Annotated in this window: 55 protein-coding genes and 1 pseudogene (2 of these 56 only partly in view); 31 read left to right on the plus strand and 25 right to left on the minus strand. The window is 71.1% G+C overall.

Translation table 11 applies throughout. From position 1 onward, the window contains the following. The 3 genes from ACFHWT_RS06290 to ACFHWT_RS06300 all read right to left on the minus strand — a co-directional run. Window positions 1-1,192 carry the 5' portion of a S8 family peptidase gene (locus ACFHWT_RS06290; RefSeq protein WP_416593614.1) on the minus strand. Its footprint begins 335 nt before the window's first position, so only the first 1,192 of its 1,527 coding nucleotides appear in the window; it begins with the start codon at window positions 1,190-1,192; the stop codon falls past the left edge of the window. 226 nt (window positions 1,193-1,418) lie between these two features. After that, window positions 1,419-2,411, minus strand: coding sequence for an acetylxylan esterase (locus ACFHWT_RS06295; protein WP_416593615.1), 993 nt, complete (start codon window positions 2,409-2,411; stop codon window positions 1,419-1,421). Window positions 2,412-2,450: 39 nt separating this feature from the next. Then, window positions 2,451-3,524: a LacI family DNA-binding transcriptional regulator gene (locus ACFHWT_RS06300; protein WP_282233897.1), complete on the minus strand. Its 1,074-nt coding sequence runs from the start codon at window positions 3,522-3,524 to the stop codon at window positions 2,451-2,453. Between the two features lie 297 nt (window positions 3,525-3,821). On the opposite strand from ACFHWT_RS06300, the gene ACFHWT_RS06305 reads away from it, so the two are divergent. From ACFHWT_RS06305 to ACFHWT_RS06335, 7 genes are all read left to right on the plus strand, one after another. Next, window positions 3,822-4,814 (plus strand): ABC transporter permease, encoded by a 993-nt coding sequence (locus tag ACFHWT_RS06305; protein WP_416593616.1) that lies wholly within the window; start codon window positions 3,822-3,824, stop codon window positions 4,812-4,814. Beyond that, window positions 4,811-5,737: a carbohydrate ABC transporter permease gene (locus tag ACFHWT_RS06310; protein ID WP_416593617.1), complete on the plus strand. Its 927-nt coding sequence runs from the start codon at window positions 4,811-4,813 to the stop codon at window positions 5,735-5,737. Before ACFHWT_RS06305 ends, ACFHWT_RS06310 begins: the two co-directional genes overlap by 4 nt. 59 nt (window positions 5,738-5,796) lie before the next feature. Beyond that, window positions 5,797-7,446, plus strand: coding sequence for an extracellular solute-binding protein (locus ACFHWT_RS06315; RefSeq protein WP_416593618.1), 1,650 nt, complete (start codon window positions 5,797-5,799; stop codon window positions 7,444-7,446). Window positions 7,447-7,505: 59 nt separating this feature from the next. Further along, the gene (locus tag ACFHWT_RS06320) at window positions 7,506-9,053 is read left to right on the plus strand and encodes a GH39 family glycosyl hydrolase (RefSeq protein ID WP_416593619.1); all 1,548 of its coding nucleotides are present in this window, start codon (window positions 7,506-7,508) and stop codon (window positions 9,051-9,053) included. Further along, entirely contained in the window at window positions 9,046-9,735 is a 690-nt protein-coding gene (locus tag ACFHWT_RS06325) for a hypothetical protein (protein WP_416593620.1), read from the plus strand. Before ACFHWT_RS06320 ends, ACFHWT_RS06325 begins: the two co-directional genes overlap by 8 nt. Next, entirely contained in the window at window positions 9,732-11,768 is a 2,037-nt protein-coding gene (locus ACFHWT_RS06330; RefSeq protein WP_416593621.1) for a beta-galactosidase, read from the plus strand. Before ACFHWT_RS06325 ends, ACFHWT_RS06330 begins: the two co-directional genes overlap by 4 nt. Window positions 11,769-12,096: 328 nt before the next feature. Continuing rightward, window positions 12,097-13,806, plus strand: coding sequence for an FAD-binding oxidoreductase (locus ACFHWT_RS06335; RefSeq protein WP_416593622.1), 1,710 nt, complete (start codon window positions 12,097-12,099; stop codon window positions 13,804-13,806). Window positions 13,807-13,911: 105 nt separating this feature from the next. Here the strand turns inward: ACFHWT_RS06335 and katG are convergent, their stop codons facing one another. The 3 genes from katG to ACFHWT_RS06350 all read right to left on the minus strand — a co-directional run bounded on the left by katG (window position 13,912) and on the right by ACFHWT_RS06350 (window position 17,322). Continuing rightward, window positions 13,912-16,188: a catalase/peroxidase HPI gene (katG, locus tag ACFHWT_RS06340; RefSeq protein ID WP_416593623.1), complete on the minus strand. Its 2,277-nt coding sequence runs from the start codon at window positions 16,186-16,188 to the stop codon at window positions 13,912-13,914. Continuing rightward, a complete protein-coding gene (locus tag ACFHWT_RS06345; protein WP_278174335.1) occupies window positions 16,188-16,640 on the minus strand; it encodes a Fur family transcriptional regulator in 453 nt (150 codons plus the stop codon). The genes katG and ACFHWT_RS06345 overlap by 1 nt, the downstream gene beginning before the upstream one ends. An 85-nt stretch (window positions 16,641-16,725) precedes the next feature. Next, window positions 16,726-17,322, minus strand: a complete 597-nt coding sequence (locus tag ACFHWT_RS06350; protein ID WP_416593624.1) for a dihydrofolate reductase family protein — start codon at window positions 17,320-17,322, stop codon at window positions 16,726-16,728. 117 nt (window positions 17,323-17,439) lie between these two features. Between ACFHWT_RS06350 and ACFHWT_RS06355 the strand changes: the two genes are divergently transcribed. Together ACFHWT_RS06355 and ACFHWT_RS06360 are read left to right on the plus strand one after the other, a co-directional pair. Then, window positions 17,440-17,688: a hypothetical protein gene (locus ACFHWT_RS06355; protein ID WP_416593625.1), complete on the plus strand. Its 249-nt coding sequence runs from the start codon at window positions 17,440-17,442 to the stop codon at window positions 17,686-17,688. 339 nt (window positions 17,689-18,027) lie between these two features. Further along, window positions 18,028-18,891, plus strand: coding sequence for a bifunctional 5,10-methylenetetrahydrofolate dehydrogenase/5,10-methenyltetrahydrofolate cyclohydrolase (locus tag ACFHWT_RS06360; protein ID WP_416593626.1), 864 nt, complete (start codon window positions 18,028-18,030; stop codon window positions 18,889-18,891). A 57-nt stretch (window positions 18,892-18,948) separates the two neighbouring features. Here ACFHWT_RS06360 and ACFHWT_RS06365 read toward each other — a convergent pair whose 3' ends face one another. From ACFHWT_RS06365 to ACFHWT_RS06400, 8 genes are all read right to left on the minus strand, one after another. Continuing rightward, window positions 18,949-19,851 carry an ADP-ribosylglycohydrolase family protein gene (locus ACFHWT_RS06365; protein WP_416593627.1) on the minus strand — a complete coding sequence of 301 codons (903 nt, stop codon included), beginning with the start codon at window positions 19,849-19,851 and terminating at the stop codon, window positions 18,949-18,951. A gap of 63 nt (window positions 19,852-19,914) precedes the next feature. Beyond that, the gene (locus ACFHWT_RS06370) at window positions 19,915-21,060 is read right to left on the minus strand and encodes an RNA polymerase sigma factor (protein ID WP_416593628.1); all 1,146 of its coding nucleotides are present in this window, start codon (window positions 21,058-21,060) and stop codon (window positions 19,915-19,917) included. Continuing rightward, window positions 21,057-21,464: a YciI family protein gene (locus ACFHWT_RS06375; protein ID WP_416593629.1), complete on the minus strand. Its 408-nt coding sequence runs from the start codon at window positions 21,462-21,464 to the stop codon at window positions 21,057-21,059. The genes ACFHWT_RS06370 and ACFHWT_RS06375 overlap by 4 nt, the downstream gene beginning before the upstream one ends. Window positions 21,465-21,589: 125 nt before the next feature. Then, window positions 21,590-22,264, minus strand: a complete 675-nt coding sequence (locus tag ACFHWT_RS06380) for a DNA polymerase beta superfamily protein (RefSeq protein ID WP_416593630.1) — start codon at window positions 22,262-22,264, stop codon at window positions 21,590-21,592. 20 nt (window positions 22,265-22,284) lie between these two features. Further along, on the minus strand, window positions 22,285-22,854 hold the full coding sequence (locus ACFHWT_RS06385; RefSeq protein ID WP_416593631.1) for a GNAT family N-acetyltransferase: 570 nt from the start codon (window positions 22,852-22,854) through the stop codon (window positions 22,285-22,287). 87 nt (window positions 22,855-22,941) lie between these two features. Further along, window positions 22,942-23,154, minus strand: a complete 213-nt coding sequence (locus ACFHWT_RS06390; protein WP_416593632.1) for a DNA-binding protein — start codon at window positions 23,152-23,154, stop codon at window positions 22,942-22,944. Window positions 23,155-23,331: 177 nt separating this feature from the next. Beyond that, the gene (locus ACFHWT_RS06395) at window positions 23,332-23,529 is read right to left on the minus strand and encodes a DUF397 domain-containing protein (RefSeq protein WP_416593633.1); all 198 of its coding nucleotides are present in this window, start codon (window positions 23,527-23,529) and stop codon (window positions 23,332-23,334) included. Between the two features lie 33 nt (window positions 23,530-23,562). Further along, entirely contained in the window at window positions 23,563-23,733 is a 171-nt protein-coding gene (locus ACFHWT_RS06400) for a DUF397 domain-containing protein (protein ID WP_416593678.1), read from the minus strand. Between ACFHWT_RS06400 and ACFHWT_RS06405 the strand changes: the two are divergent. Next, a pseudogene (locus ACFHWT_RS06405) lies at window positions 23,692-23,931 on the plus strand (Uma2 family endonuclease); the annotation flags it as partial. The gene ACFHWT_RS06400 and the pseudogene ACFHWT_RS06405 sit on opposite strands and share 42 nt — an antisense overlap. Before the next feature lie 26 nt (window positions 23,932-23,957). Here ACFHWT_RS06405 and ACFHWT_RS06410 read toward each other — a convergent pair. Next, entirely contained in the window at window positions 23,958-26,024 is a 2,067-nt protein-coding gene (locus ACFHWT_RS06410; RefSeq protein WP_416593634.1) for an alpha-glucuronidase, read from the minus strand. A 106-nt stretch (window positions 26,025-26,130) separates the two neighbouring features. Between ACFHWT_RS06410 and ACFHWT_RS06415 the strand changes: the two genes are divergently transcribed. Next, on the plus strand, window positions 26,131-26,631 hold the full coding sequence (locus tag ACFHWT_RS06415; protein ID WP_416593635.1) for a DUF456 domain-containing protein: 501 nt from the start codon (window positions 26,131-26,133) through the stop codon (window positions 26,629-26,631). Window positions 26,632-26,662: 31 nt separating this feature from the next. Here ACFHWT_RS06415 and ACFHWT_RS06420 read toward each other — a convergent pair whose 3' ends face one another. Continuing rightward, window positions 26,663-27,478: an aldo/keto reductase gene (locus ACFHWT_RS06420; protein ID WP_416593636.1), complete on the minus strand. Its 816-nt coding sequence runs from the start codon at window positions 27,476-27,478 to the stop codon at window positions 26,663-26,665. 15 nt (window positions 27,479-27,493) lie between these two features. On the opposite strand from ACFHWT_RS06420, the gene ACFHWT_RS06425 reads away from it, so the two are divergent. Next, window positions 27,494-27,856, plus strand: coding sequence for a helix-turn-helix transcriptional regulator (locus ACFHWT_RS06425; protein ID WP_416593637.1), 363 nt, complete (start codon window positions 27,494-27,496; stop codon window positions 27,854-27,856). Between the two features lie 39 nt (window positions 27,857-27,895). On the opposite strand, the gene ACFHWT_RS06430 is transcribed toward ACFHWT_RS06425, so the two are convergent. After that, entirely contained in the window at window positions 27,896-29,851 is a 1,956-nt protein-coding gene (locus ACFHWT_RS06430; protein ID WP_416593638.1) for a heavy metal translocating P-type ATPase, read from the minus strand. A 66-nt stretch (window positions 29,852-29,917) separates the two neighbouring features. On the opposite strand from ACFHWT_RS06430, the gene ACFHWT_RS06435 reads away from it, so the two are divergent. The 12 genes from ACFHWT_RS06435 (at window position 29,918) to ACFHWT_RS06490 (ending at window position 42,206) form a co-directional block, all read left to right on the plus strand. Beyond that, entirely contained in the window at window positions 29,918-30,286 is a 369-nt protein-coding gene (locus ACFHWT_RS06435) for an ArsR/SmtB family transcription factor (protein ID WP_281551430.1), read from the plus strand. Window positions 30,287-30,396: 110 nt separating this feature from the next. Then, on the plus strand, window positions 30,397-30,576 hold the full coding sequence (gene rpmF / locus ACFHWT_RS06440; protein ID WP_282232161.1) for a 50S ribosomal protein L32: 180 nt from the start codon (window positions 30,397-30,399) through the stop codon (window positions 30,574-30,576). Continuing rightward, window positions 30,573-31,898: a GTP-binding protein gene (locus tag ACFHWT_RS06445; protein WP_416593639.1), complete on the plus strand. Its 1,326-nt coding sequence runs from the start codon at window positions 30,573-30,575 to the stop codon at window positions 31,896-31,898. The genes rpmF and ACFHWT_RS06445 overlap by 4 nt, the downstream gene beginning before the upstream one ends. Window positions 31,899-31,957: 59 nt before the next feature. Beyond that, window positions 31,958-32,644 carry a choice-of-anchor M domain-containing protein gene (locus tag ACFHWT_RS06450; protein WP_416593640.1) on the plus strand — a complete coding sequence of 229 codons (687 nt, stop codon included), beginning with the start codon at window positions 31,958-31,960 and terminating at the stop codon, window positions 32,642-32,644. Between the two features lie 31 nt (window positions 32,645-32,675). Continuing rightward, window positions 32,676-33,329, plus strand: a complete 654-nt coding sequence (locus ACFHWT_RS06455; protein ID WP_282232158.1) for a choice-of-anchor M domain-containing protein — start codon at window positions 32,676-32,678, stop codon at window positions 33,327-33,329. Window positions 33,330-33,507: 178 nt separating this feature from the next. Then, window positions 33,508-35,091 (plus strand): anchored repeat ABC transporter, substrate-binding protein, encoded by a 1,584-nt coding sequence (locus ACFHWT_RS06460; RefSeq protein WP_416593641.1) that lies wholly within the window; start codon window positions 33,508-33,510, stop codon window positions 35,089-35,091. 55 nt (window positions 35,092-35,146) lie between these two features. Beyond that, window positions 35,147-36,025: a choice-of-anchor M domain-containing protein gene (locus ACFHWT_RS06465; protein ID WP_416593679.1), complete on the plus strand. Its 879-nt coding sequence runs from the start codon at window positions 35,147-35,149 to the stop codon at window positions 36,023-36,025. Next, window positions 36,022-36,798, plus strand: coding sequence for an anchored repeat-type ABC transporter ATP-binding subunit (locus tag ACFHWT_RS06470; protein WP_416593642.1), 777 nt, complete (start codon window positions 36,022-36,024; stop codon window positions 36,796-36,798). Before ACFHWT_RS06465 ends, ACFHWT_RS06470 begins: the two co-directional genes overlap by 4 nt. Continuing rightward, the gene (locus tag ACFHWT_RS06475) at window positions 36,798-37,715 is read left to right on the plus strand and encodes an anchored repeat-type ABC transporter permease subunit (RefSeq protein ID WP_416593643.1); all 918 of its coding nucleotides are present in this window, start codon (window positions 36,798-36,800) and stop codon (window positions 37,713-37,715) included. Before ACFHWT_RS06470 ends, ACFHWT_RS06475 begins: the two co-directional genes overlap by 1 nt. Before the next feature lie 95 nt (window positions 37,716-37,810). Then, the gene (locus ACFHWT_RS06480) at window positions 37,811-39,280 is read left to right on the plus strand and encodes a choice-of-anchor M domain-containing protein (RefSeq protein ID WP_416593644.1); all 1,470 of its coding nucleotides are present in this window, start codon (window positions 37,811-37,813) and stop codon (window positions 39,278-39,280) included. Window positions 39,281-39,369: 89 nt separating this feature from the next. Then, window positions 39,370-40,491: a WxL protein peptidoglycan domain-containing protein gene (locus ACFHWT_RS06485; RefSeq protein ID WP_416593645.1), complete on the plus strand. Its 1,122-nt coding sequence runs from the start codon at window positions 39,370-39,372 to the stop codon at window positions 40,489-40,491. Next, the gene (locus ACFHWT_RS06490; protein ID WP_416593646.1) at window positions 40,488-42,206 is read left to right on the plus strand and encodes a TIGR03773 family transporter-associated surface protein; all 1,719 of its coding nucleotides are present in this window, start codon (window positions 40,488-40,490) and stop codon (window positions 42,204-42,206) included. The genes ACFHWT_RS06485 and ACFHWT_RS06490 overlap by 4 nt, the downstream gene beginning before the upstream one ends. Here ACFHWT_RS06490 and ACFHWT_RS06495 read toward each other — a convergent pair. Then, window positions 42,191-42,397: a hypothetical protein gene (locus ACFHWT_RS06495; RefSeq protein ID WP_416593647.1), complete on the minus strand. Its 207-nt coding sequence runs from the start codon at window positions 42,395-42,397 to the stop codon at window positions 42,191-42,193. The genes ACFHWT_RS06490 and ACFHWT_RS06495 overlap by 16 nt on opposite strands. Before the next feature lie 168 nt (window positions 42,398-42,565). Between ACFHWT_RS06495 and ACFHWT_RS06500 the strand changes: the two genes are divergently transcribed. After that, window positions 42,566-42,841: a type B 50S ribosomal protein L31 gene (locus ACFHWT_RS06500; protein ID WP_416593680.1), complete on the plus strand. Its 276-nt coding sequence runs from the start codon at window positions 42,566-42,568 to the stop codon at window positions 42,839-42,841. Between the two features lie 125 nt (window positions 42,842-42,966). After that, window positions 42,967-43,341: a sensory rhodopsin transducer gene (locus ACFHWT_RS06505; protein WP_416593648.1), complete on the plus strand. Its 375-nt coding sequence runs from the start codon at window positions 42,967-42,969 to the stop codon at window positions 43,339-43,341. Window positions 43,342-43,412: 71 nt separating this feature from the next. On the opposite strand, the gene ACFHWT_RS06510 is transcribed toward ACFHWT_RS06505, so the two are convergent. Next, window positions 43,413-44,246, minus strand: coding sequence for an alpha/beta fold hydrolase (locus ACFHWT_RS06510; protein WP_416593649.1), 834 nt, complete (start codon window positions 44,244-44,246; stop codon window positions 43,413-43,415). A 165-nt stretch (window positions 44,247-44,411) separates the two neighbouring features. Here ACFHWT_RS06510 and ACFHWT_RS06515 point away from each other — a divergent pair, with 165 nt between their 5' ends. Beyond that, entirely contained in the window at window positions 44,412-44,993 is a 582-nt protein-coding gene (locus ACFHWT_RS06515) for a TetR/AcrR family transcriptional regulator (RefSeq protein ID WP_416593650.1), read from the plus strand. A gap of 52 nt (window positions 44,994-45,045) precedes the next feature. Here ACFHWT_RS06515 and ACFHWT_RS06520 read toward each other — a convergent pair whose 3' ends face one another. Continuing rightward, complete coding sequence (locus ACFHWT_RS06520; RefSeq protein WP_416593651.1) at window positions 45,046-46,974, minus strand: LamG-like jellyroll fold domain-containing protein; 1,929 nt, start codon at window positions 46,972-46,974, stop codon at window positions 45,046-45,048. A 73-nt stretch (window positions 46,975-47,047) separates the two neighbouring features. Continuing rightward, complete coding sequence (locus ACFHWT_RS06525; RefSeq protein ID WP_416593652.1) at window positions 47,048-47,707, minus strand: TetR/AcrR family transcriptional regulator; 660 nt, start codon at window positions 47,705-47,707, stop codon at window positions 47,048-47,050. A 104-nt stretch (window positions 47,708-47,811) separates the two neighbouring features. Here ACFHWT_RS06525 and ACFHWT_RS06530 point away from each other — a divergent pair, with 104 nt between their 5' ends. Next, the gene (locus ACFHWT_RS06530; protein WP_416593653.1) at window positions 47,812-49,452 is read left to right on the plus strand and encodes a glutaredoxin domain-containing protein; all 1,641 of its coding nucleotides are present in this window, start codon (window positions 47,812-47,814) and stop codon (window positions 49,450-49,452) included. A gap of 4 nt (window positions 49,453-49,456) precedes the next feature. On the opposite strand, the gene ACFHWT_RS06535 is transcribed toward ACFHWT_RS06530, so the two are convergent. From ACFHWT_RS06535 to ACFHWT_RS06545, 3 genes are read right to left on the minus strand one after another with little or no spacing between them, the layout of a single operon-like run. Further along, window positions 49,457-50,131: a class I SAM-dependent methyltransferase gene (locus ACFHWT_RS06535; protein ID WP_416593654.1), complete on the minus strand. Its 675-nt coding sequence runs from the start codon at window positions 50,129-50,131 to the stop codon at window positions 49,457-49,459. Further along, window positions 50,128-50,892: a TIGR04282 family arsenosugar biosynthesis glycosyltransferase gene (locus ACFHWT_RS06540; RefSeq protein ID WP_416593655.1), complete on the minus strand. Its 765-nt coding sequence runs from the start codon at window positions 50,890-50,892 to the stop codon at window positions 50,128-50,130. Before ACFHWT_RS06540 ends, ACFHWT_RS06535 begins: the two co-directional genes overlap by 4 nt. Further along, complete coding sequence (locus ACFHWT_RS06545; RefSeq protein WP_416593656.1) at window positions 50,889-51,563, minus strand: glycosyltransferase family 2 protein; 675 nt, start codon at window positions 51,561-51,563, stop codon at window positions 50,889-50,891. Before ACFHWT_RS06545 ends, ACFHWT_RS06540 begins: the two co-directional genes overlap by 4 nt. 144 nt (window positions 51,564-51,707) lie before the next feature. Between ACFHWT_RS06545 and ACFHWT_RS06550 the strand changes: the two genes are divergently transcribed. Then, complete coding sequence (locus ACFHWT_RS06550; protein ID WP_416593657.1) at window positions 51,708-53,117, plus strand: hypothetical protein; 1,410 nt, start codon at window positions 51,708-51,710, stop codon at window positions 53,115-53,117. Between the two features lie 39 nt (window positions 53,118-53,156). Here the strand turns inward: ACFHWT_RS06550 and ACFHWT_RS06555 are convergent, their stop codons facing one another. Beyond that, window positions 53,157-54,245, minus strand: coding sequence for an NAD-dependent epimerase/dehydratase family protein (locus tag ACFHWT_RS06555; RefSeq protein ID WP_416593658.1), 1,089 nt, complete (start codon window positions 54,243-54,245; stop codon window positions 53,157-53,159). A 115-nt stretch (window positions 54,246-54,360) separates the two neighbouring features. Here ACFHWT_RS06555 and ACFHWT_RS06560 point away from each other — a divergent pair, with 115 nt between their 5' ends. Together ACFHWT_RS06560 and ACFHWT_RS06565 are read left to right on the plus strand one after the other, a co-directional pair. Next, window positions 54,361-55,689, plus strand: a complete 1,329-nt coding sequence (locus ACFHWT_RS06560) for a molybdopterin-dependent oxidoreductase (protein WP_416593659.1) — start codon at window positions 54,361-54,363, stop codon at window positions 55,687-55,689. Further along, a protein-coding gene (locus ACFHWT_RS06565; RefSeq protein WP_416593660.1) for a hypothetical protein crosses the window boundary here: on the plus strand, window positions 55,682-55,790 show its 5' end (the start). Its footprint extends 398 nt past the window's final position; 109 of the gene's 507 nt are visible here — the first part of the coding sequence; its start codon is at window positions 55,682-55,684; its stop codon lies beyond the right edge, outside the window. Before ACFHWT_RS06560 ends, ACFHWT_RS06565 begins: the two co-directional genes overlap by 8 nt.

Consider the following 55,790-nt stretch of genomic DNA (forward strand, 5'->3'; position numbering starts at 1 on the left):
AGAAGCGGTAGAGGACCGCGGTCGGTGACGGTGCGCCCTGGGCGACGAACAGCAGCCGGTTCGGCGAGCCGCTGCCCGGGTTGGTGATCTTGTTCGACGTCGAGTTGGCGAACATCGTGCTGGCCACCTGCGCCGGGGACATGTTGGGGGTGGTGGCGAGGATCAGGGCCGCCGCGCCGGCCACGTGCGGTGCGGCCATCGAGGTGCCGCTGATCGTGTTGGTGGCGGTGTCGCTGGTGTGCCAGGCCGAGGTGATGCCCTCGCCGGGGGCGAAGATGTCGGTGCAGGTGCCGTAGTTGGAGAACGACGCCCGGGCGTCCGTGCGGGTGCTGGCGTTGACGGTGATCGCCTCGGCGACCCGGGCCGGCGTGTAGTTGCAGGCGTTGGCGTTGCTGTTGCCGGAGGCGATCGTGTAGACCACGCCGTCGGCGATCGAGTTGCGGACCGCGTTCTCGACTGTGGTGTTGCTTCCGGGACCGCCGAGGCTCATGTTCGCCACGGCGGGCACACCGGGGGCGTGGTGGGCGGTGACCCAGTCCACTCCGGCGGCGACCCCGGAGAACGAACCAGATCCGGCGCAGTTGAGTACCTTGACGGCGACCAGCGCGACGCCCTTGGCGACCCCGTACTGCGATCCGCCGATGGTGCCGGCGACGTGCGTACCGTGGCCGTTGCAGTCGGTGTTGTTGCCGTCGCCGGTGGTGTTGGTGCCCCAGCTGGTGCGGCCGCCGAACGTGCTGTGGCTGGTGCGGATCCCGGTGTCGATGACGTACGCGCGGACGGTGGGCGCCGTCGTCGGGTAGGTGTAACGGTTGTCCAGCGGCAGATCGCGCTGGTCGATCCGGTCGAGACCCCACGACGGCGGGTTGGTCTGGGTGGCGGCGGTGCGGACCACGCCGTCCTGCTCGACGTAGGCCACGTCGGGTCGGGCGGCGATTCGCCGGGCCGCCGACTCGCTCATCGTCGCGGCGAAGCCCTGCAGCGCGTGCGAGTAGACGTGTCGTACCTTCGCGCCGTACCGCGCCGCCAGGTCCGTGGTGCGCGCCTGGCTGCTCGCGGTCGCGCCGTCGGAGAAGACGACGATGTAGCTGCCGGCGATGGCGTCCGGGCTGTCGGCCCCGAGAATCTCGCCGGCGGCGGCGGAGGCGGGGGAGGCGGTTGCCGACAGCAGCAGGGCCGCTGCCGCGGCCATTACGCCGCTGGTGGCCGTCCTGCGGAACCAGGACGATCCGGGTCCACTCATCTTCGATCCCTTCTGGGTCACCTGCCTGCGGAGAAAACGCGGGCAGGCGGCAGCTACCGCTGCTCGGCTTAGTGCACTGGACAGCAGGACATTAACCTACGTTAATGGCTGTTGTCCAGTGTCGACATGGCGGCAGAGGTCCGGAGATGAGTTGTTGGTTCGGGCCGGTGGCGTTTCAGGGGATTAGTTCGCGTAGCCAGCGCAACTGTCGGCGGACCTGCTCCGCCTCGCCACCTTCGTGGCCGTTGAACGGATACGGGTGAATTTCCCGGTCCGGTGGATCCGGGCGCCCATTTCCGGCACCGTACTGGTTGTACGCGGCGAATACCGTGCTCGGTGGGCAGGTGGTGTCGCGCAGCCCGATGCCGAAATGCGCCGGCGCCACCGCCATGCGGGCGAACGACACCCCGTCGAAGTAGGACAGGGTACGGCGTACCGCCGGCTCGGCGTCGCGGTGCACGGCGAGGTACCGGGCGACGTCGCCGTACGGCTCGTTGTCGGTGATCTCGATCGCCCGCTGCCAGTGGCAGCCGAACGGCGCGGTGCAGATCAGCGCGGCCAGGTCGTCGACCAGGCCGGCGACCGCCAGGGCGAGCCCGCCGCCCTGGCTGTTGCCGGCGGCGACCACCCGGGCCGGGTCGACGCCGGGCAGCGCGCGCACCGCGGTCACCGCGCGGACCGCGTCGGTGATCAGCCGGCGGTAGTAGTAGCCGGCCGGGTCGAGGATCCCCCGGGTCACCGGCCCCGGGCCGCCGGCGGTGGCGGGGTGCGGATCCGGGGTGTCCCCGCCGTTGCCGTACTGGTCGCCCTGACCACGAGCGTCCATCAGCAGGTGCGCGTAGCCGGCGACCGGCCAGGTCAGCCGCTCGTGCGGCAGGCCCCGGCCCCGCCCGTAGCCGAGATACTCGACGACGGCCGGCAGCGGCGTGTCGACCCCGGCCGGGCGGGTGTACCAGGCGTTGACCGGGTCCCCGTCGAAGCCGCGGAACGTTACCTGCCAGGTGTCCAGCAGGCGCAGGTCGGTCGGCTCCGGACGGACGTCGAGCAGCACCTCATGGCTGGCGGCATCGTCCAGGGTCGACTCCCAGAATGTCGCAAAGTCAGTTGGTTCGACCACAGCCGGGCTGTACGTCGTAAGTTGCGGCCACGGCAGATCAAACGAGGGCACTGAATCTCCCAGGTAAACAAGTGCACGGTGGACAGCTGCTCAGGCGGGCAGTGGCGGGGCGGTGCTCTCCCGGATCACCAATTCGGTGACCAGGTCGATGCGACTGGTCGACAACTCGGCGCCGCGGGCCAGGTCCAGCAACATCTGCGCGGCGGTGCCGGCCATGTCGCGCAGCGGTTGGTTGACCGTGGTCAGCGCGGGCACCGTCCAGGCGGCGACCGGCACGTTGTCGTACCCGATCACCGACAGGTCGTGCGGGACGTCCAGGCCGAGTTGGCGGGCGGCCCGGAGTACGCCCAGCGCCTGCATGTCGGATCCGGCGAAGATCGCGGTCGGCCGGTCCGGGCGGTCCAGCAGCGCCATCCCGTGCGCGAAGCCGGCATCGACGTAGAAGTCCCCGTGCCGGACGAGGTCGGCCGCGACCGACAGGCCGGCCTCGTCGTGTGCCGACCGGAACCCGGCGGTACGGGCCTGAGCGCACAGCACGTCCCGTGGCCCGGAGATGATGGCGATCCGTCGATGCCCGAGCTGCAGCAGGTGCCGGGTGGCGATCAGCCCGCCGTTCCAGTTGTTGGACCCGACGGTCGGCACCGACGCCGACGTGGCGCTGTCGGTGTCGATCACCACGAAGGGAATGAGTTGGCGGGCGAGTAGTTCCTGCTGCCGTTCGGTGAGGTGGCACAGGACGAAGAGCACGCCGAGCGGGCGCCGGACCACCGTGCCGTCGAGCCAGTCCTCCGGCGGGCTGTGCCGGCCGCCGAGCTGGGTCAGGTTGAGGCCGATGCCGGCGGCGCTGGCGATGGTCTCCACCCCGTGGATGATCTCCATCGCCCAGAGTGAGTCGAACTCGTGGAAGACCAGGTCGATCTGGTCGTGGCGGATCGGCGGGCGTCGGGCCCGCCGCCGGTACTGGTGCCGGGCCAGGCTGGCCTCCACCCGCGCCCGGGTCTGCGGTGCCACATCTGCCTTACCATTGAGAACCTTGGATACGGTGGTGATCGAGACGCCGACCTCGTCGGCGATGGTGGCGATGGTCGTCGGAGACGGCGGGTCGGTGGTCGGGACGGGTGTGGGAGTCGACGGTGCTGGGGGCAGTGGCGGCGCTTCTGTCATGCGTACCTCACGAAAGGTAACCGAAACTTCCGGTGCTGAACCTGCTGGTAACCCGGGGTCAGCGTGTGTCAGGGGTGGCGATGAGTAGGGCTTTGGTGACGTCCGAGCGTCGTCAAGCGCACTCTATGCAGTTGAAGGTCCGGTTCGGTGACCCTTGACACACCATGCCGGGGAGTTTAGGTTCCCCGCAAGGTAACGCACATATTTCCGAAAGTTTCGAGGGATGTGTCCCGCGAGGCGTTCCCTGCTGCCGGCAGGGGGCCGGTGGCGGGCCGGACGTGAGGGGCGGCAACTGGGATGAGCACACCCAGCACGGTCGATGCGTCGCCGCAGGCGCAGGTGCCCTTGCCGCCGGTCGGCGACCTACCGCGACGCGGCCGGAGCCGGACCCGTACCTGGCGGCGGGCGCTGCGCCGCGACTGGCAGCTCTACTCGCTGGTCGTCCTGCCGCTGGTCTTCTTCCTGATCTTCCGCTATCTGCCGATGCTGGGAAACGTCATCGCGTTCCGTCGGTTTCAGCCCGGTGGCAGCATCTTCGGTGAGTACTGGGTCGGCCTGCGCTACGTCCGGATGTTCCTCGCCGACCCGACGTTCTGGCAGGTCTTCACCAACACCCTGATCCTCGGCACGCTCACCCTGGTCGTGGTGTTCCCGCTGCCGATCGTGCTCGCCCTGCTGCTCAACGAGGTCCGCGCCCGCCGGATGAAGCGGTTCGTCCAGTCGGTGTCCTATCTGCCGCACTTCCTGTCGATCGTGATCGTCGCGGCGATGGTGATGCAGATCCTCTCGGTCGACGGCACGGTCAACTCGATCATCCGGGCGTTCGGCGGTGACGCGATCCCGTTCCTGCAGCAGCCGGGCTGGTTCCGCACCATCTACGTTTCCTCCGAAGTGTGGCAGACCGTCGGCTGGGGGACGATCCTCTACCTCGCCGCCCTCACCACGATCGACGAGGACCTCTACGAGGCGGCCCGGATCGACGGGGCGAACCGGTGGCGGCAGACCTGGCACGTGACGCTGCCCGGCATCCGGCCCACCATGATCACCCTGCTGATCCTCAACATCGGCACCTTCATGGCGGTCGGCTTCGAGAAGATCCTGCTGCTGTACAACCCGCTGACCTACCCCACCGCCGACGTCATATCGACGTACCTCTACCGGATGGGTGTCGTCTCCAGCAACTTCAGCTACGCCGCCGCCATCGGCCTGTTCGAGGCGCTGATCGGGCTGACCCTGGTGCTGTCCGCCAACCTGATCGCCCGTCGCACAGTGGGGACGAGCCTGTGGTGACCGTCGACGCCTCCCGCAGGCTGTTCCAGCCGACCCGACGCCGGCCCCGCCGGCCCGACGACACCCGCGGCTACCGCATCTTCCGGGCGGTCAACGGGATCATCCTGACCGGCGTCGTGATCGTCACGCTCTACCCGTTCGCCAACATCATCGCCCGCTCGCTCAGCGACGAGGGCTACATCCGGTCCGGCCAGGTCAACATCATCCCGCGCGGGTTCAACCTGGACACCTACCGCCTGGTGATGTCCGACTCGATGTTCTGGACCAACTACCGCAACACCATCGTCTACACGGTCACCGCCACCATCATCTCGATCGTGCTCACCACCTGCTACGCCTACGTGCTGTCGAAGAAGGACCTCAAAGGCCGGGGCGCGCTGGTCGGCGTCGCCGTCTTCACCATGTTCTTCTCCGGTGGCCTGATCCCCAACTACGTGCTGATCACCAGCCTCGGGCTGAAGAACAGCATCTGGGCGATCGTGCTGCCGAACGCGATCAACGTGTTCAACCTGCTGGTCATGAAGGCCTTCTTCGAAAGCCTGCCGACCGAGTTGGAGGAGGCCGCCGCCGTCGACGGGCTCAACACGTACGGCATCCTCTGGCGCATCGTCATCCCGCTGTCGAAGGCGATCATCGCCACGATGGTGCTCTTCTACGCGGTCTCGTTCTGGAACTCGTGGTTCACCGCGTTCCTCTACATGGACCGCTCCGAACTCTTTCCGGTGACCGTCTACCTGCGCAATCTGATCGCCGGGGCAACCACCGCGACCTCCACCGGAAGCAGCAGCGACAGCCTCGCCCAGGCGGCCGCGAACATTCAGGCCGTCACGATTATCTTGACCGTACTGCCGATCATCATGGTCTATCCATTCATTCAGCGCTACTTCGTGTCCGGCATCATGCTCGGCGCGGTCAAAGGGTAGCGCTGCGGACAGGTCCGCCCCATTCAACTGAATGCCTTCCGCGCACGAAAGGAAGTCCGATGTTCCAACGATCCCGGCACCGCCACGCAGCGGTCGCCGCCGGCGTCCTCGCCCTTTCCCTCAGTATCGCCGCCTGTGGCAGCGACGGCGACACCGAGGCGGCGGACCTGGACGGAAACAGGGTCGGTGCCATGGAGAGCTACGGCGTCGGTGACCAGTTCACCGCCACCGAGGCGCTGAGCTTCTCCCTGCTCTACAACAATCACCCCAACTATCAGATCGACAAGGAGTGGATGTTCTGGGAGGAGCTGACCGAGCGCACCAACGTGTCGCTCGAAACGGTCGAGGTGCCGTTGAGCGACTACGAGCAAAAGCGTGGTCTGCTGATCGGCGCCGGCGACGCGCCGTTCATCATCCCCAAGACCTACCCGGGCCAGGAGTCGGCGTACGTCTCCAGCGGCGCGATCCTGCCGGTCAGCGACTACGTCGACCTGATGCCGCACTTCCAGGACAAGGTCGCCAAGTGGAACCTGCAGGGTGACATCGACTCGCTGCGTCAGCAGGACGGTAAGTACTACCTGCTGCCCGGACTGCACGAGGACGTCTGGACCGACTACACCATCGCGGTACGCACCGACATCCTCGCCGAACTCGGCCTCGAGGAGCCGGCCACCTGGGACGAGTTCCGGGAGATGCTGCGGGCGATGAAGGCCGCGTACCCGGACGTCTACCCGATGTCGGACCGGTGGAGCCAGCCCACCCCGCTGGGCGCGCTGCAGAACATCATCGGCCCGTCGTACGGCTACGACACGATGGGTGGCTGGGGCTACCAGAACGCCTCGTTCAACCGGGAGGCCCAGGAGTTCGTCTTCACCGGAACCATGCCGGAGTACAAGGAAATGGTGGAGTTTCTGCACTCGCTGGTCGCCGAAGGTCTCTTCGACCCGGAGAGCCTGACCCAGGACGACGACACCGCGATCCAGAAGCTCGCCACCGGCAAGTCGTTCGTCATCAGCACCAACGCGCAGACCCTGGTCAACGACTACCGGCCGGCGCTGGCGCAGAACAACCCGAACGCCACCATCGCCAAGATCACCCGCCCGGACAGCCCGGTCGGCTCGGTCAAGGCCGGCTCCCGCTTGGAGAACGGCATCATGATCTCCAGCAAGGCGCGGGAGAGTGAGAACTTCGTCGCCATGATGCAGTTCATCGACTGGCTCTGGTACTCCGACGAGGGCCAGGAGTTCGCCAAGTGGGGCGTCGAAGGCACCACGTACACCAAGGACGCCGACGGCAAGTGGGTCCTCGACCCCGACATCGACTTCATCGGAATCAACCCCGACGCCAGCAAGCACCTGCAGAAGGACTTCGGCTTCAGCAACGGGGTGTTCGCCTACGGCGGCACCACCGAACTGCTGCAGTCGACCTTCTCCGAAGAGGAGCTGAGGTTCCAGGAGGCGATGGGGCAGAAGGAGACCCTGCCGGTGTCGCCGCCGAGGCCGTTCAGCGAGGAGGAGCGCGAGCAGGCCACGCTCTGGGAGACTCCGCTGAAGGACTACGTCCAGCAGCAGACCCTGCAGTTCATCCTCGGCCAGCGTGACCTGTCCGAATGGGACGCCTACGTCGCCGAGGTCGAGGGCAAGAACGCCCAGCAGTACATCGACCTGGTCAACGGGGCGTACCAGCGATACCAGGAAGAGCACGGCTGACCACCTGGGGGTGCCGGTCGCGTCGTGGCAAAGACGCGACCGGCACAGCCGGCACCATCATGAGGAGCGGAGCAGAGTTGACCCGGATCGTCGTACCGCAGCAGGGCGCCGGCGCCCTGCCGGACGCCTGGCGGGCCTGCGTCGGCACCGGCCGGCTCGACCTCGCGCTGCGCAGCGACTACCAGGAGTCCCTGGCGCTGGTCCAGCAGGAAATCGGCTTCCGCTACATCCGGGGGCACGGGCTGCTCAGCGACGGCGTCGGCATTTACCGCCCGTACGAACACGCCGGCCGACGCGGCGTGCACCACTCGTTCACCTACGCCGACCAGATCGTCGACGCCTACCTCGACCTCGGCATCGCCCCCTTCATCGAGCTCGGCTTCATGCCCGAAGCACTCGCGGCAGGCGACCAGACCGTCTTCTGGTGGCGCGGCAACGTCACCCCGCCCCGCTCCGAGTCCGAATGGGCCGGCCTGGTCCGCGCCACCATCGGCAACCTCGTCGACCGGTACGGCCTGGACCAGGTCCGCGGCTGGCCGATCGAGGTGTGGAACGAGCCCAACCTGGACATCTTCTGGCAAGGTGCCGACCAGGCCTCCTACCACCGGCTGTACGAGGTGACCGCGCACGCCGTCAAGGAGGTCGACGCCGGCCTGCAGGTCGGCGGCCCGGCGATCTCGCCCGGTGCCGACGAGTGGCTGGTGCCGTTCGCCGAGTACGTCACCGACCGCGGCGTGCCGATCGACTTCGTCAGCCGGCACGCGTACACGTCCGGGCCGGCCCAGCACGTGCCGTTCGGCACCTACCAGACCCTGAAACCCGCCGACCACCTGCTGGAACAGTTCGCCAGCCCGCGCCAGCACCTGGCCGGCACCGCCCTGGCCGACCTGCCGGTGCACATCACCGAGTTCAACTCCTCCTACCGGCCGGACAACCCGGTTCACGACACCGCGTTCCACGCCGCGTACCTGGCCCCGGTCGTCGCGGCCGGCGGCGACCTGGTGGACTCGTTCTCCTACTGGACGTTCAGCGACGTCTTCGAGGAGGTCGGTATCCCGGCCGCGATCTTTCACGGCGGCTTCGGCCTGCTCACCCACCGGCAGATCAGAAAACCCACCTACCATCTGTACGCGTTCATGGCCCGGATGGGCCGTCAGGTGCTCGCCCGGGGCACCGACCACCTGGTCACCCGCGACGACGACACCGGCCGGGTCACCGTACTGGCCTGGGCACCGGTCGACGTCACCGACGTCACGGCGGCCCCGGACCGGCACACCGTCTCGCTGTCGGTCCCGGTCACCGCCCCGGCCGGCTCGGCGTTCCTGCTGCGCTCGTCGGTCAGCGACGACGCCGGCAACGCCTGGCGGGCCTGGTGTGAACTCGGCCGCCCCCGCTCACCGCGGCCGGCGCAACTCGACGTGCTGCGTACCGCCGCCGAACCGGCCCGCAGCCACCGCGCGCTGCCGGTCGTCGACGGCCGGGCCGACGTCGACCTGACCCTCGCCCGGCACGAGGTCACCCTGGTGGAGATCACCCCGGTGGTCGACCAGACGCCGCCATGGTCCGACGACCGGCGGCTGCTCGGACAGGGCGGCCGTGATGAGTGACCTCGCCGCCGCGCAGCGGCAGTTCGGCACCGGTCCACTGTCGCGGGTCGCGGCGATCGTCTACCGGCTGACCGTCGTCGAACTGCTGCTGCTCGCCGGCGTACTGCCCGGCCTGGTGCCCGCGCTGCTGCTGGCCCGCGACCCCAGCAACATCCCGCTCTACGCCGCCTGCGCCATCCCGGTCGGCCCGGCGCTGTCCGCCGCCCTGTACGCCATCGCCCTCCACCGCCCCGACATCACCGACCTGAACCCGGCCGTCGACTTCTGGCGCGGCTACCGGACCAATCTTGGTGGGGTGCTGCGGATCTGGCTGCCGTTGCTGGCCGGGCTGACCGTCGTCGCGGTCAACCTGGCCTACTTCGACGCGGCCGGGGTGCCGCGCTGGTGGGCGGCGCTGCTGGTCCTCGTCGCGGTCGCGGCGACCGTCTGGGGCGGCACCGCGCTGGTGATCACCTCGCTGTTCGCGTTCCGCGCTCGCGACGTGGCCCGGCTCGCCGCGCACTTCCTGACCCGTACGCCCGGCACCTCCCTCGGTGTGCTGGCGCTCGGGGTCGTGGCGGCCGGGATCACCGCGTACACCTCGGAGGCGGTGCTGGCGCTGGCCGGTTCGGTGCTGGCGTTGCTGCTGCTGCGCACCAGCCGACCGATGACCACGGCGATCGAGAAGGAGTTCGTCCGGTGACGCTTCCCGACGTCGCGAAGATCCCGTACGGCGGGGACTACAATCCGGAGCAGTGGCCCGAGGACGTTTGGAAGGACGACTACCGGCTGTTCGACGCGGCCCGGATCGACACGGTCACCGTCGGCGTCTTCACCTGGGGCCTGACCCAGCCCGGTCCCGGCGTCTACGACTTCGCCACCCTGGACCGCATCGTCGAGCGGGCAGTCGCCGAGGGCCGGCAGATCTGCCTGGCCACCGGCACCGGTGCGCATCCGGCCTGGATGGCCCGGGCCCACCCCGACGTGACCCGCGTCGACTTCTCCGGCCGCCGGCACCGGTTCGGGCAGCGGCACAACTCCTGCCCCAGCTCGCCGACGTACCGCCGACTCGCCACGGAGCTGGCCAGGCGCGTCGCGCAACGCTATGCGCGCACCCCCGGCCTGGTCGCCTGGCACGTCAACAACGAGTACGGCGGCGCCTGCTACTGCGAGCTGTGCGCCGCCAACTTCCGGCTCTGGCTGCGCGAGCGGTACGGCAGCCTCGACGCGCTCAACGCCGCCTGGTACACCACCTTCTGGTCGCACACCTTCACCGAGTGGGGGCAGATCGAGCCGCCGTCGGCGTTGACCGAACACTGGCGCGGGCCCGACCACACCGCGTTCCAGGGCATCACCCTCGACTACCTGCGGTTCATGTCGGACGCCATGCTGGCCAACTTCGTCGACGAGAAGGCAGCGATCCGCGAGTCCAGCCCGGACACCCCGGTGACCACCAACTTCATGGGCATGTACCGGCCGATCGACTACCACCGCTGGGCCGAGCATCTCGACTTCGCCTCCTGGGACAACTACCCACCCGACGACCGGTCGGCGGCCCGGATGGCGCTCACCCACGACCTGATCCGCGGGTTGAAAGGCGGCCAGCCGTTCTGGCTGATGGAGCAGACGCCGAGCGTCACCGCCTGCCGCGACGTCAACCCGCTGAAACGTCCCGGCGTCATGCGGCTGTGGAGCTGGCAGGCGGTGGCGCACGGCGCCGACGCGGTGCTGTTCTTCCAGATGCGTGCCGGCCGGGGAGCCAGCGAGAAGTACCACGGGGCGGTCATCGGCCACGCCGGCCGATCCGACACCCGGGTCTTCACCGAGGTCGCCGAGCTGGGCGTGGAGCTGGACCGGCTCGGCGGCGTGACGCTCGGTGCCCGCACCCCGGCCCGGGTGGCGGTGCTGTTCGACTGGAACAGCTGGTGGGCGCTGGAGATTTCTGACGGCCCGTCCCGGCTGGTCCGCTACCAGCAGGTGGTGCTCGCCTACCACCGGGCACTGTGGGACGCCGGGATCGACATCGATGTCGTCCCGGTCACCGCCGACCTGACCGGCTACGACGTGGTGGTGGCGCCGGCCTTGCACATGGTCAAGGACGACCTCGCGACCCGCCTGGCGGAGGTGGCCCAGCATGGTGGCACCGTGCTGGGAACCTACCTGTCCGGGCGGGTCGACGAGAACGATCAGGCGTTCCTGGCCGATGCGCCGGGGCCGCTGGCCCCACTGATGGGGATCCGGATCGACGAATGGGACGCCCGGGAAGCCGACGTGGTCAACCCGGTCACCCTGGCGGCGGACGGTGCCCGGTCGGTCGTCTCCGCCGCCACCCTGCTGTTCGAGTTGGTCATTCCGCAGGGTGCCGAGGTGATCGGCACCTACCAGGCCGACTTCTACGCCGGCACCCCGGCGGTCACCCGCAACCGCTTCGGCGCTGGTGAGGGGTGGTACGTCGGCGCCGGGCTCGACCAGGCCGGGGTTTCCTGGGTGGTACGCCGAATCCTGGACCGGCACGGACTGCTCGGCCCGTACGCGCACGTGCCGGACCTGGAGTCGGCGGTACGGGTCGCGCCGGACGGCACCCGGATCCGGTTCCTGCTCAACCACGGTGAGGAGCCGGTCGAGCTGCCGGCCTGCGCCGCCGGGGTCGACCTGCTGACCGGAATACGGGTCACCGCCGGTGCGCCGCTGCGCCTGGACCGGTACGGCGTACTCGTGCTCCGCGAGGACGCCTGACGCCGCGCCGCCGTCCGTCGGGACGTCGTGTCACGCGGCGGGTCGAAGGTGGTGCACCCTACCGCGCCAGCTAGGGTGCACCACCCTCCGCCCGCCGCGCCGGCACCGCGACTCGGTGATCCACAGCGCTCTGTCGAACCGACACGCCGAGGCCCGGTCAGCTGAAGCGCTGTGGATCGTGAGTGCGGCTGTGGTCAGGGTACGTCGGACGGGTGATGTGTCTTCGAGGGGCAGGAGTGGCGCCTGCCCGGTGGCAGGGTCGGTGCGGTGGCCGGGACGCAACCGACCGGCTGATCTGGACGGTGCCAGCGGGGGAGCACGGACGATGGTGAGCAGACGTACGGCGTTGCGGGCAGGCGCGGTCGCCGGGCTGGTTCCGGCGGTCGGACTGATCGGGCGACCAGCCACGGCCGTACCGACGCCGGCCGACGAGCCGACCCGGACCCCGGCCGAACAGCCGGCCCAGGTCAGGCCGCAGGATCCGGACATCGGATCGGGCACCGGCCGGGACGACGGTCCGTGGCAGGATCTGCCGGACCGACAGTGGGCGGAGCTGCAGCGGCGGCTGTCGGCGCAGGCCACCCTCTACCGGCGCGGCGGAGCGAGCTACGAGGCACTCAGCATCCCGTTCAATCACCGGTACGCCAACGTGCAACCGGCGGCGATCCTGGCCGCCGGGACTCCCGAGGACGTCGCGGCGGCGGTCGGCTGGGCGCGGGACGTCGGCATGCCGCTGGTGCCCCGTTCCAGCCTCGGCCACAACTACGCCGGCTACTCGACCACCCACGGACTGTTGGTGGTGATGAGCCGGCTGCGCGGCAGCACCGTCGCACCGGCCCCGGTGTCCCGGCCGCCGCAGCGGTACGGTCCGGTCGAGGTCACCCCGGACGCCGGCCTGCTCACCGTGGCAGCCGGCGTGGTCAACGCCGACCTGCGGCCACTGCTGCGGCAGCAGGGAATCCTGGTGCCGGCCGGCCGCTGCCCGACGGTCGGGGTGGCCGGGCTGGTCCTCGGCGGCGGCATCGGGTTCAACGACAAGATGTTCGGGCTGACCTGCGACCGGCTGACCGCGACCGAGGTGGTGCTGGCCGACGGCACGATGACCGGCTGCGACGAGACCACCGACCCGGACCTGTTCTGGGCCTGCCGGGGCGGGGCCGGCAACAACTTCGGCGTCAACACCTCGTTCACCTTCCGGTACGCGCGGCTGCGCGGCGAGGTGACCTACTTCCAGCTGCGCTGGGGTGCCGACAGCGTGGTGCCGGCGCTGTCCGCGATGCAGCAGGTCGCCGCCGCGCAGCAGGCCGACCGGCGCTTCGACTGCCGGATCGGCGCCGGCACCACCGTCGACGAAAGCGGACGACATCAGCTGTACGCCGACGCGCTCGGCCAGTTCTACGGCTACGCCGACGAACTCGCCGACGTCCTCGGGCCGGCGCTGGCGGTCGGCACCCGCGCCGAGCGGCAGGCCAACCGGGACAGCATCCGGCAGGTGACCCCGGCCGAGGCGGCGCAGCTGCTGTCCGCGACCACCCCGGCACAGCAGTTCGCGGTCAAGTCGGCGGTGCTGCGGTCACCGCTGGACGAGGCGCAGCTGCAGACGGTGGCCGCCGGGCTGCGACGGTGGCCGGGCAGCCGCAACCCGGACGGTGCCGGGGTTGCGCTGTTCTGCATGGGCGGGCAGATCAACGACGTCCCGCCGGACGCCACCGCCTTCGTGCATCGCGACGCCCTGTTCGTGCTGGCAGCCGAGGCGAGCTGGGCCGACGACGACCCACCCGAGGTGGGCCTGGCGAACGGCATCTGGTTGACCGGCCTGTACGACGAACTACTCGGCGGACGGCCGCCGGTCGGGGCGTACCAAAACTTCCCGGACCCGCACCTGGCCGACTGGCGGCGGGCCTACTACGGCGACAACTACCAGCGGCTGGTCGAGGTGAAACGCAAGTACGACCCGACGGACTTCTTCACCTACCCGCAGGGCATCGGCTCCTGCGGCTCCGTTGACGGCTACGCCAACCAGTGGTGCCCCCGCTGAGCCAAGCCTGAGCCGACGTGCCTCCGCCGACCAGGGCCTGAACCGACGCGGCCCCGCCGACCCGGGTACCCGGGTCGGCGGGGCCGCAGCCGTCGAACGTTTCGATCAGGACAGGTCGAACCGGTCGAGCTCCATGACCTTGACCCAGGCCGCGACGAAGTCGGTGACGAACTTCTCGCTGGCGTCGCTGCTGGCGTACACCTCGGAGAGGGCGCGCAGCTGCGAGTTCGAGCCGAAGATCAGGTCGACCGCGGTCGCGGTCCACTTCACCTCGTCGGTGGCCAGGTCACGAATCTCGTACACGTGCTCGCCGGACTCCGCCGCCTTCCACCGGGTGCCGGGGGAGAGCAGGTTGGTGAAGAAGTCGTTGGTGAGTACGCCGGGCCGGTCGGTGAGCACGCCGTGCCGCGTACCGCCGACGTTCGCCCCGAGCGCCCGTAGACCGCCGACGAGCACGGTCATCTCCGGGGCGGACAGGCCGAGCATGTACGCCCGGTCGACCAGCAGGACCTCCGGCTGGGTCTTCTCGCCCGGCCGCAGGTAGTTACGGAACCCGTCGGCCCGCGGCTCCATCACCCGGAACGACTCGACGTCAGTCTGCTCCTGGCTGGCATCGGTGCGGCCCGGCCGGAACGGCACGGTCACCTTGACCCCAGCCTCGTGCGCCGCCTTCTCGACGGCGGCCGAGCCGGCCAGCACGATCAGATCGGCGAGCGATACCTTCGCGCCGCCGGCCGCGTTGAACTCCTGCTGGATGCCCTCCAGGGTGCTCAGCACCGTGGTCAGCTGCTCCGGCTGGTTGACCTCCCAGCTGCGCTGCGGCTCGAGCCGGATGCGGGCCCCGTTCGCGCCGCCGCGTTTGTCAGTGGAGCGGAAGCTCGCCGCCGATGCCCAGGCGGTGGTCACCAGCTGCGCGGTGCTCAGCCCGGAGTCGAGGATCTTCGCCTTGAGTGCGGCCACGTCGGCGTCGCTGACCAGTTCGTGGTCGACGGCCGGCACCGGGTCCTGCCACAGCTGGGCCTCGGGCACCCACGGCCCGAGGAACCGACTGACCGGGCCCATGTCGCGGTGCAACAGCTTGTACCAGGCCTTGGCGAAGGCCAGCGCGAACTCGTCCGGGTTGGCGAGGAACCGGCGGGAAATCTTCTCGTACGTCGGGTCGAATCGCAGCGACAGGTCGGTGGTGAGCATCGTCGGCTTGTGCTTCTTCGCCGGGTCGTGCGCGTCCGGGATGATCGCCTCGGCATCCTTGGCCACCCACTGCTTGGCCCCACCGGGGCTGGTGGTCAGCTCCCACTCGTAGCCGAACAGGATCTCGAAGAAGCGGTTGCTCCACTGGGTCGGCTTGTCGGTCCAGGTGACCTCCAGGCCACTGGTGATGGTGTCGCCGGCCTTACCGCTGCCGTACGTGCTCAGCCAGCCCAGGCCCTGCGCCTCGATCGGCGCGCCCTCCGGTTCCGGGCCGACGTGAGCGTCGGCGTCGCCGGCACCGTGGGTCTTGCCGAAGGTGTGGCCGCCGGCGATCAGGGCGACGGTCTCCTCGTCGTTCATCGCCATCCGGGCGAACGTCTCCCGGATGAAGTGGGCCGCCGCGAGGGGGTCCGCGTTGCCGCGCGGGCCCTCCGGGTTGACGTAGATCAGGCCCATCTCGGTCGCACCGACCCCGGACGACATTTCCTTCTCGGAGACGTACCGCTCGTCACCGAGCCAGGTGTCCTCCGGGCCCCAGAAGATCTCCTCCGGCTCCCAGACGTCCTCCCGGCCGAAGGCGAAGCCGAAGGTCTTGAAACCCATCGACTCCAAAGCGACGTTGCCGGCCAGCACCAGCAGGTCGGCCCAGGAGATCTTCTGGCCGTACTTGGCCTTGACCGGCCACAGCAGCCGCCGGGCCTTGTCCAGGTTGGCGTTGTCCGGCCAGCTGTTCAGCGGGGCGAAGCGCTGCCCGCCGTCGCCGGCGCCGCCCCGGCCGTCCTCGATCCGGTACGTCCCGGCGGCGTGCCAGCTCAGCCGGATCATCAGCCCGCCGTAGTGGCCGAAGTCGGCCGGCCACCAGTCCTGCGAGGTGGTGAGGACCTTGGTGATGTCCTGCTTGAGGGCCTCGACGTCGAGCTTGGCGAACTCCTTGGCGTAGCTGAAGTCCGCGCCCAGCGGGTTGCCCTTGGGCGAGTGGGCGTGCAGCACCGACAGGTCGAGCTGGTTGGGCCACCAGTCCCGGTTGGTACGCGGCCGACCGCCCGTTTTGGGGGTCGGTGAGTCGATCGCCGGGTTCTCGCTCTCGCTGCCGTGCGCGGTCACCGAGTCGTGGGCGACCGGGCAGCCGGACGCCGCCATCTTGTCCACACCCTGTGCGCTGGTGGGACCGTTGTTCTGGATGTCGCTCATCAGTTCCCTTCCGGATTGGCCGATAACGAAGTGGCGTTGTCGGTCGCACAGCCGGGACAGGTGCCCCAGTAGACGACCTCCGCCTCGTCGACCGTGAAACCGTGGTCGTCGGAGGCGGTGAGACAGGGGGCGGATCCGGTGGCGCAGTCGACGTCGGCGATCACGCCGCAGGAGCGGCAGACGACGTGGTGGTGGTTGTCCCCGACCCGCCGCTCGTAGCGGGCGGTCGCGCCGGCCGGCTGGATGCGCCGCACCAGCCCGGCGTCGGTGAGGACCCGCAGCACATCGTAGACCGCCTGGTGGGACACCGTCGGGTGGTCGGCGCGCACCAGGTCGAGCACCGTGTCGGTGTCGACGTGCGGGCGGTCGCGTAGTGCCGCGAGGACTGCCAGCCTCGGCCGGGTCACCCGCAACGAGGCCGCCCTCAACTGCGCCTCGAGGTCGGATGTCACCGGGCCACGATAGGCCGTTTTCTGGAATCATTCAAGTTTCGGTACGGAGGTGTCGCCGACCTGCGGCGACCAGTAAAACCGCAGGTCATGCCAGTTGGCGGGCGCCTCGAACGGCGTACCGGTGCAGGGTGACGCCCTGCTCGAAGGCACGGTTCTCCAGCAGGTCGAGTTCGACCGGGGCATCCAGGTCGTCGAACAGAGCCCGGCCGGTGCCGAGGATCACCGGGTGGACGAACAGCATCACCTCGTCGAGCAGGCCGGCCCGCAGCAACTGGGTGGCGACGGTGGCCCCACCGATGCCGATGTCACCGTCGGCCCGCGCCCGTAGCTCGGCGAGCGCCGCCACGGCGTCACCGTCGCGGCCGACGACGCGGGTGTCGTGTCCGGCGTCGACGCGGGTACGCGACACCAGCACCTTCGGGGTCGACGTCCAGATTTCGCCGTACTCCCGCAGGAAACCCGGCAGCGACGCGTCGTCGCGCGCGCCCGGCCAGAACGCCTCCATGATCTCGTAGACCTTCCGCCCCTGCACCATCTGGGACAGCGCCCGCGCCCGCGCGTTGAACTCCCGGTGCAGCGACTCCCCGATACGCATCCAGTCGCCGCCGCCGTTCTCACCCGGGGCGTGCTCAATCTTCATGTCCACGGACACGTTCATCCAGTACACGAACCGGCCCGGCACGCGCCCTCCCTGGTGATCGCGGCACTCGACTGACCGCACAGACGTTAGCGGTTCGACCACGCCGCTGTGGGCCATGCACCGACCAGCGCGCTAGCCCGTGTTCGTCACAATGGCAGCGTGCCCGGCCAGCTCTACCCACCGACCTGGCAACGCCTGACGTGGTTCCTGGCCCTCGGCATGGGTGTGGTCTGCCTGATCGGCGCCGCGGTCGATGGAGATGGCTGGACGAGGCCGGCCGCGGTGCTCGGCGCGACGGTGACGCTAGCCGCTGCCACGCGCAGCGTGTTCCTGCGCGTCGACGTCCATTCGGACCACGTCGTGTTGGTCAACTGGCTCCAGACCGTGCGGTTACCCTGGCCGGGGTAGCCCGGTTCGGCCACGACGACCGTGGACTCTGGGTCCGCCGCCGCGACGGCACCGAGCTGCGAGCCTCGGCCTTTCAGCACGGTCCCACGGCGTTCGGCTTCTCCCGATGCCCGACGGCCGTCGCCGCAGCCCGACTGGAAAAGCTCCGCCGCCGTCGTCGTCGAGAGTCCTCGGCTCTGCGGCGGCCCGCCCGCCACGAGCGGTCGCCGGCAGCGAAGCACGCAGCGCGCCGGCCCCGGTATCCTCGTCGTCAGTGCGACTGGCGGCACGGGGATGGCGGACCATCGGGGAGCCGGCCACGGGAGTCGACCGCCTGGGCTCCCGTCCGAAGGGACTCCCATGCCCGTGAACGCTCGCCTGCTGCCCGGCGCGCCGGTAGCCGAAGCCGTACTCGCCGATGTCACCCGCCGGGTGGCCGCCCTGCGCAAACGTGGCATCACGCCCAGCCTCGCCACCCTCCTGGTCGGCGACGACGACGCCAGCGCCGGCTACATCCGCCTCAAACAGCGCCAGGCCGCCGAGTTGGGCTTCGACTCCCCGCACCGGCACCTGCCCGCCGCCGCCACCCAGGACGACCTGCTCCACGTGATCGCCGATTTCAACGCCGACGATCGGGTGCACGCCGCCCTGATCCAGTACCCCGTCCCAGGTCACCTCGACTACGACACCGCCCTGCAGAGCCTCGACCCAGACAAGGACGTCGACGGTATGCACCCGCTCAACATGGGTCGCCTCGCCGTCGGCCTGCCGGGACCTGTGCCGTGTACTCCGGCCGGGATCGAGGCGCTGCTGGCCCACCACCAGATCCCGGTCGCCGGCCGAGAAGTGGTCATCCTCGGCCGGGGCGCCACCATCGGCCGACCGCTGGCTATGCTGCTGGCCCAGAAACGCCCCACCGCCAACGCTGCGGTGACCGTGGTCCACACCGGAGTCCCCGACTGGCCCCGCTACACCCAGCGCGCCGGGATCCTGATCGCGGCGGCCGGCGTACCCGGCATCATCCAGCCCGAGCACGTCCGGCCCGGCGCGGTGGTGATCGGCGCCGGTGTCCGCTACGCCGGCCGCCGCCTACTGCCGGACGTCGACGAGGCCTGCGCCGAGGTCGCCTCCGCGATCACTCCACGCGTCGGCGGCGTCGGACCGACCACCGTCGCCATGCTGTTCCGCAACGCGGTATACAGCGCCGAACGGGCGACCTGGTAGCAGCCGACCCGGCCCGCCGGCCAGCGTCCACCGCGGTCGTCGACCCTTCGCGGCGCGCTACCGGGTCGGGCGTACGCGGTCGGGGAGCGGTTCGCGGCCGGCCAGCCACCGCGCCGGGATCCCGCCCGGTCCGGAGCCGGTGTACGCGGCCACGACGCCGCCGACGATCGCCGCGGTCGTGTCGACGTCGCCGCCGGCCTCGACACAGGCGTGGATCGCCGCCGGGTAGTCGTCGAGCCGGCTCGCGGCGACCCACAGTGCGAACGGGACGGTGTCGACGGCCAGCACCTGCGAGCCGTTGCCCAACTCGTACGCCGCCTCGGCGACGCTGACCCCCAGCAACCGTCTGGCCCGGACGATCCCTGCGTGCAGTCGGCCGTCGATCAGGTGGGCCAGTACCACGTCGAGCAGTTCGGCCGGCTCGGGCCGGGACCGGGTCAGCCGGGACCAGCCGGCTTCCGCCGCCGCGACGGCGACCGCGACCGCACCCAGGATCGCCTCGGGGTGGGCGTGGGTGACCTCCGCCGAACGCCAGGCCTGCAGAGCGGCGGTACGGTTGTCGCCCGCGTGGAAGGCGCCGAGTGGGGCGACCCGCATCGCGGCGCCGTTGCCCATCGACCCCTGGCCGTCGAACGCCGCACCTGCCGCGTCCCGCCAGGCGACGCCTTGGCGGATCTGGCGTAGCAGGACCACCGCGCCGGCACCGTAGCCACGGTACGCCTCGAAGTGCCCGGCGAACCGGGCCGCCAGGCGGTCCTGGTCGATACCGTCGCGCTCGCGCAGCTCGGCGACGATCGAGCAGGCCATCTCGGTGTCGTCGGTCCACGGCCATGGCCCGGCCGGTGGGTCACCATCTGGTAGCGCGGCGGAGCTGGTGCCGGGGACGAAGAACTGGGCGCCGAGGGCGTCACCGACAGAAAGGCCGTCAAGACTGTCATAGCAGAGGTCGAGCATCGTCATGTCGCAGCAGACTCTGCCAGTTGCGGCGGCCGTCGGGAAGGCCGGAGCCACTGCGGGTCACCGTCAACTTCGCAGCTGCGCGTTGAGCCGGGCGGCCTGTCGCGTGAGGTGGTCGCGTTCGGGCAGGTTGGGCGCTGACCGGGCGGCCTGCGCGTACAGCCGTGCCGCGGTCGCCGGATCCCCGTCGCGCTCGTGCAGGTGTGCCGCGACGGCGGCGTACCGGGGCAGGGCCGGGTCGAGCTCTGCCAGGGCGGCCAGACCGGCTCGCCCGCCGTCGGCCTCGCCGAGCGCGACGGCCCGGTTGAGTCGTGCCACCGGGTTGTCGGTGGGGCGTACCAGTTCGTCGTACCACTCGACGATCTGCACCCAGTCGGTCTCCTCAGCGGTCTGCGCGTCGGCGTGCAGCGCGGCGATGGCAGCCTGGGCCTGGAACTCGCCCAGCCGGTCGCGGGTGAGGGCAGCCTGGAGCACGTCGACGCCCTCGGTGATGAGTGCGGTGTCCCACCGGCTGCGGTCCTGCTCGGCGAGCGGCACGAGCCGACCATCGGGACCGGTGCGGGCCGGACGCCGGGCGTGGTGCAGCAGCATCAGCGCCAGCAGGCCGGCGACCTCCGTATTGTCGATCATGCCTGCCAGTTGGCGGGTGAGCCGGATCGCCTCGGCGGCGAGGTCCACGTCACCGGAGTACCCCTCGTTGAAGACCAGGTAGAGCACGCGCAGCACGGTGGCGACGTCACCTGGCTGGTCGAACCGGACGCCGGCGACGGTCCGTTTGGCCCTGCTGATCCGCTGGGCCATGGTCGCCTCCGGCACCAGGTAGGCCTGCGCGATCTGCCGCGTGGTCAGTCCGCCGACCGCGCGCAGCGTGAGCGCGACCGCCGAGGCGGGGGCCAGGGCCGGATGAGCGCACAGGAAGTACAGCGCCAGCGTGTCGTCCGCCGCCGTGCTCTGCTCGGGCACGGGTTCGGCGTCGACCAGATCCTCCCGTCGACGTCGGGAGGCGTCGGCGCGGACGGCGTCGAGGAACCTGCGCCAGGCCACCGTGACCAGCCAGCCCTTGGGATCGCCCGGCGGGTCGTCGGGCCATCCGCGTACCGCCTCGACCAGGGCGTCCTGCACGGCGTCCTCGGCCGCCGCGAAGTCGGCTCCGCGGCGGACGAGGACGCCGATCACCGCGGGCACCAGCTCCCGCAGCAGGGACTCGTTCACTCGGTGGACGTGGGCTGCTCGGCGTAGAACGGCCGCACCTCGATCCACTCGTGGATCGGCTTGCCACCGGCACCGGGAGCTGCGGACAGCTCGCCGGCCAGCTCGATCGCGCGCTCGTAGTTCTCCACGTCGATCACCATCCAGCCGGCGATCAGGTCCTTGGTCTCGGCGAACGGGCCGTCGGTGACCGGTGGCCTGCCTTCGCCGTCGTAGCGGACGAAGGTGCCCTCCGGGGAGAGCGCCTGACCATCGACGAACTCGCCAATGCCCTCCAGCCGGGCGGCAAAGTCACGCATGTACTGGATGTGGGCCGTGACCTCCGCCGGCTCCCACTTGTCCATCGGTACGTCGTTGACCGCCGCCGGCGCGCCCCGGTAGTGCTTGAGCAGCAGGTACTTAGCCATCTTTTCTCCTTGGTGAGGTACGGCCCCATTGTGGCCGTGTTCGCACCTGGGACGGAGCCGCTCACCGGTTCTCGACATGCCGGCGCGAAATTTCTCCGAGAAACTTCAACGACTCCGCGCGCCGGTCACCGCAGGTTCCTTTTCCGTACGCCGATGAGCAGCCGGTCGACGGCGGCCCGGTCGGGCTGCTCCGGCAGTACGGTGCCGGCCGCCGCGTCGTCGAGCTCGGCCAGCAGATCCGCCGCCCAGCGGGTGACCGCCGCCCACGGCAGCTCGCCGCGCCGGAGGGCGAGCAGCCGGTCCCGCGACGGTCCCACGTCGACCAGGACCTGCCCGGTACGCAGCACATGGGCACCGGCGGTCAGTAGCCGGATCATGTGCATGGCCTGCTTGTGGTTGGTCTCGCCGGTGCGTTTCCGGCGGGCCGCCACCCGGTCGAGCTGGTCGCGGGCGTAGCCGCCGTACGTCTGGGCCAGCCGCGTCGACAGGAACGCCTGCCGGGCGGCCCGCAACTGCTCGCCGTCCTCGCGCAGCGTCTCGATCAGCGGGGACCAGAGCGCCTCCAGGACGGTCGGATTGCCCTGCAGGGCCAGCGCGCAGAAACGTTCGAACTCCCAGGAGAACTGCTCCGGCGCCGGTCCGTCGAGGTGGGTGGGCGGCTTGTCCAGCTGCCAGAACGTCCGGGTCGGGGCCACGTACACGCCGCGCCGGTCATGGTCGGAGTCCGGCCCGTGCAACCCGTACGCCCGGGATCCGACGACGACGGCGAGTACGGTGTGCCGCTCGACGAGGTCAACCACGCCGGGCAGGGTACCGCTGATCAACAGAGCTGAAGGTAGATATAGCGGGTGTCGCCCGGGCCGGGGCGGCTGTGGCCGTCGGCCCGCCAGCCCCGAGCGGTGTAGAAGCGTTGGCCACGAACGTTACGGTCCCACGCCTCCAGCACCCCGCCAATCCGGCCGGTCCGCTGCAGGTACGTGACGAAAGCGTCGTGCAGCAGCCCGCCGATTCCTCGGCCCCAGCGGTCGGGGAGTACGTGGATCTGGTACAGCTGACCGACGTGGGCCGGGTCGACGTGACCAGCGAAGGCGGGTCCCATCGCGGCGCAGCCGACGACCCGGCTGTCGAGGACAGCGGCGACGGTGAACAGTTCCGGCGAGGTGACCGCGTTAGCCCAGGCGGCACGCCGTTCGGCGTGCGCCTCGGGCGAGGACAACGATGGGTCGGCCGGATCCAGCCCACCCGTTGCCGTGTAGTAGGCGGTACGGGCCAGCGTGTGCACCTCGGTCAGCTGGTCGACATCGGCGAGCGTGGCTTCGCGTACCGTCGCTGCCGGTCCGGCGGCGGGCTGCGGCTCGCCATGATCACTTGGCGTTCTGCTGGGCGACACGCCGGCATTTTCCCAGCAAAGCGTCAAGTGATCATGGTGGGCTGGGACGCCGGCACCGTCAGGCGAGGTCAACCGGTGTCTCCTCCGTCAGTCGGCGAAGGTGAGGCCGCGTTCGGCCAGTGCGGTGGCCAGGATGCCGAGGGCCTTCGGGCCGATGCCGTGCATGGCCAGCAGATCGGCGCGACGGTACGTGGCGACCTGGGCGAGGGTGGTGACGCCGGCTGCCAGCAGGGCACTGTTGGCAGGCCGCCCGATCGGCGGCAGGTCACCGATCTGGGCGGGCAGATGGCGGGTACTCATTCGCCCACGGTACCCGGGCCGGCATCACGGCTGGAGCCCTGCATCGATGTGAGGCTCAGATACCTTACGGGGCAGTCTTGACGTATCTCAGCCTCACATCGCCGCAGCATTGGCGCAGTCAGGCTATGAGCCACTGGCGGACAACGGAGGAGTCGACGCGGTGCTGACGGGCTTGCGTCAGCGGCTGGACACCGTGGTGAGGAACGCCGTCCAGGCTCCGGTGGGGAAGAGGAGTGCCGGGCCGTGTGGGTCCTTGGAGTCGCGTACGCCGATCGTGCCGCCGGCCAGCGTGGCTACTTCGAGGCAGTTCGACCCGCTGGCACTGCTGCGGCTGCTCTTGCGCCAGCGTGCGTGAGGCAGGTCCGGCGCGATCACGTCGCGTCCGTCCGATCGTTGCAGCAAGCCGAGTCAGCCCTTCGGGGAGCTGCCGGCCTTCAAGCTGGACAGAAAGTTGGTGAAGGCGGCCGGGCTGAAGAGCAGAGCTGGGCCGGTGGCGTCCTTGCTGTCCCGTACGCCTACGGCGATGTCGAGGTCACCTCGCCGAGCAACGCCGCCACCGACCGGCTGCTCAAGATGCAGTTCTACGCCGCCGCGCGGATCGGGTGGTACCTGCTGGTGGAGCCGGAGCTGCCTGCCTTCTCCGCTGTCACCCTGCGGCTGTTCCGGCTCGACGGTGAGCACTACGTCGAGCACGCGACCGCGACGAAAGGCGAGGTGCTGGCCGCCGAGCGGCCGTTCCCGTTCCGGGTCGACTCCGGTGCGTTGCTCGACGGGTGACCGGGTTCGACGGGTGACGAAGCCGGTCAGTGGATGCGGCGGCCGTGCGCGTCCGGGACACCGGACTTGCGGAAGAAGTACGTGTTGATCTGGTCGCGCCACTCCCGCGCGGAGCGGACCTGTTCATCGAGGCGCTCGGCGACCCGGGCGTACAGGGCGGGGTCGAGGCCGGCGTCGGCGACGTCGCGCCACCGGTCCCGCATGGCGATCGCCTCATCGGCCCCGGCGAAGTGGGTGTCGTAGATGTGCTGGATCACCGTCGACCCGCTGTGCAGCACATGCCCGTACGGCACGTGGTGGAAGAACAGCAGCAGCTCGTCGGGGCAGTCGGTCAACGACTCGTACACGTCCGACCAGGGCTTCGGGTACTGGCTGGTGTAACCGGTGCCGGTGGCCCGGGTCCGGTCCACGCCGACGCCGTCGCGGTCGGCGAAGTGGTAGGTGCCCCACTGGGAGTACTCGTACCCGTCGACGGACGGACCGTAGTGGTTGCCGGGGTTGACCATGAAGCCGACACCCAGTGGGGCGGTGTACCGCTCGTAGGTGCGCCACGAGCCGTCCATGATCGCGTGCAGTGCCTGCCGCAACTGCGCCGGATCGGAGACCGCGCCGGCCGGGAAGGTCAGGTCGATCCACTCGTCGAGCAGCGCGGCCGGGTCGGCGGTCGGGTCCCAGCCGAGCCGGCCGAACGCGTACAGGTTGGCCTGGGCGAGCGGATGCCCGCACCAGAACGGGTCGTCGCCGACGTTCGACACGGCGGCCAGGGTGCCGCCCCGCGCGGCGATCGCGGCGACCGACGACCCCGCGTCACCGCTGACGTCCCCGTCGGCCTCCAGACTGTCGCCGTCGAACCGGAAGCTGAGCACCTCGCTCCACAGCGGAGCCAGGTAGCAGACGTGCCGCTGCTGCCCGGTGTACTCCTGGGTGACCTGCAGCTCGACGGCCAGCCGGGTGGCCGGCATCGCGCCGATCACCGGGGACACCGGCTCCCGGGGCTGGAAGTCGACCGGACCGTACTTGACCTGCACGATCGCGTTGTCGCGGAACTGGCCGTCGAGCGGGGCGAAATGGTCGTACGCGGCCCGTGCCCGATCGGTGGAGCGGTCCCGCCAGTCCCGCCGGTGGTTGTAGACGAACGCCCGCCAGTGCACCACCCCGCCGTGCGGGGCGAGGGCGTCGGCGAGCAGGTTGGCGCCGTCGGCGTGGCTGCGTCCGTACGTGAACGGGCCGGGCTGGCCCTCCGAGTCGGCCTTCACCACGTACCCGCCGAAGTCGGGCACCCTGCCGTAGACTTGGGCGGTAGTGGCCGACCACCAGTCGCGTACCGCCGGATCGTGCGGGTCGGCCGTGGCCAGGCCGCCAAGCACCATCGGCGCGGCGAACGTCACCGACAGGTGCAACCGGATGCCGTACGGGCGGAAGATGTCGGCGAACGTGGCGACGTCGTCGAGTCGGTCGGTGAGCAGCCGCGCCTCGGTACGCCCCACGTTGACGTTGTTGATGGTGACCGCGTTGACGCCGCTGGCGGCGAGCAACCTGGCGTACGCCCGGACCCGGTCGAGGTCGTCGGTGATCGCGCCGTCCCGCCAGAAGATCGACCCGCCGGAGTAGCCCCGCTCGACCTGCCCCATCACCGGGTGCACGTCGACGTTGTCCCAGTGGTCGAGCATCCGCCGTCGGATCGCCGGCCGGTGCGTCCGGGTGGCCATGTCGTCGCCGAACGCCGACTCGCCGAGCCGGACCACGTGGAACAATCCGTACAGCAGCCCTGCGGGAGCGTCGGCGGTGACCGTGGTGAGGCTGCCGGCCCGGCCAATCGTGTAGCCCTCCTCGCCGAGGTCGTCGACCGCACCGGCTGTCGCACCGGGACCGGCGGCACCGGTCAACGCCAGCATCAGGTCCGCCTCGCCGTCGACCGACAGCCGGGTCACCGATCCGCCGAACCGGGCGCAGGCCGCCCGCACCTCGGCGTACACGGTGGCGACGGACTCCTCGGCGCCGGAGACCAGGGTGTGCCGCGACCCGATAGCGCGCCACACCTGCGCCGGTAGCCAGGCCGGATGAACATCATTTGCCGGTGCAGCAGCGGCCACGCGATCCTCCCGAGGTTTCGGACATTGTTTCGGATCCGTACCCGAATCGCAGCCCTGCGACAACGCCGGGCTCGCCACGCTGGCGGTCGTCGGTCACCCTGTCGGTGTGGATCTCGACGACACACAGACGCTGGTCACCCTGCTCAGCGGCCTGGCAATCCTGATCGGGCTGATCGGCGTGCTCGTGCCGATCCTGCCCGGTCTGCTGCTCTGCTGGGCCGGCGTGCTCGGCTGGGCGATCTTCAGCGACGCCGGTGGCGGCCGGTGGCTGGTCGTCGCCGTGGCGACCCTGATCGCAGTCGGTGGCACGGTGACCAAGTATCTGTGGCCGGGGCGGGACCTGAGACGGGCCGGCGTACCCAACCGGTCGCTGCTGGTCGGCGGCGCGCTGGGCCTGGTCGGCTTCTTCCTTGTCCCGGTGCTCGGCCTGGTGATCGGCTTCGTGCTCGGCGTCTGGCTGGCCGAGCGGCAGCGGCTCGGTGACTTCGCCGCCGCCTGGCCGGCCACGAAGCGGGCGGTACTGGCGGTCGGGCTGGCGATGCTGATCGAGCTGGGTGCCGCGCTCGCGATCGCCGGGCTGTGGCTGCTCGGCCTGCTCGTGGCCTGAACCACGAGCAGGCCGGGCGGCGCGCCGGCCGTTACCAGACCGGCATCCGGGCGGCCGGGTAGCGGGAGCCGGCTGCGCCGTGCGGCAGGATCTCGCGGATCCGGTCGACCTCGGCCGGGCTGAGTGCGACGGCGGCCGCCGCCACGTTCTCGGCGAGCCGTTGCGGGTTGCGGGTGCCCGGGATCGGCACGATGTCATCGCCCTGGGCGAGCAGCCAGGCCAGGGCGAGCTGGGTGACCGCGACGCCCTTGGCGGCGGCGAGCGCGGTCAGCTCGCGCACTGCGGCCTGGTTCTGTTCGTAGTTGCCCGGCTGCCAGCGTTCGTCCCAGGTCCGCATGTCACCGTCCGGGTATTCGGCGGCGGGCCGGACCGCGCCGGTCAGGAAGCCGCGGCCGAGCGGCGAGTACGCAACGAAGCCGATGCCCAGCTCGCGGACCGTCGGCAGCACCTGCGGCTCCACCGCCCGTTCGAACACCGAGTACTCGGTCTGCAGCACCGACACCGGGTGGACGGCGTGCGCCCGCCGGATGACGTCCGGGCCGGCCTCACTGAGCCCGAAGTAGCGCACCTTGCCTTCGGCGATCAGCTCACCGACAGTGCCTGCGACGTCCTCGATCGGCACGTTCGGGTCGACCCGGTGCTGGTAGAGCAGGTCGATGTGGTCGGTGCCGAGGTGGCGCAGACTGTTGTCGGTGACCTCGCGGATGTGTTCCGGCCGGCTGTCGAACGCCGTGCCGAACCGGCTCGGGTCGGTCAGGTCGAAACCGAACTTGGTGGCGAGCACCACCTCGTCGCGGAAGCTGTGGACCGCGTTGCCGAGCAGTTGCTCGTTGCTGCCGGTGCCCAACCCGCCGAGTCCCGGTTGTCGCAGGTCCGGGCAGCGGCCGGGCTGATCCGGGCCCGGTCCGCCGAGCCGTTGACGGTCGAGCAGATCGCGGCGGCGGCCCACCTGAGCGTGGCGACCCTGCACCGGCACTTCAAGGCGGTGACCGGGATGAGCCCGATGCGCTTCCAGAAGTCCCTGCGGCTGCAGCAGGCCCGGCGGCTGCTGCTCGCCGGCGCGGACACCGCCGCTGGAGTGGCCAGGACGGTCGGGTACGTCAGCGCGACCCAGTTCAACCGCGAGTACCGGCGGGCGTACGGCGTACCGCCAGGTCGCGACGCGGCCCGGCGGCGCGCCGGCGACCTGGCGTCGGCAGCTGCGGGGCCGTCGCCGACAGCCTGACCGTCGCCGCGCGTTGGGGCCGTCAATGCGTTGGGACCGTCAATGCTGCCAGGCCGAGCGGCGCAGCAGCCGCATGCCGTTGAGCGCGACCAGGATGGTGGAGCCCTCGTGCCCGGCGACGCCGAGCGGCAGCGGCAGGTGGCCGACGATGTCCCAGGTCGCCAGGACGACGATGACGGTGCCGGCGATGACCAGGTTGGCGACCACGCAGCGCCGGGCCCGCCGGGCGAGGGCGACGACCGCCGGGATGGTGGTCAGGTCGTCGCGGACGATGACGGTGTCCGCGGTCTCCAGCGCGAGGTCGGCACCGACGCCACCCATCGCGACGCCGGTGTGCGCGGTGGCCAGTGCGGGCGCGTCGTTGACCCCGTCGCCGACCACCAGCACCCGCCGGCCGTCGGACTGCATTCCGCGGACGGTGGCGACCTTGTCCTGCGGCAGCAGGCCGGCCCGTACCTCGTCGATGCCGACCTCGGCGGCCAGCCCGCCGGCTGCCTGCGGGTTGTCGCCGGTGAGCAGCACCGGCGACCGCCCGGTCAGGGCACGCAGCGCGGCGGTGACCGAGGCCGCGCCGGGTCGCAACCGGTCGGTGAGCGCGAGGACGGCTGCCGGCGTGCCGTCGACGGCGACCACGACGGCGGTCTGGCCGGCGGACTCCACTTCGGCGACCAGCCGGCGGGCCTCGTCGTCGGTGGCGGTCAGCAGCTGGGCCGGGCTGGCCACGGCTACCTGCCGGTCACCGACGCGGGCCGTGACGCCGCGCCCTGGTAGTGCGGCGAACGTGTCGGTGGCGGCGATCGCCAACTGGCGGTCGCGGGCGGCGGCGACCACGGCGACACCGATCGGGTGTTCGCTGGGCAGTTCGGCGGCGGCGGCGAGAGCCAGCAGTTGGTCCGCGTCGCCGGTGGCCGGATCACCGGGTACGGGGTGGACGGCGGTGACTCGGGGCCGACCCTCGGTGAGGGTGCCGGTCTTGTCGAAGGCGACCAGGTCGGCACGGCCGAGGCGTTCGATCACCCCGGCGGATTTGACCAGTACGCCGTGTCGGCCGGCGGTGGCGATCGCGGCGAGCAGCGGCGGCATGGTCGCCAGCACCACGGCGCACGGCGAGGCCACGATCATGAAGGTCATCGCCCGCAGCAGGGCGTCGGTGAGGCTGTCGCCGAGGGCGAGCGGGATGCCGAACAGGGCGAGAGTCGCGACCACGACTCCGACCGAGTAGCGCTGCTCGATCCGTTCGATGAACAGCTGGGTGGGTGCCTTGCTGGCGGCGGCCTCCTCGACCATGGCGGCGATCCGGGCGACGACGGTCTCGCCTGCCGGGGTGGTCACCCGGACCCGTAGCGCTCCGGTGCCGTTGAGGGTGCCGGCGTACACGTCGTCGCCGTGGCTGCGGTCCACCGGTAGCGGCTCGCCGGTGATGGTGGCCTGGTCGACCTCGCTGGCGCCGTCGACAACCTGTCCGTCGGCGCCGATCCGCTCGCCGGGGCGGACCAGGATGACGTCGCCGACGCGCAGTGTGACGGTGTCGACCCGCTGTTCGGTGCCGTCGACGATCCGCGTCGCCTGGGGTGGGGCCAGGTCGAGCAGGCTGTGGACGGCGTCGGCGGTTCGTCGGGTGGCGAGCGCTTCCAGCGCGCCGGAGGTGGCGAAGATGACGATCAGCAGGGCGCCGTCGAAGACCTGGTTGACGGCGGCGGCACCGATCGCGGCGACCACCATCAGCAGGTCGACGTCGAGGGTGCGTTCGCGTAGTGCGCGCAGCCCGGACCAGCCCGGTTCCCAACCGCCGGCGACGTAGCAGGCCAGGTAGGCGGCCCACCAGCTCCACGCCGGGGCTCCGGCCAGGTGCAGCGTGCCGCCGAGGGCGAACAGCGCGGTCGCGGCGGTCGCCCAGCGGACCTCGGGCAGCGCCCAGATCGGGGTACGGCGGGTGGCGTCGGCCAGGCGCTCGGCGCGTGTCGGGGGCGCGTACGGCGGGGTATCGATGAGCACGGCCATGACAATAGCTGCGCAGCTATGCAGGTATGCAAGTAGGCGGCCTCGACTAGTCTGACCGGCATGCACACCTCGATTCCGGATTTCCGGATGCCGGTCGAGGAGCAGGTGCACCTGGCCGCGGAGACGTTCCGCCTGCTCGCCGACCCCACCCGGATCAAGATTCTCTGGGCGCTGCTGCAGGGTGAGTCGTCGGTCGCCTGCCTGGCCGAGTTGGTCGGTGCCGCGCCGACGGCGGTCAGCCAGCACCTGGCCAAGCTGCGGCTCGCCGGGCTGGTGCGGGGGCGCCGGGAGGGCACATTCGTCTACTACTCGGCCGCAGACGTGCACGTTCGGCAGTTGCTGGCCGAGGCGCTGTTCCACGCCGACCATGCCGACCGCGAGCTGCCCGACCACGGGCCGGGGGAGCGGGTCTCCGATCACCACGGGTGAGCGCCTGGCTCGTGGCCGGTCACCTGTGGTGGAGTCGAAACCGGCCGCGTCGGTCCCACTTAATGAAAACGGCTTCCGTTATCGTCTGGGTAGACGAGAGGAGGCCGTCCATGGCCGTACCGAAGCGCCGCACCTCGCGGTCGAACACCCGCCACCGGCGCGCCCAGTGGAAGGCGGCGGTGCCGATGCTGGTGACCTGCCCCTGCCCTCGACAGGAGAAGGTCCTGCCGCACCGGGCCTGCGCACACTGCGGCCTGTACCGGGGCCGCCAGGTCGAGGATCCGCGATGACCGGTGCGGTGGCCAGCGAGGGGAACGGTGCGACGGCCGGCGCGGTGGCCAGTGACCGTCGGCTGCCGGTAACGGTGCTGTCCGGATTCCTCGGTGCGGGCAAGACCACCCTGCTCAACCACATTTTGGCCAACCGGGAAGGGCGGCGGGTCGCGGTCATTGTCAACGACATGAGCGAGATCAACATCGACGCCGCACTGGTGCGCGACGGCGGTAGCCTGTCGCGTACCGAGGAACGCCTGGTCGAGATGACCAACGGCTGCATCTGCTGCACGCTGCGCGACGACCTGCTGGTGGAAATCGCCCGACTGGCTCGGCTGGGCCGCTTCGACTACCTGGTGATCGAGTCCAGCGGCATCTCCGAACCACTGCCGGTGGCGGCCACGTTCGCCTTCGGCACCGACGACGGTGGGGTGCTGGCCGACATCGCCCGGCTGGACACCATGGTCACTGTCGTCGACGCGCCGCACCTGATCGCCCAGTTGCGGGCCGGCGAGTCGCTGGAGCAGCGTGGGCTGGCCGCGTACGACGACGATGACCGCACCATCGCCGACCTGCTGGTCGACCAGATCGAGTTCGCCGACGTGATCCTGGTCAACAAGACCGACCTGGTCGGGTCGGCCGAGTTGGCGACGGTCGAGGCGCTGGTGACCAGGCTGAACCCGAAGGCCCGTCAGCTGCGGACCGTGCGGGCGCAGGTCCCGTTGGGCGAGGTGCTCGACACCGGGCGGTTCGATCTGGAGGGGGCCGAGACCGCTCCCGGTTGGGTCGCCGAACTCAACGGCGAGCACGTGCCGGAGACGATCGAGTACGGCATCAGCAGCATCGTCTACCGGGCGGTCGTGCCGTTTCATCCGCAGCGGCTCTGGGATCTGCTCGCCGAGCTGGACAGCTTCGGCGTCGTACGGTCGAAGGGCTTTCTCTGGCTGGCGACCCGGCCCGATGTGCAGGCACTGTGGTCGCAGGCCGGTCCGTCGGCGCGGTGCGACCCGGCGGGGGTGCCGGTGGCCAGCTCCGGTGAGTGGCCCGACGACCCGGCCGAGCGGGCCGACCTGGAGTTCCGGTGGGATCCGGTCTTCGGCGACCGGCACCAGGAGCTGGTGTTCATCGGCATCGGGCTCGATGGCGAGCGGCTACGGGCGGCGCTGGACGACGCACTGCTCACCGATGCCGAGCTCGCGGCGGCCGGAGCGGGGCTGGCCGCCGGGCTCGCGGCATGGCGCGAGCTGCCGGACCCGTTTCCCGACTGGGATGTCGGCGAGCTGGACGAACATGGACATGTGTCGACTCAGACAGGTCGCACCCCTACCGCGATAAGTTGAAAACGATTACCATTAGCTCCCGGTGGTCCACCAGGGACCACCGGGAGGGAGTCTGTCCCATGTCGACTGCAACTCGCCGGCGGGCCGCCGGTACGTTCGTCGCCAGCGCCGCGATGATTGCCGCTCTGGTGGTTTCGGCCACTCCGGCGCAGGCGCACGGCACCGGCCTGCCCGTGGTCCTGCATGAAGGACACGTCGACGTCATCGAGGTCGAGTACGAGGACGGTGAGCTGGAGCTCGGCGTCCACGACGACACCGTCGAGCCGGGTGAGCACCGCCACCACGACGACGTGATCTTCGTCGTCAAGCCCCAGGCGAAGACCACCGTGCCCAGTGACCCGGCCTTCGCCTTCCTCGGCACGGCCGGCTCGCCGGTGTGGATCCTGCCGCAGATCGAGAACGAGGAACTGCTCTTCGCCGGCCTCGCCACCGAGGAGCTCGAAGCGGGCGTCTTCGCCGGCGACTCGGTCGACCTGACCGTGCAGCAGCTGATCAGCGCCCCCAGCTCCGCCAAGATGGCGATCTACATCGAGGACCTGTTCGGGCAGCCGACCGTGCTGGCCAACAGCCGCGACGGGCTGCCGGACGTTGTCGACCTGGCGGTCGGTGAGCACCTGCACGTCAACTGGGCGTTCAGCAAGGCGGGCGTCTACCTGCTCAAGGTCAAGGCCAGTGCCACTCTGGCGGGCACCACGACCGTCGTCGAGTCCGACTCGGTCTACCTGCGATTCGTCGTCCTGCCCTGACGTGCGTCGGGAATCCGGAGGGAGCAGTGTGATGAAGACTCCTGGCCGCCGGCTGCTGGCCGGTATCGCGTCGAGTGCCCTCGCTGCGGTGCTCGCGGTCGCCGTACCCACCCCGGCGCAGGCCACGATCGTCGAACTGACCAGTGGCCACGTAGATGTCATCAATGTCGATCATGTCGCCGGTGGGCCGATCGAGGTCACCGTTGGCGATGACACCGGCGCTACCTTCGTCGAGCGTGACCCGTCCACCGTGGTCCTCGTGGTGCCTGCCGCCGCGCACACGGCGGTGCCGTCCGGTTCCGCCTGGTCGTTCCTCGGCAGCGGGGGGTACGCCTACGTGTTGCCGCAGACCAACACCGCCGGGCTGCTCTGGGCCGGCTGGGACACCACCGGGGTGGCCAGCGGGGCGTTGCAGTTCAACCGGGTCGTGTTCAAGCTGACCGGCGTGCAGGGGCCGGGCGGGTTCAGCATCTTCACCGCCTCGGGCGGCACGCCCACGGTGCTGTTCGACAGCGGCAACGGTCTGCCGGACAGCCTGAACGTCAACCGCAACACCCATGCCCACGTCAACTGGGGCTTCGACGTGGCCGGCACCTACGTGGCGACGTTCGAGGTAAGCGGCGTGCGTGCGTCGAACGGGCAGCCGGTGAGCAGCACCGAGGAATTCACCTTCGAGGTCGGCTGACCCCGTTCGACCCGAGTGGTTGATTCGTCGGTTGATCCGACCGGCCCACCCGTGCCGCCGGTGCCGAACAACACCCGTTCGGCACCGGCTGCACGCCAGATCGAGCATGACAACGGTTATCGTTTGCGTGCTAGCGTGCGGTGCGCGGGCGCAGGGCGTACGGAAGGTGGGGTGGAACATGCGCGCACGGTGGCTCATCGGGCCGGCGCTGCTCGCTGTCAGTCTTGGTAACCTGGCGGCCTGTGCCGTCCCCGAGACGTTGAGCGCCGCTGACGACCGTCTCCAGGTCGTCACCACCACCGGCATCCTGCGGGACCTGGTCGACAACGTCGGCGGGGACCGCGTCGCGGTCGCCTCGCTCGTCCCCGACGGTGCCGACCCCCACTCGTACGAGCCGTCGCTGCGCGACGTGCGCAACGTCGTCTACGCCGACGTCGCCTTCAGCAACTACCTGCTGCTGGAGGAGCACGCCATCATCAAGGCGCTCGACGCCAACCTGCCGGAGGGCGTACCGAACATCTCGCTCGCCGAGGGGGCGATCAAGTACGCCGCCGAGATCATCCCGCTGGTCGAGGACTTCTCGCTCGACACCATCTGGCTCGGCATGCGGGTACGCGGCACCGGCGGGACCTATGGTGCAGACCGGGTCTCCGACATCCTGCTGCAGAGCACCAACGTGACCGGCCCCGGCGCCATGGCCGCCTACCTCACCGAGTCGTTCGGCAACCCGGCCGTCTATCTCGACTCGGCCGACGGCTTCGACGCCGCCACCGGCTACCGGGACGACACCGCCACCCTCCCGCCCGACGCGCACACCCACATGAGCTGGGCATTCACCGAGCCGGGCGTCTACCGGCTCACCATGTCGGCACGGTTGGCGGTCACCACCGACAGCCGCCCCGTCGCCCTCGGGGAACAGACATTCACGTTTGCCGTCGGCGTCGATCCGCACAGCGTGCCCGGGATGGCCGGGGCCGACGTACTCCGCGGCGGGCACGCCGACATCACCGTTGACCTCGATGCGGCGGCGCGCGGCGAGCCGTCGCTGTACCTGTTCGCCGACCCGCACGGCGCCGGTGACGCCCACCAGCATGTGCACGATCCGGCCGACACCGTCATCGAGGTGCCGAACAAGGCCCTCGCCCAGGTACCGGCCGGTCGGGACTTCCGCTTCCTCGGCCGACCGGGCACCGAGATCTTCCAACTGCCGCAGGCGGTGCTCGGCAAGCACGTGCACGGCGAGATCGACCCGCACCTGTGGCAGAACGTCCGCAACGTCATCGCGTACACCGAACTGATCCGCGACACCCTGATCGGCGTCGACCCGGCCGGTGCCGCCGACTACCGGCGGCACGCGGCGGCGTACATCGCCGAGTTGACCGCGCTGGACGACTACGTCCGCGACACGATCGCGCGGATCCCGCCCGCCCGGCGGCACCTGATCACTACTCACGACGCGTTCGGCTACCTCGGGGCCGCGTACGACGTGCAGATCTCCGGCTTCGTCAGCCCGCACCCGGCGGCCGAGCCGAGCCTGGCCGACCGGCGCCGGCTCACCGAGACGATCCGTAACCTGCGGGTACCGGCGGTCTTCCTGGAGCCGAACCTGCGGTCGAGGTCCTCGACATTGACCGAACTCGCCGACGACCTCGACGTACGGGTCTGCGATATCTACGGCGACACCTTTGACGACCGGGTGACCAGCTACGTCGAGCTGATGCGGTTCAACGCCGAGTCGCTGCTCGACTGTCTGGCACCATGAGGAGGCATCAGTGAAGTCGATCGGCCTGTCGACGGCCGTCTCCGCGCTGCTGGCGATGACGCTGGCCGCCCAGCCGACATCGCCCGACCCGGCACTGGACCAGTCGATCGCCCCGGACCAGCCGGTCGCCGCGGACACGGCCGTGCTGGCGGCCGGCCATGTCGACATCGGACCGCGCTACGTCGACGACGAGTGGACCCTGCTGCTGCACGACGACGCGGCGCAGCCGGTGTGGCGGGATCCGGACCGGACCGTGCTGAGGGTCACCGACGCCGCGCTGCAGACCGTGCCGGATGATCCGGTGTACGGCTTCCTCGACGTGCCGGCCGGCACCGAGGTGCACGTGGTGCCGCAGGTGCAGCACCCCGATGTGGTGTGGGTCGGCTGGAACACCCAGGACCCCCGGGTGATGCAGACGATCGACCGGGGCGTGACGTTGGAGCTCGCCGGGGTCGAAGGACCTGGCGAGGTCACCATGTATCTGCAGGCCGGCACGTTCAGCGAACCGCAGGTGCTGTGGCGCTCCACCGAGCCGCCCGGCCAGCCGATGTGGGTGGAGGTCAACACTCACACCCACGCCAACTGGGTGTTCACCGCCCCCGGCGTGTACCTGGTCGCCGTCCGGGTCAGCGCCGACCTGGTCGGCGGCGAGCAGGTGAGCGCGGTACGGCACCTGCGGTTCGCGGTCGGCGACGCCGTCAGCACCGACGACGCGTTCGCCGCGCAACCCGACGAGGTCGCGGCCGTGCCGGTCGCCTCCGACGGTGCTGACGGCCAGGGGGCCGCAGCGGACGGCACCGGCGACGGCACCGGCCCCTGGCTGGTCGGCGGCCTTGTGCTGGCCGCGGTCGTGCTGGCGGTTGCGCTGGTCGTCGTAGTGCTGCGCGGCCGGGCGGTACGCCGACGGGTCGAGCAGGAGCGTGCCGCCTCATGACTGCGCTCGCCGTACACGATCTCGACGTCGACCTCGGTGGCCGTCCGGTGCTGCGCGGTGTGCGGTTGCACGTCGACCCGGGTGAGCTGGTCGGGCTGATCGGGCCGAACGGGGCCGGCAAGACCACGCTGCTGCGGTCGGTGCTCGGGCTGGTCCGGACCCGGTCCGGGCGGATCCTGGTGGACGGGGTGCCGAGCCGGCCGGGGCGGTGCGCGATCGGGTACGTGCCGCAGCGGCACGAGTTCGCCTGGGAGTTCCCGATCTCGGTGGAGCAGGCGGTGCTCAGCGGCCGGACCGGTCGGATCGGGCTGCTGCGCCGGCCGGGGCGGGCCGACTGGCGGGCCACCGCCGAGGCGATCGACCGGGTACGCCTGGGCGACCTGCGCAGTCGGCCGGTTGCCGAGTTGTCCGGCGGGCAGCGCCAGCGGGTGCTGGTGGCCCGCGCGCTGGCGGTGCAGCCGGCGCTGCTGCTGCTCGACGAGCCGTTCACCGGGCTGGACATGCCGACTCAGGAGCTGCTCGGTGAGCTGTTCACCGGCCTGGCGGCCGAGGGCACGCCGTTGTTGATGACCACGCACGACCTGATCGGGGCGATGGATGCCTGTTCCCGGCTGGTGCTGCTGAACCTGCAGGTGATCGCCGAGGGCAGACCGGCCGACCTGCGGGATCCGCGGCTGTGGATGCGCACGTTCGGGGTGAGCGAACGGTCGCCGTTGCTGCGGATCGTCGGCGCCGGCACCATGCCCGTCGGGGTCGGCGAGGGGAGCGGCTGATGCCGGTCACCGAGTTCGTCGCCGACCTGTTCAACCCGGATCTGGCCTTCCTGCCGAAGGCGCTGCTGATCGCGGTCATGTCCAGTGTGGTCTGCGGGGTGGTCGGCTGCCACGTGGTGCTGCGCGGGATGGCGTTCATCGGTGACGCCGTGGCGCACGCGGTCTTCCCGGGGCTGGCGGTCGCCTTCGTGCTGCAGGGCAGCCTGGTGCTGGGCGGTGCGGTCGCCGGGATCGTGACCGCGCTGCTGATCGCGGTGTTCGCGCAGCGGCGGCGGGTCAAGGAGGACTCGTTGATCGGAGTGTTCTTCGTGGCCGCCTTCGCCCTGGGCATCGTGATCATCTCGCAGGCACCGGGGTACGCCGGTTCGCTGCAGCAGTTCCTGTTCGGTTCGATCACCGGCATTCCGGACCGGGACCTCTACACGGTCGGCTTCACCGGGCTGGCCATCCTGACCGCGTTGTTCCTGTTGCACAAGGAGCTGGTCGCGGTCAGCCTGGACCGGGAGTCCGCCCGGTCGGTCGGGTTGCCGGTGTTCTGGTTGGACATCGGGCTGTACGTGCTGGTCACCCTCGCCGTGGTGATCTCGCTGCAGACGATCGGCAACATCCTGGTCCTGGCGTTGCTGATCACCCCGGCGGCGGCGGCCCGGCTGCTCACCGACCGGCTCGGCGTGATGCTGCTGCTCGCCCCGGTGATCGGCGGCGGTTCGGCGCTGGTGGGGCTCTACCTGTCGTGGAGCTACGACCTGCCGGTGGGCGGCACGATCGTGCTGGTCGCGACGGCGGTGTTCCTGCTGGCCTGGGTCCTGGCCCCGCGGCATGGTCTGGTCGCCCGCTGGCGGCGGCAGCCGGCAGTGCCCGACGAGGCGCAGGTCACACCGGTGCTGACAGAGGTGGCCGAACGGCCGATAGGTTAATGAAAATGATAGTCGTTACCTTGCGGTGGGGCTTCCGCCCCGTCACGACCACGTCCCGCACCGGTCCGCGGTGCGGGCGAGGGGAGGAAACAACGATGAGAACGACAGGTGCCCGCAGGCTCGCGGCCCTGGCCGGTGCGGCGGTGATCGCCGGCGGCGTACTGCTGGTGCCGACCGCCGCGGCCGCAGCCGAGCAGGTGGTGCTCGCCAAGGGCCACACCGACGCGGTTGACGTCCACTACCACGATGGCGAACTGTCCCTGGAGGTCCACGACGACACGGTCAGCCCGTCGGTCAACCGTGATCCGGCGGACGTGACCTTCCAGGTGCTGCCCGAAGCGGCCATGACGGTGCCGGACGACCCCCGGTTCGCCTTCCTCGGGCCGGCCGGATCGCAGATCTGGCTGCTGCCGCTGACCCAGGACCCCGACCTGCTCTGGCCCGGTTGGAACACCACCACCCTCAGCTCCGGCGTCTTCGCCGGCGACAAGGTCCAGTTGAGCCTCGTCGAGGTCACCGGACCAGGAAACGTCTGGGTGTTCACCCAGGACAGCTTCGGCGGCCCGATCATGAAGTTCCGCAGCGACGACGGCCTGCCGGACGCCATCGACGTACCGATCCGCACCCACGCGCACGCCAACTGGGCGTTCAGCGCGCTGGGCGCCTACACGCTGACCTTCCAGGCCGACGCGACGCTGACCGACGGCACCACCGTCAGCACCGGCCCGGTCGACTACGCGTTCGTGGTCGGCGAGCTCGACGGCACCGGTCCCGAGACCGTGCTGAGCATCGCCGGCATGGCCGACGAGTACCAGCCCGGCGACACCGTCACACTGCAGGCGGTGCAGACCCCGCAGACCGAGCTGGACCACTATCACTGGTTCAGCCGCTGCCCCGGCAGCGACGACTTCGCCATCATTGCCGGCGAGGCCGGCGCGTCCTACAGCTTCACCGCCACCCGTGAGCTCAACGCCTGCGAATACCAGGTGAAGCTCTACGACGACAACCACAGCGTCGTCGCGACCAGCGCGGAGGTCTGGCTCTGGGTGGCCTTCACCCCGACCGACCCGGAGGCCTCGCAGACCATCACCGCGTCGATCGATCCCACCCAGGGCGCACTGGTGATCAGCGTCGACCCGGATGACCGCAGCGTCGTCCTGCCGCCGGCGCAGCTGACCAGCGGTGGTGACAGTTGGGAGAGCACCGGAAACCTGCGCCCGGTCACCGTCACCGACACCCGGGCCGGCACTCCCGGCTGGAGCGCCTCCGGTCAGCTGCCGGAGAACTTCACCGGACCCGACGGTGCCACCTTCAGCTCCGGCTACCTCGGCTGGACCCCGCAGGTGGTCGACCAGTCCGCCGGTCAGGGCGTCGTCGCGGGCCCGGTCGTCGAGCCGTACGTCGTCGGCGTCGGCGGTGGACTCGGCAGCAGTGCCGTGCTCGGCTCGGCACCGACCGGCGTGGGCCGGGGTACCGCGACCCTGTCGGCCGGCCTGCAGCTGCGCCTGCCGACCGAGACCGTGCCCGGCACCTACACCGCGACCCTCACCCTCACCGCGATCTGAGGATCGCACCAGGGAACGGGCCGGGCGACGACACCGTGCCGCGTCGTCGCCCGGCCCGCCCACACCCTCCGCGAAACGGACCACCCCGCATGCGTACGCCAGCAGCCCTGCTCGCCGGACTCCTCGCCGCCGCCGTCGTGTCGACGGGCCCGGTCACCGGCCCGGCGACGGTCGGATCGCCGAGCTACACGCCCCTCGCGGCGCAGTCCCTCACCTGGGGCGTCGCTCCGTCCAGCCCCGACGGGCCGAACGGACGGCCGGCGTTCGAGTACAAACTGGATCCGGGTGCCACCCTCACCGACTACGTGGCGATCACGAACCACTCCGACCAGCCGATCACCCTTGACGTGTACGCCAGCGACGCGTTCACCACCGACCAGGGCGGCTTCGACCTGCTGCCGGCGACCGGGGAACCGGTCGACGTCGGTTCCTGGGTGACGTTCGAGTCCGGCACCTTCACCGTGCCGTCAACGTCGCGGCTGGACGTGCCGTTCACCATCGCGGTGCCGGACAACGCCACCCCCGGCGACCACCCCGGCGGCATCGTCGCCTCGCTCGCCGCCACCGGCACCGACGGCGAGGGCAACCAGGTGGCGGTCGACCACCGGGTCGGCTCCCGGATCTATCTACGGGTCACCGGGGAACTGCAGCCGGGCCTGGACGTCGGGGACCTGTCGACGACGTACGACGGCACCTGGAACCCGGTCGGGGGTGGCACCGTCACGGCCAGCTTCACCGTGCGCAACACCGGCAACGTACGGCTCACCGGGCAGCCGCAGCTGACCGTCGCCGGACCGTTCGGGCTGGCCGGGCGCAAGGTCGACGGCGATCCGCTGCCGGAGATCCTGCCCGGCGACAGTTACCGGACCACTATCCGGGTTGACGGCGTGCCGCCGATGTTCCGGCTCGGTGCGCGGCTCACCGTCGCACCGACCGCCGTCGCCGACGAGGTGCTCGACCCGCCCCCAGCGACCGTGACCCGCGAAAGCGGCCTGTGGGCCGTCCCGTGGTCGCAGCTGGTGATCCTGCTGATGATCGGGCTGGCCGGCTGGCTGGTCGTCGCCCGCCGCCGCCGCGCCCGGCGCCGGCGGGCAGCACAGCTGGAACAAGCCGTCGCCACCGCGCGCGAACAGGGCCGCGCCGAGGCCGTACGCGACGGCGCGGTCACCGATGCCACTGACGACAAGACGACCCAGGGGACCTCAAGATGACGACGATCCACCGCCCCACCGGTGCGGCGACGCGTCGCCGGTGCGCCGCGGTGCTGGCGATCGGTGCACTGGCTGCGGCCCTGACCGCGCCGGCCCCGGTGACCGCCGCACCCTCGACCGCCGTGCCGCCGACGGCTGCGCCGCCTACCGTGCCGCCGACGTCTCTGTCGGTGAGCGCCGCCGGGGCCGACCTGGTGGCGGTCGCGATCGACAGCGAGACGCTGTCGGTGGTCACCCGAGCGGCGGCCCGGCCGGCGGGTACGGAGTCGGCGACTGGTCGAGGAACTACCGGCTTCGGCCGGCAGCCGGCGACGGTGGTCTTCGGACCGGCGGGCGGCGTGGCGGTGCGGACCCCTGACCATCCGGCATTCCGGTTCCTCGGCACGGCCGGTCGGCCGATGTGGGCACTGACCGGTGGCGACACCGATTTTCCGTACCTGGACACGAGCGCGGTGCCCCGCGGGGCGGTCCGCGGCGACACCATCGAGCTGTCGCTGCGTCAGGTCGACGGCCCGGGTGGATTCGCCGCCTACACCCTCGGTGGGCTCGGCCAGCCGACGCCGTTGTTCGGCACCCTCGACGCGATGCCGCGTACCGCCCGGCTGCCGGCAGCGACCAGGACCGGCGGTCTGGTCTGGCTTTTCGACGCCGCGGGCGAGTACCGGCTGACGCTGTCGGCGGCCGCGACGCTGGCCAACGGCACCGAGGTGACGGCCGACGCCGACTACCGGGTGGTGGTGCCGCAGCTCGACGAGGCACGGCCCGATCCCGCAGGTACCCGGCCGGTGCCGGCCCCGGCTCCCGCTCCGGCGGCGGACCTGGCGAGGGTGTCCGGTGCCGCTCCGGGCGACGGTGTACCGCTCGGTGCCGATTCGCCGTCGGCCGGCGCCCCCGCGCGGGCCCTCGCGGCGGGTGCGGCCCCGGCGGCGACCGGCAGCGCGTCACCGCTCCTCGCAGCGGCTCAGCAGGACGGGTCACGGGTGGTGATCGACGACGGTCACGTCGACATGGGTCCGGAGCTGAGCGGTGCGGACTGGACGATCCGCCTCAAGGACGACACCGTCTCGCCCCCGGTGTGGCGCGACCTCACCGACGTGGTGCTGCACGTCAAGGACAACGCGAAGATCACCGTGCCGGACGACGCCGACTTCCTGGGCGCGCCGGGTGACGAGGTGTGGCTGTTGCCGCAGGGGCAGCGCGCCGGGATCGTCTGGCCGGGCTGGAACACCCAGCATCCGTCGGTCGTGGCCGGGGTTCGTGGCCCGGTCACCTGGACTTTCAAGGGTGTCGACGGCCCCGGCCGGTTCGCGCTGTTCCTGACCGGGTCGTTCGGTGAATCCGAGGTGCTGTTCGATTCGTCGGCCCGGCTGCCGCAGCAGCTCGACATCCCGATCAACACCCACGCCCACGGCAACTGGGCGTTCAGCGAGCCCGGAATCTACCGGCTGGCCTTCGAGATGTCGGCCAGCACGTCGTCGGGATCGACGGTCACCGACTCCCGCTCGCTCACCGTGGCGATCGGTGACGCGACGGACCCGGACACGGGCTTCGGGCCCGGCGACGACAACCCGGGTGGTGGCGGCTCCGGTGACGGGAGACTGCCGCGGACCGGATCGTCGTGGTACCTGCCGGCCACCGGAGCCATCCTGGTGATCGCTGGCGCGCTGGTGTTGTTCGCGACGCGTCGGCGCCGCGTCGCTCAGCGCTCGTCGTAGTGGTCGCCGTGTGCGGCGTGTGACTCGGCTGTCACGTGCTGGTCCGTGCCGCACTCGTCCCAGTGCCCGGCGTGCTCGTGGTGGACATGCCCGTCGTGCAGGTAGTCCGTGTGCCCGTCGTGGGTCACCGCGGCGTGCCCGCAGGTCGCGGAGTGGCTGTGGGGGTGTTCGGTGTGCATCTGGTGAGACATGGACACTCCCTAATTTCATGTTCACATTGCGATACGAGCATACGTCATCCGGGCTCGACGTTCGGGGCGTGTTCCGACGTGCCTGGCACGTTCCGGGTCCGGGAGTGCGATGGCTCTGATAAAATGACAACCATTATCGTCGACCGCCAGGAAGGCCGGTTCCCGCCGATGAAGTCTGATATTCACCCTAAGTACGATTATGTGGTTTTCCGGGATCGAAGTGCGGACTTTGCGTTCTTGACCCGATCGACCGCGACCAGCCAGAAGACGATCGAGTGGACCGACGGCCAGACGTACCCGGTGGTCGACGTGGAGATTTCCTCGGCCAGCCACCCGTTCTGGACGGGTCGGCAGCGGCTGCTGGACAGTGCCGGTCGAGTGGAGAAGTTCCGTGCCAAGTACGCCCGGAAGAAGCGCCCGGAGGGCGACGCCGCCGCCGGCTAGCGTGCGCAGCCGCCCCCGCGCTTCCCGGTGCGTCGTGGCCGGGTTAGCCGAGCCGGTCGCCGGGTAGCCGGCAGGTGCTGGTAGTCGCGACCGACCGTAGCGGCAGTGGCCGGCGAGGAGGCGTGATGGCTGGCATCGGTGCCCGCGTCTGGGCGGTGGCCGGGGGGCGGATCCCGCCGGTCAGCAACGGCGACGAGCCGGAGTTCACCAGCTTCGACCAGCTCTGCCTGCTCAACGCCGGCGACGTCGACGCCGAGGTCGAGCTGACCGTGTACTACGACGATCAGGAGCCGGCGGGGCCGTACCGCTGGGTGGTGTGGGCGCGCCGGATCCGGCACGCCCGGCTCAACGACCTCATCGACCCGGAGCCGATCCGGCTGGGCCGACCGTTCGGCTGCGTACTGACCTCGTCGGAGCCGGTGGTGGTGCAGTTCCAGCGACAGGACACCCGGCTGCCGGGGGTGGTGGCGTTGACCGACGCGACCCCGTACGCCGGGTGAGGGCAGGCTCACCTGGACCTGCCCGCACCCGGCGCGTCGGTACCCGGTCCACCCGCTCCGGCGTGCCCGGTCTACTTGCCCAGGAAGGCGAGCAGCGCGGTGTTGACCTCCGCCCCGTGGGTCCAGAGCAGGCCGTGCGGGGCTCCGTCGATCTCGACGTACTCGGCCTTCGGCAACCGCTTGTAAAACTCACGGGCGGTGGCGTCGATGGGCAGGATCCGGTCGGCGGTGCCATGCAGGATCAGTGCCGGCACGTCGATCCGGTCGATGTCGGCCCGGAAGTCGGTGAGCCAGGTCGGCACGACCGCGCTGGAGGCGAACCACCCGGCGCCGGCCGCGACGTTCCAACTGTTGCGCAGTGCCTCCTCGGAGAGTCGGCCGCCGAGCGTCTCGTCGGTGTTGTAGAAGTCGCGGTAGAAGTCGCTGAAGTAGGCGTACCGGTCGGCGGTGACGGCGGCGAGGATGCCGTCGAAGACCTCCTGCGGCACGCCGGTCGGGTTGTCGTCGGTGGCCAGCAGGAACGGCTCCAGCGAGGCCAGGAACGCGGCCTTGGCGACCCGCGTCGAGCCGTACCGGCTCAGGTAGCGGCCCACCTCGCCGGTGCCCATGCTGAATCCGACCAGCACGACGTCGGTGAGGTCCAGGGTTTCCAGCAGGGTGTTCAGGTCGGCGGCGAAGGTGTCGTAGTCGTATCCGACGGTGGGCTGACTGGACTGCCCGAAGCCGCGTCGGTCGTAGGTGATGACCCGGTAGCCGGCGGCGAGCAGCGCCGCGCTCTGCTTCTCCCAGGAGTGCCCGTCCAGCGGGTAGCCGTGGATGAGCACCACCGGCTGTCCCTGGCCGTGGTCCTCGTAGTAGAGGTCGATGTTGGTGCTGTTCTCCTGGCCGACGGTGATGTACGGCATGACGACCTCCGGTCGCTCGGCGCGAGAACGGTCGTTCTCGCTCGCTGTGTCATACCGTAGAGAACGACCGTTCTCTCCGCCAGTCGGACGTCGACGATCCGCCGGTGACCCTCGTCACCGGCGACAGCCGTCAGCCGGGTGGCGGCCCGACCTGAAGGAGGAGACATGCCGGCGTTGACCGACGACGAGGTGCGGCGCAGGGTGCTCGACGCCGCCGATCAGCTCTTCTACGCCCGGGGCGTGCAGGCTGTCGGCATGGACGCGCTGCGCGCCGAGGCGGGAGTCCCGCTCAAACGGCTCTACCAGGTCTTCGGGTCGAAGGAGGCTGTGGTCGAGCAGGTGCTGACCCGCCGGCAGCGAATGTGGAACGACCTGGTGGACGCCGCCCTGGCCGGCGGCGGCACGCCACGCGACAAGCTGCTCGCCATCTACGACGGGCTCGCCCAGTGGGCCACGGACGACGACTTCCGTGGCTGCCTGTTCATCAACACCTTCGGCGAACTGGGCGGGACCACGCCACGCGTCGCCGAGTTCGTCCGGGCGCAGAAGGCCGAGTTCCAGGATCGGGTGGCGGCGCTGGTCGCCGAAGCCGGCGGATCCGCGACCCTGGCCGCCCAACTCGCGATTCTCGCCGAGGGCGTACAGACCACCACCGCGATCGCCGGCGACAACGCCGCCGCCGCTCACGCGCGCGCCGCCGCTGAGGTTCTCATCGGCAGCGCCCTCACGTCGACCACCGACCACTGAGCCGGACCCGACCGTCGGCGGCTGAGTGTCCTCAGCCGCCGACGGTGCCCGGTCAGCCGTACGGGTGCAGGAACTGGTGCGGGCGCAGCGCCTTCTCGGTGATCCGTACGTCACCGATCCAGCCGTAGAAGCCCTGCCCGTACTGCAGGTCGAACGAGGTCGCGCCGATCACGAACGGCAGGCCGAGGGTGGCGATCCCGGTCGAGGGCTGGGTGGGGTTGCGGGCGATCTTCGACCCGTCGACGTAGACGACGGTCTGCTCGGAGTCGTTGACCACGGCGAGGTGCATCCACCGGCCGGGCGGCAGGGCGTGGCTCCACGACGTCGGGTCGGCGTCCTGCACGTCGGCGTAGACGACGTACTGCAGGAAGCGCTCGGGGGAGATGTTCAGGCTGCAGGTGCACTCCAGCGGGGACCAGCCGGTGGTCTTGCCGGCGTCGCCGCTGCGCCCCTCCCAACTCAGGATGCCCATCCAGGCGTGGTCGCCCTGGTACGGGTCGGGCAGCTTGACGAACGCCTCGATGGTGTAGCCGTCGCGGAACTTCATGCCGTTGATCGGCGCGTCCGGGCCGGCCCGCAGGATGGCGCCCCGGTCCGGTCCCTTGCCGCCGTCGAAGCGCAGGCTGGCGTGTGCCGGCTGGCCACTGTGGTGCTCGTCGGAGAAGGTCAACGTGTCGGCGGTGCCGGCGCCGATCCGGCCCACGGTCAGGTCGTTGCCGTTGCCGCTGAGGTCGCGCACCACGGTGCCGTCGAGCACCGGGTTGCCGGCGACCGGGCTGCCGGTGCCGGCGCCGAAGCCGGCCGAGTCGAAGCGCCAGTAGCCGACGGTGGTGTGGCGCAGCACCGCGACCGGCGGCCGGGGTGCGGGCGGCGGCACCGGCGCGAACCCGTCGAACCGGGCCGCGAAGTCGACCTCGACGCTGAACCGGTCGACCGGGCCGGTCAGCTCGACCGTCTCGGCCTGCAGCGGCGTCCGCTTCGCCGGATTCCGGGTGAGGAACCAGGGTGCGAAGGTCTCCACATCGATGACGTTGCGGACCAGATCGAAATGGTAGAGCCGGATCATGCCCGCCCCGCCGTAGTAGCGGTCCTGGTAGTTCGCGATGTGCACGTGCACGTCGTGGCCGGCCGCGTTGGTGAGCGTGGTCCGCCCGGGCGGCCAGTAGTGGCCGTTGAGGGTGAGGAAGATCTGGTCGTTGTCGCGGATCAGCCGGTCCCACAGCCGCTGTCCGTGGCCGGACAGCTGGGCCGCACCGGCGTCGTCGGCCCAGGCCAGGTCGTGGGTGGTGAGGATCACCGGCAGCGTACGGTGTGCGTCGATGACGCCCTGCGCCCAGGCGAGACCGTTGTCGGAGGCCCGCCAGTCGAGCGCCAGGATCAGCCAGTCCCGGCCGCCGGCGCGCAGTACGTGGTAGCTGTTGTAGCCGTCCGGCGAGGCACCGCCGAAGGTCGGTGTGTCGGTGAACCGGTGTGGTCCGAAGGCGCGCAGGTAGACGCTGTCGCCGCGCTGGTCGTCGCCGCCACGGATGTCGTGGTTGCCGGCCAGCACGCTGTACGGCAGCCGGCCGTCGATGGTGCGGAAGGCGTCGCTGGCGAGGTCGATCTCGTGTTCGCTGCCGTGCTCGGTGATGTCACCGAGGTGGGTCATGAACGCGATGTTCGCGTCCCGCCGCTCCTGGTTGAGGTAGCGGAAGGTGGCCTTCAGCGGCTCCGGGTCGGAGCTGTCGGCGTCGAACAGGTACTGCGTGTCGGGCAGCACGGCGAGCGCGAATCTCGGGCTCGCCGGGTCGAACGGCCCGCCGGCGGCGGCCACGGCGGGGGTGGCGGCGGGAGCGCCGATCACCGTGGCGGCGGCGCCGGCGGCCGGCGCGGCGAGCGCCGCCTGCAGCAGGGAACGTCGTTGCAGGCGGCCGGGCGCTGTACCGTGCGGCGGGTTCTCGGAGTGTTCCGGCTGGTGGGTACGCAGGGGATCGTCAGTCACCCGAGCAACGTCGCGCCCGGTGGTGAGCGCCGGGCGTCAGCTGGCTGAACGACGGTCTGCGACCAACGGAAGATCAACTCGGTGGGGCAGGTGGCCGGTCCACCCGGGCGGCGGTGCCGGATGCCGGTGCCGCGCCGAGGCCGGCGAGCGTGTTGTCCACCACGGCGGCGACGTGCTCCGCTGCCCGGGTACGCCACTGCCGCTCCGGCAGTCGCCGGTGTTCCAGGAAGAACAGCGACAGCGTCGAGGTGACCAGGTGCGCCGCGACGGTGGTCGAGGCATCCGGGCGTACCGAACCGGCCCGCACCGCCCGGTCGAGCCACCCGGCCAGACCGGCCCGCATGTCGCCGACCACGTCCCAGAACACGTTCGACAGGTCGCTGTCGAGTTGGCTCTCCCCGGCCAGTACGGCGATCAGGTCGGCGTGTTCGCGCAGGTGGGCGAGGAGCGCCCGGCAGTAGGCGGCCAGCGCGGCCCGGGGGTCGTCCGGGTCGAGCGGGTCGAGGACGTCGCCGATCGCGAGCCGGTAGCCGCCGTACTCGGAGACCACGTCCTTGAGCAGGTCGAGTTTGGTGGGGAAGTAGTGGAACAGCAGGCCCTCGGCGACGCCGGCTTCCTTGGCGAGCTGCTTGGTGGTGGTGGCCGCGAAGCCCTGCCGGGCGAAGACGCGTACCGCGACCTCACGCAGCTGCCGTCGCCGTTGCTCGGCGGCCTGTTGCCGACTGGTTGCCATGGTCCTCCACATCCTCGACCAGATTCGTTGAGTAGAAACTCAATGAGTGTATGCTCAATGAAGCGCCCCGGGGCCCGGTAACCGCAGCCAAAGGAGGCTCTATCGTGCACCCGTCCCTGCCCACCCGACCGACCGTGCGTGCGTTCACCAAGCCCGACTGTGTCTTCTGCGCCCGGGCCAAGCGGACGCTCACCGGCGAAGGCATCGACTTCCAGTCGTACGACGTCACCGCCGACGCCCGCACCGCGAACGCCAGCGCCTACTTCTCCGGCGCGTACACCGTCCCGCAGATCTTCCTCGGCGACTACCACGTCGGCAGCGCCGACGACCTGGACCGGCTGGCCGCGACCGGCCGGCTGGCCGCCCTGACCACCGCACCACACCGCGGCGACCTGGACCTCGACGCGTACACCGACGACGAGCTGGCCGACGGTGCGGCCGACCTCGCACTGTCCACAGTCATCCCCACCAGTGACGGCACCCACGACCCCGACCCGCAGACCTGGCCGATCCTGCACATGTACCGGAGGTTCTTCGGCTTCTGGCCCAACACCTTCGCCTACCTGCACCGCTGGCCGGCAGCCTACAAGCTGTTCGTCTACTGCCAGAACGCGGCGGCCGTGCAGGCCGGCGGGCAACGGCTCGGCCGGGCGGTGATGTCCGAGGTCGCCTACGCGACGTCCCGCGCGCACGGCTGCTCCTACTGCATGACCCACGCCGTCGCCGTACCCGGCGCGACCGGCCCGGCGGAACCGGACAGCGCGGTCGGGCCGCACGAAGCTACCCTGACCGACCTGGCGGCCCGGGCCACCCGCAACGCCGTCACCCCGGAGGCGTTGGCGAAGGTCCGGGACACCGTCGACCAGGCCCGCCACGGCGACGGGGACGCCCAGGCCAGGATGGACGCGCTCACCATGGTGGTGGCGTCGTTCGGCTTCCTCAACGTGTTCAACGACCTGGTCGGCCTGGAAATCGAGGGCGACTGGGCGGCGACGGCCAGTGCCCGGGGCGTGACCGCCGGCCGGCACGCGGTCGGCGACACCAACCCGCGCAACCTCGACCACGAGCTGCCGTCCGGCGGGCCGACCCTGCCGCAGCTGATGGCCGGCTACGACGAACTCGTCGGCGACCCGGAAACCTACGCCGAACGCGAGCTGGGTTTCGTCCCGGCCTGGGTGCGGGCCTGGCCGGCCGCGCAGCGCCGCCGGCACTGTCACCTGTACGTCGAACTGATGCGCGACCGGCCGCACTCGCGGATCCCCGCCGATCTCAAGCACCTGATGGCCCGGGTGTCGGCCGTCGCCCGGGACCACGGCTACCTGGCCGCCGCCGAGGGCTACCTCGCCTTCACCGCCGCACCGGACCGGTCGGACGCGGTGACCCGGATCGACCGCTGCGTGGCCGCCGCCACCGGCCGTGCCGACGACGGCGGCGTCTTCGACGACCGGGAACGCGCGGCGCTGCGGCTGGCCTGGCTCTCCGCCCAGGTGCCGCTGGTGACCCCCCGGCGGCAGGTGCAGCCGGCCATCGACCACTTCGACGCCGACGAACTGGTCGAGCTCGCCGTGGTCTGCGCGGTCGCGGCGATGCTCCAGCGGTTCGCCGCGCTGACCGGCCCGGCCGTCGAACCGCAGGTACGCGAGTTCCTCGCCCGGCACAATCTGTCGGCCGATCCACTGGTGCTGCGCTACCCGCTGCCGGACGGCGCGGTGTCGGACGGCGCGGTGTCGGCCGGCGGGCGGTAGCCACTCACCGCGACACCGCCAGTTCACCGAACCACCGGCCGGCGTCGCGGAACACCTCCCGGACGGTCAACCCACCGGCGGCCGCAGCGGCCCGGACCGCGTCGGTGTCCAGCCGTGCCCACCGGAACGCCGGCCCCAGCCGGGGCCGGCCCCCGGCGGCGGTGCTGACCACGTGCGCGTACCCGCGCCACAGCCCGACCCCGGGCGGATCCAGCTCCACCAGCAGGGTGCCCAGCGGATGCAGCAACGACCGGCACCGGCGCAGCAGCGCCACCGGGTCGCCGCCGATGCCGATGTTGCCGTCCAGCAGTACGGCGTGCCGCCACCGGCCTTCGGCGGGCAGTCGGTCGAACAGGTCACGGTGGATCGCCACCCCGCCCCGGGCCCGGGTCAGCGCCACCGCTCGGGCCGACACGTCCACCCCGACGGCGGTCACCCCGGCCCGGGCCAGCGCCACCGTGACCCGGCCCGGCCCGCAGCCCAGGTCCAGGGTCGGGCCACAGCACCGGGCCACCACCGCATCGGTCGTCGGCTCCACCGGCCCGTGCCAGCGCTCCACCGGCAGCCGCCAGCGGACCCCGTCACCCTGCACCAGCCAGTGTCCGCCGGCCGCCGGAGCCAGCAGCGCGGCGGCGAAACCGTGGTCCGCCGCGTACCGGCCGGGCACGTTGGCGGTCACCGTCGCGCCCCGACGGCCGGCACCGGTATCCGGGCCAGGGCCGGCACGCCCACCGCCGCCACCTGACCGGCGAACCGGCTGCCGGGGACCGCGTCGGCCACCGCCAGCGCGTCGCGCCACTCGTCGACGTCGCGCAGCACCGGCAGCGGCGCGACCCGCAGCCCTCGCGCGCGCAGCGCCGACCAGGTGTCGCGCCCGGTGTGCGGGGTCGACATCGGCACCCGCCGCAGCACCTCGGCATGCCGGGGATCGGTCAGACCCAGCGCCCACCAGCCGCCGTCGGCCGCCCAACCGAGCACCGCGCCGGTGCCGGCCCGCACCCCACCCGCCTGGGTCGGCGCCCCACCGGCACCGGTCAGCGTCTCGACGGCGGCGGTCAGTGCCGCACCGGTCAGCTGCGGAGTGTCCATCCCGATCTGCAGCACCGGCCGACCCGGGTACGCCGCCGCCACGTCGGCGTGCGCGTTGGCCAGCCGGTCGGCGAACCCGTCCCCGCGCTGCGGCAGTACCCGCCAGCCGGCAGTCGCCACGACCAGCTCCTCAGCGGCACCCGGGTACGCGTCGGCGTCGGTCAGCCGGCCGGCCAGCGCCAGCACCGGCGTCACCGCACCGGCCGCGCCGGTCGCACGGACCGCGTCCATCGTGTCCAGCAGCGCGGCGGTGGCGATCCGGGCGGCCTGCGCGGGAGTGGCCGGCGGGCAGAGTCGGGTCTTCACCAGCCCGGCCACCGGTGTCTTCGCCATCACCAGCAGGACGGTCAACGGGCACCGTCCACGGTGCGCAACACCCGACCGAAGTCGCGGGTCGCCCGCAGCGTGCCGCGTACCGAGCCGGACACCTTCGACCGGGTGCCGGCCGCCCGGGGCGCGTACGTCACGTCCAGCTCGACGATGCGCCACCCGGCACCGGCGGCCCGGATCATCAGCTCCAACGGGTAGCCGAAGGCCCGGTCGGTGACCCCGAGCGAGAGCAGCGCCTCGCGGCGGGCCACCCGGATCGGGCTGAGGTCCCGCAGCGGTACGCCGCGCTGCCGTAGCAGCGCCGCGACCAGCGCCGTACCGGCCCGGGCATGCCAGGGCCAGACCCGCGCCGACACCGGTCGGCGGCGTCCCACGGTCAGCTCGGCGTGCCCGTCGGCGACCGGGCGCACCAGCGCCGGCAGCTCCGCCGGATCGAACGACCCGTCCGCGTCGAGCACACAGACCAGCTCGGTCTCGGCGGCCAGCAGGCCGGTGTGCACGGCGGCCCCGTACCCGCGCCGGGGCTCGTGCACCACTCGGGCGCCGTGCGCGGCGGCCACCTGCGGGGAGCCGTCCCGGGACCCGTTGTCCACCACCACCGCCCGGTAGCCGGGCGGCAACTCGGCGAGTACGCCGGGCAGGGCGGCTGCCTCGTCGAGGCAGGGCAGCACCACGTCGATCGGTGTCGGCATACCGCCGACGCTAGGACGAACCGCCCCCGGTCGGGTGGCGTTCCGCGCTTACGGAAGTCTTACGGGCGGCAATTCTTACCGGAGGGTTACGGTCCGGCCGTTGCCCGGTCCGGGTGCCGGCGCAGGCCGTACTGTCCGGTGGTCATGACACCAGAACCCGCCACCCGGCGGTCCGGTCGCGCGGACCTGATCGTGCTCGGGGTCGAGCTGGCGCTGATCGCCGCCGCAGCCGTCGTCGGTGTGGTGCTCAACCGGCGAGGCGTCGGACTCTACGCCGAGACCGCACCGCTGTACGCGTTCTGGCGTCCGCACGTCGGCTGGGGCACGCCGCTCGCGGTCGCGGTCGCCGTCGTGGTCGTCGGTTGGGGGGTACGGTGGGCGCGTGCCGCCAACTGGGGCCGGCTGCTCGGTGTCGGCTACCTCGCCGCGGTGGTCTGGATCCTGTCGCTGGCCCTGATCGACGGCTGGACCGCCGGGGTCACCGAACGCCTCACCAACCAGGCCGAGTACCTGCACGAGGTGCACCGGATCACCAGCATCCCGGCGATGCTGGCCGGGTTCAGCGACCGGATCATCGACTTCCAGCCCGGCTCCTGGTCCACGCACACCGCCGGCCACCCGCCGGGGGCGCTGCTGGTCTTCGTCTGGCTGGACCGGATCGGCCTCGGCGGTGGCACCGCGGCCGGCCTGGCCTGCATCCTGATCGGCGCGACCATGGTGGTCAGCGTGCCCGCGACGCTGCGCCGGCTCGGCGCCGAGGACGCCGCCCGCACCGTACTGCCGTTCCTGGTGCTGTTGCCCGGCGCGGTGTGGATCGGCTCGTCCGGCGACGGGGTGTTCACCGGGGTGGTCGCCGCCGGGCTGGCCCTGCTGGCCGCCCGCCACCCGGCGGCGCTGCTCACCGGCGGTCTGCTGCTCGGCTTCGCGCTTCACCTGTCGTACGGGTTCGTGCTGGTCGGGCCGTTGGCGTTGGCGGTGCTGGCGATGCGGCCCGGCCGGTTCCTGCCGGCGTTGCTGATCGCCGGCACCGGGGTGGCCGCAGTCGTGGTCGCGTTCACCGCCGCCGGTTTCTGGTGGTGGGAGGGCTATCAACTGGTCGTCGAGCGGTACTACCAGGGCTGGGCGGCCGAGCGTCCGTACAGCTACTGGGTGTGGGCCAACCTGGCGGCGATGCTGCTCTCCGCCGGCCTGGTCGTCGGGCCGGCGCTGCGGCGCACGATCGGGGCGGCCCGGCAGGCGGTACGGCAGGCCACGCCGACGGTACCTGCTGCCCCGACCGAGCCGTCCGGCGCGTCGCGCGGGCGACGGCTGCTCGCCGGGTTGCGGGCCGCCGCACGGCCGACGGTGGTGCTGCCGCTGGCGGCGGCCGCCGCGATCGTCGCCGCCGACCTGTCCGGGTTGAGCAAGGCCGAGGTGGAGCGGATCTGGCTGCCGTTCGTGGTGTGGCTGCTGGTCGCCACCGCCCACCTACCGGCCGGCGCACGCCGCTGGTGGCTGGCCGGGCAGGCAGCGACCGCGCTGGCCGTCAACCACCTGCTGCTGACCTTCTCCTGACCGGGTCCCGGGCCGGCGCCAGCGGCGCGCCGGCCTGGTTCAGGCCGGCACCGGTAGGGCAGCCGGCGCACGTTGCAGGGCGGCCGGCTCCCGCAGCGGGTCGGTGGCGAACGCGGTCACCCCGTCGGCGAAACCGACCCGGGCGGTGAAGCCGAGCAGTTGCGCCGCCCGGCCCGGGTCGGCGACCACGTGCCGTACGTCCGCCGGCCGGGCGCCGCCGACGATCACCGGCTCCGGCCCGCCCATCGCCGCCGCCAGCTGCCGGGCCAGCTCACCGACCGGGTGTGGTTCACCCGAGCAGACGTTCACCGGGACCATGCCGGCCGGCTGGTCGGCGACCATGGCCAGCAGGTTCGCCCAGGCGACGTCGGTGACGTGGACGAAGTCCCGCTGCTGCCGGCCGTCCTCGAGCACCTGCGGTGCCCGCCCGGCGGCCAACGCCGACCGGAACAGCGACGCCACTCCCGCGTACGGGGTGTCGCGCGGCATCCGGGGGCCGTAGACGTTGTGGTAGCGCAGCGCCCAGCCACCGCCGCCGGTCTGCCGCGCCCACGCCGCCGCCAGATGCTCCTGGGCGAGCTTGCTCGCCGCGTAGGTGCTGCGCGGCTCCAGCGGCGCGTCCTCCGGCACCCGCGTCCAGCGCAGTTCACCGGCGCACCGGGGGCATCGCGGGTCGTACCTGCCGGCGGCCAGATCGTCGGGGCGGCGCGGTGCCGGCCGGACGACGCCGTGCCCGGCGCAGGTGTAGCGGCCCTCGCCGTACACCACCATCGAGCTGGCCAGCACCAGTCGGGTCACGCCGGCCCGGTGCATCGCGGCCAGCAGCACCGCGGTGCCGTAGTCGTTGTGGCCGGCGTAGGCCGGCGCGTCCGACGGGTCGAGGCCGTGGCCGACCATCGCCGCCTGGTGACAGACCACGTCGACGCCGGGCAGCAGCCGGTCCAACAGTTCGCCGTCGCGGACGTCGCCGCGTACCAGGTCGTGCCGGCGGACCCAGTCGGGTGGCTCGTCGCCGTGCGCCTGCGGCAGCAGCGCGTCCAGTGCGACCACCTCGTGTCCCTCGTCGACCAGCAGGTCGGCGACGTGCGATCCGATGAACCCGGCCGCGCCGGTGAGCAGTATCCGCATCCGCTCACGGTATGGCCGGTCGGCGGGTCGCCGACCCGGTTCCGGCCAGCCGTCAGAATTCCGTAATCGTCGAACCGTGCCCTGACCGGGTCGTCGCGAACTAGCGTCCCGGTACATGGCCGCCACCACCGATCCGGCTCCGGACCCCGGCTCCGGCCCCGCCGGTCCTACCCCCGCCGGCCCGTTCGACGTTGCCCGCCGCTGGCGCAGCCCGCTGCGCGGCCCCTGGCTGACCTCGGTCCTCGGCCTCGTCCTGCTGATCGGCCTGCCGGTGGTGATGTTCACCGGGCTGCTCGACTACATCGCCTACGGGCCGCAGTTCGGGCAGGCGTTCCCGCGCGACGTCGGCTGGCTGCGGCTGCCGTACTTCGACTGGCCGACCCGCCCGTCCTGGCTGTTCCGGGTCAGCCAGGGCCTGCACGTCGCGTTGGGGATCGCGTTGATCCCGGTGATCCTGGCCAAACTGTGGTCGGTGATCCCGAAACTGTTCGCCTGGCCGCCGGTGCGGTCGGTGGCGCAGGCGCTGGAGCGGATCTCCCTGCTGCTGCTGGTCGGCGGGATCCTGTTCCAGACCGTCACCGGTGTGCTCAACGTGCAGTACGCGTACCTGTTCGGGTTCGACTTCTACATCGCGCACTACTTCGGGGCGTGGGTGTTCACCGCGGCGCTCGTCGTCCACGTCGTACTCAAGCTGCCCCGGATGGTCACCGCGCTGCGGTCCCGGTCGCTGCGCGCCGAACTGCGCACCTCGCGGGCCGACACCCGGCCCGAGCCGCCCGACCCGGACGGCCTGGTCGCTGCGCGCCCCGCCCCGGCGACGATCAGCCGCCGGGGAGCGCTCGCCCTGGTCGGCGGTGGGTCGCTGCTGCTGGCGGTGCTCACCGCCGGGCAGAGCATGGACGGTCCGTGGCGGCGGCTGGCCCTGCTGCTGCCCCGTGGTCGGCCGTCCGGTGACGGGCCGAACGGCTTTCCGGTCAACCGTACCGCCGCAGCGGCCGGGATCCGGCCGGCTGACACCGGCGACGGCTGGCGGCTGGAGTTGCGCGGTGCCGACGGCCGGGTGGTGAGCCTGAGCCGGGAACAGCTGCTCGGCATGCCGTCGCACACCGCGCGGCTACCGATCGCCTGCGTGGAGGGCTGGTCGACGCTGCAGACCTGGACCGGGGTACGGCTACGCGACCTCGCCGCCGAGGCCGGGGTGCCCGAGCCGGCGTCGGCCCGGGTTACCTCGATCCAGCGCGGTGGCCTGTTCAACAAGGCGACCCTGCAGGCCAACCAGGTGCTGGACCCGGACTCGCTGCTGGCGTTGCGGGTCAACGGGGTCGACCTCTCCCTCGACCACGGCTTCCCGGCCCGGATCATCGTGCCGGCCCTGCCCGGCGTGCACTGCACCAAATGGGTGGCGACCATCGAGTTCAGCCGGGACGGTGACGGTGATGGGTGACCGGAGCACGCAGCTGGTGACCGCCCGGTTCCGGGCCGGCTACGGGGCGCCGCTGTGGCACCTGCTGTTGCTGGTGGGGTGTTTCGCGGTCGCCGGCTGGG

The organism is Micromonospora sp. LOL_021, assembly GCF_048060215.1.
GTDB lineage: Bacteria > Actinomycetota > Actinomycetes > Mycobacteriales > Micromonosporaceae > Micromonospora_E.

What these genes read in the sequence shown, in the direction of transcription:
- ACFHWT_RS06300 (WP_282233897.1), bottom strand. Translation starts at nt 3,524, where the DNA reads ATGACAGAAGCGCCGCCACTGCCCCCAGCACCGTCGACTCCCACACCC.
- ACFHWT_RS06305 (WP_416593616.1), top strand. Translation starts at nt 3,822, where the DNA reads ATGAGCACACCCAGCACGGTCGATGCGTCGCCGCAGGCGCAGGTGCCC.
- ACFHWT_RS06315 (WP_416593618.1), top strand. Translation starts at nt 5,797, where the DNA reads ATGTTCCAACGATCCCGGCACCGCCACGCAGCGGTCGCCGCCGGCGTC.
- ACFHWT_RS06320 (WP_416593619.1), top strand. Translation starts at nt 7,506, where the DNA reads ATGAGGAGCGGAGCAGAGTTGACCCGGATCGTCGTACCGCAGCAGGGC.
- ACFHWT_RS06325 (WP_416593620.1), top strand. Translation starts at nt 9,046, where the DNA reads ATGAGTGACCTCGCCGCCGCGCAGCGGCAGTTCGGCACCGGTCCACTG.
- katG (WP_416593623.1), bottom strand. Translation starts at nt 16,188, where the DNA reads ATGAGCGACATCCAGAACAACGGTCCCACCAGCGCACAGGGTGTGGAC.
- ACFHWT_RS06360 (WP_416593626.1), top strand. Translation starts at nt 18,028, where the DNA reads ATGCCCGTGAACGCTCGCCTGCTGCCCGGCGCGCCGGTAGCCGAAGCC.
- ACFHWT_RS06365 (WP_416593627.1), bottom strand. Translation starts at nt 19,851, where the DNA reads ATGACGATGCTCGACCTCTGCTATGACAGTCTTGACGGCCTTTCTGTC.
- ACFHWT_RS06375 (WP_416593629.1), bottom strand. Translation starts at nt 21,464, where the DNA reads ATGGCTAAGTACCTGCTGCTCAAGCACTACCGGGGCGCGCCGGCGGCG.
- ACFHWT_RS06390 (WP_416593632.1), bottom strand. Translation starts at nt 23,154, where the DNA reads ATGAGTACCCGCCATCTGCCCGCCCAGATCGGTGACCTGCCGCCGATC.
- ACFHWT_RS06435 (WP_281551430.1), top strand. Translation starts at nt 29,918, where the DNA reads ATGCACACCTCGATTCCGGATTTCCGGATGCCGGTCGAGGAGCAGGTG.
- rpmF (WP_282232161.1), top strand. Translation starts at nt 30,397, where the DNA reads ATGGCCGTACCGAAGCGCCGCACCTCGCGGTCGAACACCCGCCACCGG.
- ACFHWT_RS06445 (WP_416593639.1), top strand. Translation starts at nt 30,573, where the DNA reads ATGACCGGTGCGGTGGCCAGCGAGGGGAACGGTGCGACGGCCGGCGCG.
- ACFHWT_RS06450 (WP_416593640.1), top strand. Translation starts at nt 31,958, where the DNA reads ATGTCGACTGCAACTCGCCGGCGGGCCGCCGGTACGTTCGTCGCCAGC.
- ACFHWT_RS06455 (WP_282232158.1), top strand. Translation starts at nt 32,676, where the DNA reads ATGAAGACTCCTGGCCGCCGGCTGCTGGCCGGTATCGCGTCGAGTGCC.
- ACFHWT_RS06460 (WP_416593641.1), top strand. Translation starts at nt 33,508, where the DNA reads ATGCGCGCACGGTGGCTCATCGGGCCGGCGCTGCTCGCTGTCAGTCTT.
- ACFHWT_RS06465 (WP_416593679.1), top strand. Translation starts at nt 35,147, where the DNA reads ATGACGCTGGCCGCCCAGCCGACATCGCCCGACCCGGCACTGGACCAG.
- ACFHWT_RS06470 (WP_416593642.1), top strand. Translation starts at nt 36,022, where the DNA reads ATGACTGCGCTCGCCGTACACGATCTCGACGTCGACCTCGGTGGCCGT.
- ACFHWT_RS06475 (WP_416593643.1), top strand. Translation starts at nt 36,798, where the DNA reads ATGCCGGTCACCGAGTTCGTCGCCGACCTGTTCAACCCGGATCTGGCC.
- ACFHWT_RS06480 (WP_416593644.1), top strand. Translation starts at nt 37,811, where the DNA reads ATGAGAACGACAGGTGCCCGCAGGCTCGCGGCCCTGGCCGGTGCGGCG.
- ACFHWT_RS06485 (WP_416593645.1), top strand. Translation starts at nt 39,370, where the DNA reads ATGCGTACGCCAGCAGCCCTGCTCGCCGGACTCCTCGCCGCCGCCGTC.
- ACFHWT_RS06490 (WP_416593646.1), top strand. Translation starts at nt 40,488, where the DNA reads ATGACGACGATCCACCGCCCCACCGGTGCGGCGACGCGTCGCCGGTGC.
- ACFHWT_RS06495 (WP_416593647.1), bottom strand. Translation starts at nt 42,397, where the DNA reads ATGTCTCACCAGATGCACACCGAACACCCCCACAGCCACTCCGCGACC.
- ACFHWT_RS06500 (WP_416593680.1), top strand. Translation starts at nt 42,566, where the DNA reads ATGAAGTCTGATATTCACCCTAAGTACGATTATGTGGTTTTCCGGGAT.
- ACFHWT_RS06505 (WP_416593648.1), top strand. Translation starts at nt 42,967, where the DNA reads ATGGCTGGCATCGGTGCCCGCGTCTGGGCGGTGGCCGGGGGGCGGATC.
- ACFHWT_RS06510 (WP_416593649.1), bottom strand. Translation starts at nt 44,246, where the DNA reads ATGCCGTACATCACCGTCGGCCAGGAGAACAGCACCAACATCGACCTC.
- ACFHWT_RS06515 (WP_416593650.1), top strand. Translation starts at nt 44,412, where the DNA reads ATGCCGGCGTTGACCGACGACGAGGTGCGGCGCAGGGTGCTCGACGCC.
- ACFHWT_RS06525 (WP_416593652.1), bottom strand. Translation starts at nt 47,707, where the DNA reads ATGGCAACCAGTCGGCAACAGGCCGCCGAGCAACGGCGACGGCAGCTG.
- ACFHWT_RS06545 (WP_416593656.1), bottom strand. Translation starts at nt 51,563, where the DNA reads ATGCCGACACCGATCGACGTGGTGCTGCCCTGCCTCGACGAGGCAGCC.
- ACFHWT_RS06550 (WP_416593657.1), top strand. Translation starts at nt 51,708, where the DNA reads ATGACACCAGAACCCGCCACCCGGCGGTCCGGTCGCGCGGACCTGATC.
- ACFHWT_RS06555 (WP_416593658.1), bottom strand. Translation starts at nt 54,245, where the DNA reads ATGCGGATACTGCTCACCGGCGCGGCCGGGTTCATCGGATCGCACGTC.
- ACFHWT_RS06560 (WP_416593659.1), top strand. Translation starts at nt 54,361, where the DNA reads ATGGCCGCCACCACCGATCCGGCTCCGGACCCCGGCTCCGGCCCCGCC.